55 protein-coding genes, 1 tRNA gene and 1 pseudogene (2 of these 57 only partly in view) are annotated in these 54,085 nt (G+C 72.4%); 31 read left to right on the top strand and 26 right to left on the bottom strand.

Annotated features, from left to right (window positions below; all coding sequences use genetic code 11):
- Positions 1–200, top strand: partial view of a beta-keto acid cleavage family enzyme gene (locus EU555_RS14330; protein ID WP_135415312.1) — the end only. It extends 679 nt beyond the left edge of the window; only the last 200 of its 879 coding nucleotides appear in the window; its start codon lies beyond the left edge, outside the window; the stop codon is at positions 198–200.
- 262 nt (positions 201–462) lie between these two features.
- Entirely contained in the window at positions 463–1,251 is a 789-nt protein-coding gene (locus EU555_RS14325) for a lytic murein transglycosylase (RefSeq protein ID WP_135415311.1), read from the top strand.
- A 65-nt stretch (positions 1,252–1,316) separates the two neighbouring features.
- Here EU555_RS14325 and EU555_RS14320 read toward each other — a convergent pair whose 3' ends face one another.
- The 5 genes from EU555_RS14320 to EU555_RS14300 form a co-directional block, all read right to left on the bottom strand.
- Positions 1,317–2,450, bottom strand: a complete 1,134-nt coding sequence (locus EU555_RS14320) for a DUF2778 domain-containing protein (RefSeq protein WP_135415310.1) — start codon at positions 2,448–2,450, stop codon at positions 1,317–1,319.
- Between the two features lie 198 nt (positions 2,451–2,648).
- Complete coding sequence (locus tag EU555_RS14315) at positions 2,649–3,002, bottom strand: hypothetical protein (RefSeq protein WP_135415309.1); 354 nt, start codon at positions 3,000–3,002, stop codon at positions 2,649–2,651.
- Entirely contained in the window at positions 3,002–3,616 is a 615-nt protein-coding gene (locus EU555_RS14310) for a S8 family peptidase (protein ID WP_167858546.1), read from the bottom strand. Before EU555_RS14310 ends, EU555_RS14315 begins: the two co-directional genes overlap by 1 nt.
- A gap of 494 nt (positions 3,617–4,110) precedes the next feature.
- On the bottom strand, positions 4,111–5,937 hold the full coding sequence (glmS, locus tag EU555_RS14305) for a glutamine--fructose-6-phosphate transaminase (isomerizing) (RefSeq protein ID WP_135415307.1): 1,827 nt from the start codon (positions 5,935–5,937) through the stop codon (positions 4,111–4,113).
- Between the two features lie 238 nt (positions 5,938–6,175).
- Positions 6,176–6,730: a fasciclin domain-containing protein gene (locus EU555_RS14300; RefSeq protein ID WP_135415306.1), complete on the bottom strand. Its 555-nt coding sequence runs from the start codon at positions 6,728–6,730 to the stop codon at positions 6,176–6,178.
- Between the two features lie 267 nt (positions 6,731–6,997).
- Between EU555_RS14300 and EU555_RS14295 the strand changes: the two genes are divergently transcribed.
- Together EU555_RS14295 and deoC are read left to right on the top strand one after the other, a co-directional pair.
- Positions 6,998–7,261 carry a hypothetical protein gene (locus tag EU555_RS14295; protein ID WP_135415305.1) on the top strand — a complete coding sequence of 88 codons (264 nt, stop codon included), beginning with the start codon at positions 6,998–7,000 and terminating at the stop codon, positions 7,259–7,261.
- Between the two features lie 93 nt (positions 7,262–7,354).
- Positions 7,355–8,035 carry a deoxyribose-phosphate aldolase gene (gene deoC / locus EU555_RS14290; RefSeq protein WP_245524299.1) on the top strand — a complete coding sequence of 227 codons (681 nt, stop codon included), beginning with the start codon at positions 7,355–7,357 and terminating at the stop codon, positions 8,033–8,035.
- Positions 8,036–8,157: 122 nt separating this feature from the next.
- Here deoC and gph read toward each other — a convergent pair whose 3' ends face one another.
- Positions 8,158–8,904, bottom strand: coding sequence for a phosphoglycolate phosphatase (gph, locus tag EU555_RS14285; RefSeq protein ID WP_135415303.1), 747 nt, complete (start codon positions 8,902–8,904; stop codon positions 8,158–8,160).
- 238 nt (positions 8,905–9,142) lie between these two features.
- On the opposite strand from gph, the gene EU555_RS14280 reads away from it, so the two are divergent.
- The 5 genes from EU555_RS14280 (at position 9,143) to gor (ending at position 13,873) form a co-directional block, all read left to right on the top strand.
- Positions 9,143–9,568 (top strand): hypothetical protein, encoded by a 426-nt coding sequence (locus EU555_RS14280; RefSeq protein ID WP_135415302.1) that lies wholly within the window; start codon positions 9,143–9,145, stop codon positions 9,566–9,568.
- 271 nt (positions 9,569–9,839) lie between these two features.
- Positions 9,840–10,550 (top strand): ribose-5-phosphate isomerase RpiA, encoded by a 711-nt coding sequence (gene rpiA, locus EU555_RS14275; protein WP_135415301.1) that lies wholly within the window; start codon positions 9,840–9,842, stop codon positions 10,548–10,550.
- A 67-nt stretch (positions 10,551–10,617) separates the two neighbouring features.
- Positions 10,618–11,178, top strand: a complete 561-nt coding sequence (locus tag EU555_RS14270) for a DUF2059 domain-containing protein (RefSeq protein ID WP_135415300.1) — start codon at positions 10,618–10,620, stop codon at positions 11,176–11,178.
- A 113-nt stretch (positions 11,179–11,291) separates the two neighbouring features.
- Positions 11,292–12,455 carry an O-antigen ligase family protein gene (locus EU555_RS14265; protein WP_342636476.1) on the top strand — a complete coding sequence of 388 codons (1,164 nt, stop codon included), beginning with the start codon at positions 11,292–11,294 and terminating at the stop codon, positions 12,453–12,455.
- Positions 12,456–12,460: 5 nt separating this feature from the next.
- On the top strand, positions 12,461–13,873 hold the full coding sequence (gor, locus tag EU555_RS14260; RefSeq protein ID WP_135415299.1) for a glutathione-disulfide reductase: 1,413 nt from the start codon (positions 12,461–12,463) through the stop codon (positions 13,871–13,873).
- 9 nt (positions 13,874–13,882) lie between these two features.
- Here gor and otnC read toward each other — a convergent pair whose 3' ends face one another.
- Both otnC and EU555_RS14250 read right to left on the bottom strand, forming a co-directional pair.
- Positions 13,883–14,545 carry a 3-oxo-tetronate 4-phosphate decarboxylase gene (gene otnC, locus EU555_RS14255; RefSeq protein ID WP_135415365.1) on the bottom strand — a complete coding sequence of 221 codons (663 nt, stop codon included), beginning with the start codon at positions 14,543–14,545 and terminating at the stop codon, positions 13,883–13,885.
- Between the two features lie 14 nt (positions 14,546–14,559).
- Positions 14,560–15,606, bottom strand: coding sequence for a LacI family DNA-binding transcriptional regulator (locus EU555_RS14250; protein ID WP_135415298.1), 1,047 nt, complete (start codon positions 15,604–15,606; stop codon positions 14,560–14,562).
- 232 nt (positions 15,607–15,838) lie between these two features.
- Between EU555_RS14250 and ltnD the strand changes: the two genes are divergently transcribed.
- The 3 genes from ltnD to otnK all read left to right on the top strand — a co-directional run bounded on the left by ltnD (position 15,839) and on the right by otnK (position 19,076).
- Positions 15,839–16,750, top strand: a complete 912-nt coding sequence (gene ltnD, locus EU555_RS14245; protein ID WP_135415297.1) for an L-threonate dehydrogenase — start codon at positions 15,839–15,841, stop codon at positions 16,748–16,750.
- Between the two features lie 278 nt (positions 16,751–17,028).
- Complete coding sequence (otnI, locus tag EU555_RS14240; protein WP_135415296.1) at positions 17,029–17,811, top strand: 2-oxo-tetronate isomerase; 783 nt, start codon at positions 17,029–17,031, stop codon at positions 17,809–17,811.
- Positions 17,808–19,076 carry a 3-oxo-tetronate kinase gene (otnK, locus tag EU555_RS14235; protein ID WP_135415295.1) on the top strand — a complete coding sequence of 423 codons (1,269 nt, stop codon included), beginning with the start codon at positions 17,808–17,810 and terminating at the stop codon, positions 19,074–19,076. The genes otnI and otnK overlap by 4 nt, the downstream gene beginning before the upstream one ends.
- A gap of 53 nt (positions 19,077–19,129) precedes the next feature.
- On the opposite strand, the gene EU555_RS14230 is transcribed toward otnK, so the two are convergent.
- Entirely contained in the window at positions 19,130–20,206 is a 1,077-nt protein-coding gene (locus tag EU555_RS14230; protein ID WP_135415294.1) for an inositol-3-phosphate synthase, read from the bottom strand.
- 158 nt (positions 20,207–20,364) lie between these two features.
- Here EU555_RS14230 and EU555_RS14225 point away from each other — a divergent pair, with 158 nt between their 5' ends.
- On the top strand, positions 20,365–20,823 hold the full coding sequence (locus EU555_RS14225; RefSeq protein ID WP_135415293.1) for a MaoC family dehydratase: 459 nt from the start codon (positions 20,365–20,367) through the stop codon (positions 20,821–20,823).
- A 65-nt stretch (positions 20,824–20,888) separates the two neighbouring features.
- On the top strand, positions 20,889–21,296 hold the full coding sequence (locus tag EU555_RS14220; RefSeq protein ID WP_135415292.1) for a DUF4345 domain-containing protein: 408 nt from the start codon (positions 20,889–20,891) through the stop codon (positions 21,294–21,296).
- A 136-nt stretch (positions 21,297–21,432) separates the two neighbouring features.
- Here the strand turns inward: EU555_RS14220 and EU555_RS14215 are convergent, their stop codons facing one another.
- Positions 21,433–21,846, bottom strand: coding sequence for a DUF2147 domain-containing protein (locus tag EU555_RS14215; protein ID WP_245524298.1), 414 nt, complete (start codon positions 21,844–21,846; stop codon positions 21,433–21,435).
- Between the two features lie 77 nt (positions 21,847–21,923).
- Positions 21,924–23,081: a zinc-binding dehydrogenase gene (locus EU555_RS14210; protein ID WP_135415291.1), complete on the bottom strand. Its 1,158-nt coding sequence runs from the start codon at positions 23,079–23,081 to the stop codon at positions 21,924–21,926.
- 101 nt (positions 23,082–23,182) lie between these two features.
- Here EU555_RS14210 and EU555_RS14205 point away from each other — a divergent pair, with 101 nt between their 5' ends.
- From EU555_RS14205 to EU555_RS14190, 4 genes and pseudogenes are all read left to right on the top strand, one after another.
- Complete coding sequence (locus EU555_RS14205) at positions 23,183–25,201, top strand: FUSC family protein (protein ID WP_135415290.1); 2,019 nt, start codon at positions 23,183–23,185, stop codon at positions 25,199–25,201.
- The gene (locus tag EU555_RS14200; RefSeq protein WP_135415289.1) at positions 25,191–25,385 is read left to right on the top strand and encodes a DUF1656 domain-containing protein; all 195 of its coding nucleotides are present in this window, start codon (positions 25,191–25,193) and stop codon (positions 25,383–25,385) included. Before EU555_RS14205 ends, EU555_RS14200 begins: the two co-directional genes overlap by 11 nt.
- Positions 25,386–25,395: 10 nt before the next feature.
- Positions 25,396–26,268: pseudogene (locus EU555_RS14195) on the top strand (efflux RND transporter periplasmic adaptor subunit); the annotation flags it as partial.
- Between the two features lie 356 nt (positions 26,269–26,624).
- A tRNA-Leu gene (locus EU555_RS14190) sits at positions 26,625–26,711 on the top strand.
- A 27-nt stretch (positions 26,712–26,738) separates the two neighbouring features.
- On the opposite strand, the gene EU555_RS14185 is transcribed toward EU555_RS14190, so the two are convergent.
- Both EU555_RS14185 and EU555_RS14180 read right to left on the bottom strand, forming a co-directional pair.
- Positions 26,739–27,362 carry a TetR/AcrR family transcriptional regulator gene (locus EU555_RS14185; protein ID WP_135415287.1) on the bottom strand — a complete coding sequence of 208 codons (624 nt, stop codon included), beginning with the start codon at positions 27,360–27,362 and terminating at the stop codon, positions 26,739–26,741.
- Positions 27,325–28,179 carry an SDR family NAD(P)-dependent oxidoreductase gene (locus EU555_RS14180; RefSeq protein WP_135415286.1) on the bottom strand — a complete coding sequence of 285 codons (855 nt, stop codon included), beginning with the start codon at positions 28,177–28,179 and terminating at the stop codon, positions 27,325–27,327. Before EU555_RS14180 ends, EU555_RS14185 begins: the two co-directional genes overlap by 38 nt.
- Before the next feature lie 557 nt (positions 28,180–28,736).
- Here EU555_RS14180 and EU555_RS14175 point away from each other — a divergent pair.
- A complete protein-coding gene (locus EU555_RS14175) occupies positions 28,737–29,516 on the top strand; it encodes a hypothetical protein (protein ID WP_135415285.1) in 780 nt (259 codons plus the stop codon).
- Positions 29,517–29,544: 28 nt separating this feature from the next.
- Here the strand turns inward: EU555_RS14175 and EU555_RS14170 are convergent, their stop codons facing one another.
- Positions 29,545–30,936 carry an aminotransferase-like domain-containing protein gene (locus EU555_RS14170; RefSeq protein WP_135415284.1) on the bottom strand — a complete coding sequence of 464 codons (1,392 nt, stop codon included), beginning with the start codon at positions 30,934–30,936 and terminating at the stop codon, positions 29,545–29,547.
- A 347-nt stretch (positions 30,937–31,283) separates the two neighbouring features.
- Between EU555_RS14170 and EU555_RS14165 the strand changes: the two genes are divergently transcribed.
- On the top strand, positions 31,284–32,144 hold the full coding sequence (locus EU555_RS14165) for a DMT family transporter (RefSeq protein ID WP_135415283.1): 861 nt from the start codon (positions 31,284–31,286) through the stop codon (positions 32,142–32,144).
- Positions 32,145–32,253: 109 nt separating this feature from the next.
- Positions 32,254–33,252, top strand: a complete 999-nt coding sequence (locus EU555_RS14160; RefSeq protein WP_135415282.1) for an extensin-like domain-containing protein — start codon at positions 32,254–32,256, stop codon at positions 33,250–33,252.
- Positions 33,253–33,259: 7 nt separating this feature from the next.
- Here EU555_RS14160 and EU555_RS14155 read toward each other — a convergent pair whose 3' ends face one another.
- The 3 genes from EU555_RS14155 to EU555_RS14145 all read right to left on the bottom strand — a co-directional run bounded on the left by EU555_RS14155 (position 33,260) and on the right by EU555_RS14145 (position 35,065).
- Entirely contained in the window at positions 33,260–33,613 is a 354-nt protein-coding gene (locus EU555_RS14155) for a hypothetical protein (protein ID WP_135415281.1), read from the bottom strand.
- Between the two features lie 229 nt (positions 33,614–33,842).
- Complete coding sequence (locus EU555_RS14150; RefSeq protein ID WP_135415280.1) at positions 33,843–34,172, bottom strand: GCG_CRPN prefix-to-repeats domain-containing protein; 330 nt, start codon at positions 34,170–34,172, stop codon at positions 33,843–33,845.
- Between the two features lie 128 nt (positions 34,173–34,300).
- Positions 34,301–35,065, bottom strand: a complete 765-nt coding sequence (locus EU555_RS14145; RefSeq protein ID WP_135415279.1) for a lysophospholipid acyltransferase family protein — start codon at positions 35,063–35,065, stop codon at positions 34,301–34,303.
- Positions 35,066–35,376: 311 nt separating this feature from the next.
- On the opposite strand from EU555_RS14145, the gene EU555_RS14140 reads away from it, so the two are divergent.
- The gene (locus tag EU555_RS14140) at positions 35,377–36,396 is read left to right on the top strand and encodes a TRAP transporter substrate-binding protein (protein ID WP_135415278.1); all 1,020 of its coding nucleotides are present in this window, start codon (positions 35,377–35,379) and stop codon (positions 36,394–36,396) included.
- A 27-nt stretch (positions 36,397–36,423) separates the two neighbouring features.
- On the opposite strand, the gene EU555_RS14135 is transcribed toward EU555_RS14140, so the two are convergent.
- Both EU555_RS14135 and guaA read right to left on the bottom strand, forming a co-directional pair.
- A complete protein-coding gene (locus EU555_RS14135) occupies positions 36,424–38,523 on the bottom strand; it encodes a putative bifunctional diguanylate cyclase/phosphodiesterase (RefSeq protein ID WP_135415277.1) in 2,100 nt (699 codons plus the stop codon).
- A gap of 150 nt (positions 38,524–38,673) precedes the next feature.
- The gene (guaA, locus tag EU555_RS14130) at positions 38,674–40,230 is read right to left on the bottom strand and encodes a glutamine-hydrolyzing GMP synthase (protein ID WP_135415276.1); all 1,557 of its coding nucleotides are present in this window, start codon (positions 40,228–40,230) and stop codon (positions 38,674–38,676) included.
- 141 nt (positions 40,231–40,371) lie between these two features.
- Between guaA and EU555_RS14125 the strand changes: the two genes are divergently transcribed.
- Complete coding sequence (locus EU555_RS14125) at positions 40,372–40,608, top strand: hypothetical protein (RefSeq protein WP_135415275.1); 237 nt, start codon at positions 40,372–40,374, stop codon at positions 40,606–40,608.
- A 100-nt stretch (positions 40,609–40,708) separates the two neighbouring features.
- Here EU555_RS14125 and EU555_RS14120 read toward each other — a convergent pair whose 3' ends face one another.
- The 3 genes from EU555_RS14120 to EU555_RS14110 all read right to left on the bottom strand — a co-directional run bounded on the left by EU555_RS14120 (position 40,709) and on the right by EU555_RS14110 (position 44,430).
- A complete protein-coding gene (locus EU555_RS14120; RefSeq protein WP_205820925.1) occupies positions 40,709–41,644 on the bottom strand; it encodes an alpha/beta fold hydrolase in 936 nt (311 codons plus the stop codon).
- Positions 41,645–41,969: 325 nt separating this feature from the next.
- A complete protein-coding gene (locus EU555_RS14115; protein ID WP_135415274.1) occupies positions 41,970–42,980 on the bottom strand; it encodes an alpha/beta hydrolase in 1,011 nt (336 codons plus the stop codon).
- A 157-nt stretch (positions 42,981–43,137) separates the two neighbouring features.
- Positions 43,138–44,430, bottom strand: coding sequence for an RsmB/NOP family class I SAM-dependent RNA methyltransferase (locus EU555_RS14110; protein ID WP_135415273.1), 1,293 nt, complete (start codon positions 44,428–44,430; stop codon positions 43,138–43,140).
- A gap of 111 nt (positions 44,431–44,541) precedes the next feature.
- Here EU555_RS14110 and EU555_RS14105 point away from each other — a divergent pair, with 111 nt between their 5' ends.
- The gene (locus EU555_RS14105) at positions 44,542–44,721 is read left to right on the top strand and encodes a hypothetical protein (protein WP_135415272.1); all 180 of its coding nucleotides are present in this window, start codon (positions 44,542–44,544) and stop codon (positions 44,719–44,721) included.
- A 97-nt stretch (positions 44,722–44,818) separates the two neighbouring features.
- On the opposite strand, the gene EU555_RS14100 is transcribed toward EU555_RS14105, so the two are convergent.
- Positions 44,819–45,247, bottom strand: a complete 429-nt coding sequence (locus EU555_RS14100; protein WP_135415271.1) for an MAPEG family protein — start codon at positions 45,245–45,247, stop codon at positions 44,819–44,821.
- A 282-nt stretch (positions 45,248–45,529) separates the two neighbouring features.
- On the bottom strand, positions 45,530–45,934 hold the full coding sequence (msrB, locus tag EU555_RS14095; protein ID WP_135415270.1) for a peptide-methionine (R)-S-oxide reductase MsrB: 405 nt from the start codon (positions 45,932–45,934) through the stop codon (positions 45,530–45,532).
- A 173-nt stretch (positions 45,935–46,107) separates the two neighbouring features.
- On the opposite strand from msrB, the gene EU555_RS14090 reads away from it, so the two are divergent.
- The 3 genes from EU555_RS14090 to EU555_RS14080 are packed head-to-tail and all read left to right on the top strand — an operon-like array spanning position 46,108 to position 48,283.
- Entirely contained in the window at positions 46,108–46,539 is a 432-nt protein-coding gene (locus EU555_RS14090) for a thiol-disulfide oxidoreductase DCC family protein (protein ID WP_167858545.1), read from the top strand.
- Positions 46,536–46,964 (top strand): hypothetical protein, encoded by a 429-nt coding sequence (locus EU555_RS14085; protein ID WP_135415268.1) that lies wholly within the window; start codon positions 46,536–46,538, stop codon positions 46,962–46,964. Before EU555_RS14090 ends, EU555_RS14085 begins: the two co-directional genes overlap by 4 nt.
- On the top strand, positions 46,961–48,283 hold the full coding sequence (locus tag EU555_RS14080) for a hypothetical protein (protein ID WP_135415267.1): 1,323 nt from the start codon (positions 46,961–46,963) through the stop codon (positions 48,281–48,283). The genes EU555_RS14085 and EU555_RS14080 overlap by 4 nt, the downstream gene beginning before the upstream one ends.
- A gap of 57 nt (positions 48,284–48,340) precedes the next feature.
- On the opposite strand, the gene EU555_RS14075 is transcribed toward EU555_RS14080, so the two are convergent.
- Together EU555_RS14075 and EU555_RS14070 are read right to left on the bottom strand one after the other, a co-directional pair.
- Positions 48,341–49,501, bottom strand: a complete 1,161-nt coding sequence (locus EU555_RS14075) for a YihY/virulence factor BrkB family protein (protein WP_135415266.1) — start codon at positions 49,499–49,501, stop codon at positions 48,341–48,343.
- A 131-nt stretch (positions 49,502–49,632) separates the two neighbouring features.
- Complete coding sequence (locus tag EU555_RS14070) at positions 49,633–50,289, bottom strand: GntR family transcriptional regulator (RefSeq protein WP_135415265.1); 657 nt, start codon at positions 50,287–50,289, stop codon at positions 49,633–49,635.
- Between the two features lie 152 nt (positions 50,290–50,441).
- Between EU555_RS14070 and dctP the strand changes: the two genes are divergently transcribed.
- The 4 genes from dctP to EU555_RS14050 all read left to right on the top strand — a co-directional run.
- A complete protein-coding gene (dctP, locus tag EU555_RS14065; RefSeq protein ID WP_135415264.1) occupies positions 50,442–51,461 on the top strand; it encodes a TRAP transporter substrate-binding protein DctP in 1,020 nt (339 codons plus the stop codon).
- Positions 51,458–52,108 carry a TRAP transporter small permease gene (locus EU555_RS14060; protein WP_135415263.1) on the top strand — a complete coding sequence of 217 codons (651 nt, stop codon included), beginning with the start codon at positions 51,458–51,460 and terminating at the stop codon, positions 52,106–52,108. Before dctP ends, EU555_RS14060 begins: the two co-directional genes overlap by 4 nt.
- Positions 52,105–53,457, top strand: coding sequence for a TRAP transporter large permease (locus tag EU555_RS14055; RefSeq protein ID WP_135415262.1), 1,353 nt, complete (start codon positions 52,105–52,107; stop codon positions 53,455–53,457). Before EU555_RS14060 ends, EU555_RS14055 begins: the two co-directional genes overlap by 4 nt.
- A gap of 154 nt (positions 53,458–53,611) precedes the next feature.
- A protein-coding gene (locus tag EU555_RS14050) for a malonyl-CoA decarboxylase (protein WP_135415261.1) crosses the window boundary here: on the top strand, positions 53,612–54,085 show its 5' end (the start). Its footprint extends 933 nt past the window's final position; 474 of the gene's 1,407 nt are visible here — the first part of the coding sequence; it begins with the start codon at positions 53,612–53,614; the stop codon falls past the right edge of the window.

Below are 54,085 nucleotides of genomic sequence, written 5' to 3'. Positions count from 1 at the left end.
AGTTCCCGATGGTGGCGCTCGCCGCCACCGCCGGCGGCCACGTCCGGGTCGGGCTCGAGGACAATCTCTACCTGTCCCGCGGCCAGCTCGCCCCGAGCAACGCGGCGCTCGTCGAGAAGGCCGTGAGCCTGCTCGCCCATCTCGACTGCGCCCCTGCCAGCCCGGCCGAGGCGCGGGCGATCTTCGGGCTGTCCGCCTGACGCCGCGTGCGTGGCCGGACGGACACAGGCGCGGACTTTTCTCCTTCCGGTGCGGTCCGCGCGCTACTTGCCCGCCTGATGATCCCGGCCACGCTTCCCCCAGGAGAACAGCCGGGATCGGGCGCGTTGCAGTTCCGCCGTAAAGATTCCGCAGACGGCCGCATTGTAGCGTCGCCCACCGGGCAGGCATCGATTGCCGGAATGGGAGCCGCGGCGGCCCGACGTCCCGAGGCCTGCGGCGCGCTCCGAAGGAGTGTTTGGGATGATCAGAAGCGGTTACCGGAAGGCCCTGATCGCCGCGGGCCTCGCGGTGCTGGCCGGCGGCGCCGAGGCCGCGCAGTGCGGCAACTCGGCCGCCGGGTTCGAGGCCTGGAAGCGGGAATTCGCCGATGAGGCCCGCGGGCGCGCCAGCCCCGCCGCGATCTCGGCGCTGATGAGCACCTCCTATTCCTCCGCCACCATCGCGGCGGACCGGGGCCAGAAGAGCTTCCGTCTCTCCCTCGAGCAGTTCATGGCCAAGCGCGGCGGGCCGGCGATCATCGCCCGCGGCCGGGCGATGAAGCGGTCGCAGGCCGCGCTGTTCGACTCGATCGAGCAGCGCTACGGCGTGCCGCCGGGCCCGCTCCTGGCGATCTGGGGCATGGAGACCGGCTTCGGCGCGGTGAAGGGCAACGTCAACACCCTCTCGGCGGTGGCGACGCTGGCCTATGATTGCCGCCGCTCGGCCTTCTTCACCGACCAGCTCTACGCCGCCCTGACCCTGGTCGATCGCGGCATCCTGACCGCGAGCACCCGCGGCGCCGCCCACGGCGAGGTCGGCCACACCCAGTTCCTGCCGAAGAACGTGCTGAACTACGGCACCGGCGGCAGCCTCGACAACGCCGCGGTGGCGCTCAACTCGACGGCGAACTTCCTCAAGGCCCATGGCTGGCGGGCCGGCGCCGGCTACCAGCCCGGCGAGCCGAACTTCGCGGCGATCCAGGGCTGGAACGCCGCCTCCGTGTATCAGCGTGCCATCGCGATCATCGGCGCCAAGATCGACGGGGAATGAGCGTTTCCGCCTAACAGCGCTCCGGGAGGGCTCGCCCTCCCGGAGACGACCGTCCTTGTCCCGCGTCAGCCGCGGGTGGCGCGGTCCGCAGGGCCGCCCCGGCCGATCAGCGGGAGGTCGCTGCCGCCGCGGCCCGGCACCACCACGAGGCGGCGCACCTCGCCGCGCAGGAAGGCCTGCAGGAAGCGGTCGTAGTTCCGGAACGAGACGCAGCCGTTCGAGGCGCCGCTCGGCCCGAGCATGTAGGTATGGGCCAGCAGGCCGACCCGGTTGTGGACCGCGCCGCTGCCGCCGACCGGGTTGAGCCGGATGGCGCGCACGCCGTGGAACAGCGCCTCGCGCTCGGTGAGGTCGTAGGTGCCCGGCGGCGTCGCGCCGCGCATCTTCAGGTGGACGTTGCGGGGATCGTCCATATGCGGCCCGAGGCCCGAATGGGCCTCCAGCGTCTCGCCGCCCGGCAGCGTCACGGTGCGGGCGCTGATGTCGTAGATCGCGACGCCGGGGCCGGCGCTGAGGCGCGGGCGGGCATCGAGGTTGCCGGGTGCCGCGTAGGCAAGGGTCTGGGTCGGCGCGCTCCCGCCCCCTCCCCCGAAGATCCGCTCGAGCAGCGACGGCTCCTCCGGCAGCGCGGCCTTGAACACGCTCTGGGTCGAGGCCAGGGCCTGCTGGCCCGAGCGCCGCGGCAGGCGTGTCGCCAGCAGGGTCTGGGACGGGGCCGGCGGACCGCGCAGCTCGGGCGGGCGCGGCACCGGCAGAGGCACGGCCGCGAGAGGCGCAGCGGCGACTGGGCCGGGTGCGGGCGGCGGCGCTGCGGGCGGCTCGACGGTCACCGGCGGGGCCTCGGCGAGGCGGGGCGCCTCGGGCGGCGGGGGGGCGATCAAGGCGGCGAGAAGCTGCCCTGCCGCGGCCGGGGCGTCCCGGGTGAAGCCCGGGGCGTCGCGCCCGAGAGTCGGGAGCGGCGCCAGCATCCAGCTGAGCTCGGCCGGGTTCACCCCGGCGAAAGGCGCGTCGGCCTGGCGGGCCGGCGCTGCGGGCGCCAGCGCCGCAATCATTTGAGGGTTCGTTTCCCCCGGCATCAGCCCGGCCGCAATCCCGATTCCGGCCAGCACGACGGTGAGGCCGAGGATCCGCCGGTTGCGGCGGCGGCGACGGACGGAGCCCGGGGCGAAGCGACCCGACGAATACGCGACGAGATCCATGCGGCCTGTACTCGATGGCTTGTCCCGCACGGACTTGCCCAGCCGGCCGCGGGCGCACGAACGCACCCGACGGACCGGTGAAGTCGGCCGTTTAGGAAAGGATCAACCTTAAGCCATCGTATTGAGGCGGATTTTGGTTAATCCCGACTAAATGAGAACGGCCGGATCCCAGGAATTCGCACGCACCGCTGCCGCGCCTCACTCCGCGATAACGGCCTTGACCCTGGCGGCCCGCTCGATGCGCGCGGCAAGACGGGGCGTGGCGACAAGCTCGACCATGCCGAACGCGGTCGGCTCGCCGAAGCCGCCCAGCTCGCCTTGCAGGTGTTCGCGGGTCACGAGGGCCCGAAGAGATTCCAGGTCGTTCGCGGTCTTGCGCACGCGTTCGTTGACGAAAGCCGCGCGTCCCGCGGCCTCCTTGCCGGTGTTCTCCTTGGCGGCACTGCCTTTGAAGACGACCGTGTAGTGATGCATGTCTGCGCGGCCCGGCTTGGAACCGGGAAGGCCGACGGGTTGCAGCGGCGGATTGGATCTGCGGCGAGCCGTCGTCATCACACGTACCGCGCGATCTGAACGGAGCGCCGGCCGCTCCTGACCGTCTGCGCGTTGGCCAGAAGCATCGCCCGCAGAGCCGCAGCGGACAATGTGGGAGAACGACACAGGTAGAGCGCGGCGATGCCCGCCACGAAGGGCGCCGCCATGCTGGTGCCGTCGAGGGGGCCGTAGAATGATCGGTTCGCCATGTCGCGTTCGAGGCTCGAATAGATGCCCACGCCGTAACCGTAGATGTCAGGCTTTCGCGTTCTTGGCGAGGTGCGGCTGCCGGAAAACGGTGCGACGAGGCCATTGTGGTCCACGGCACCGACGCCGAGAGCATCCGAGAAGCCGCCGGGATAGCCGAAGCGTCCCGGTCCGTCGTTTCCGATCGCCACGATCGGAAGGACGTTGGCCTGAACGAGCGTCTGCAGCACCGCTTCCATGGCGCGCAGGCGTCGCCTGTACTCGCTCGGCGGGATATCCGGCACGCCGGTCGATGGGAACCCGAGAGAGAGGTTGATGACCGCCGGCTTGTCCGCGTTGGCCTGCGAGGTGAACTCCTGGAGCAGCCAGTTCAGGCCGTAGACGACCCGGATCAGACTCGTGCGCGCCGTCTCGCTCTCGATCACGGAGGCCACCATCAGCTCGGGAACGCGAACTTCGGAACCAGCAGGACACCGGCACCGTCCTTGCCCGCTGCCAGAACATCAGCCTGGGAGAGAAGTGTCGTCATGGATCGCCGATCAGTGTCACCACAAGTGTGACAACCCGACGTTAACGCCCTCTTTCCTTAAGGGAAGCAGCAGATCGATGTGAATGAGCAACAGCCATCATGTTTCCTTATTGAATACGCAAAACTGTTTTCCTTCGATGAAAAGGTGACATCGACTGTCGAGACAGCGAATGTCAGCACGATAGCCGAGATGATTATAGTTATTGAATTTCGTAATATCGCGAAATTATTTGAATATTATAGATCGCATTGATGATGGAGCGGCGCGATCGATGTCGATGCTTCTTCTTATCGATCGCGAGAATGAAAGAACCGGCGACGCGTCGATCGCATCGCCGGTTGCAAGGACATCGTCATAGCGACGCGACGGCGCGACGCCGGCGATCTCCCTCACTCCACGGTGACGGACTTCGCCAGGTTGCGCGGTTGGTCGACGTCTTTCCCGAGCACCACGGCGGTGTGGTAGGCGAGCAGTTGCACCGGCACCGCGTAGACGATCGGGGCGACGACCGGATCGAGGTCCGGCATCATCAGGGTGGCCATCGTGTCGAGGCCGGCGGCGTCGGCGCCGCTTGCATCCCCGATCAGCACGATCTTGCCGCCGCGGGCCGCCACCTCCTGCATGTTCGAGACGGTCTTCTCGAAGGTGGCGTCGTGGGGCGCGATCACGATCACCGGCACGGCGTCGTCGATGAGCGCGATCGGCCCGTGCTTCAGCTCGCCGGCGGCGTAGCCCTCGGCGTGGATGTAGGAGATCTCCTTCAGCTTCAGCGCGCCCTCGAGGGCCATCGGGTAGGCGGTGCCGCGGCCGAGATAGAGGACGTCGCGGGCCTTGGCGATCTCGCGGGCCAGGACCTCGATCTCGTCCTCGCGCTTGAGCGCCTCGGCCATCAGGCCCGGCACCTTGATCACCGCATCGACGAGGCGCTTCTCCTCGGCCTCGACGAGGGTGCCGCGCGCCCGGCCCGCCGCCAGCGCCAGGCAGAGCAGCACCGTGAGCTGGCACGAGAACGCCTTGGTGGAGGCGACGCCGATCTCGGGGCCGGCGAGGGTCGGCACCACCGCGCTCGCCTCCCGGGCAATGGTCGAGGTCGGCACGTTGACCACCGCGAGCGTGTGCTGCCCTTGCGATTTCGCGTAGCGCAGCGAGGCCAGGGTGTCGGCGGTCTCGCCCGATTGCGAGATCACCAGCGTCAGCCCGCCCTTCTCCAGCGGCGGCTCGCGGTAGCGGGTCTCGGAGGCGACGTCGATCTCGACCGGGAGCCGGGCCAGCGTCTCGAACCAGTACTTGGCGACGAGGCCGGCATAGTAGGCGGTGCCGCAGGCGGTGATCGAGATCCGGTTGAGCGTGGCGAAGTCGAAGGGCAAGGCCTCCGGCAGGGCGACCCGGCCGGCGGCGAGATCGACGTAGTGGGCGAAGGTGCGGCCCACCACCTCGGGTTGCTCGTAGATCTCCTTCGCCATGAAGTGGCGGTAATTGCCCTTGTCGACCAGGAAGGCCTGCGTGGCGATCTTCTGGCGCGGGCGGGCGACGACGTTGCCGGCGACGTCGCGGATCTCGGCGCCGTCGCGGGTCAGGATGGTCCAGTCGCCCTCGTCGAGATAGGTGATCTCGTCGGTGAAGGGGGCAAGCGCCAGGGCGTCCGAGCCGAGATAGGTCTCGCCGTCGCCGAAGCCGACCGCGAGCGGGGCGCCGTGGCGGGCGCCGATCAGAAAATCCTCCTCGCCGGCGAACAGGAAGGCGAGGGCGAAGGCGCCGCGCAGGCGCGGCAGCGCCGCCTCGACGGCCGAGACCGGCCCGAGGCCCTTGCGCATCAGGTGGCTGACGAGCTGGGCCACCACCTCGGTGTCGGTCTCGGTCTCGAAGACGCAGCCCTCGGCGGACAGCTCCGCCTTCAGCTCGCGGAAGTTCTCGATGATCCCGTTATGAACCACTGCCAGGCGCTCGGTGGCGTGCGGGTGGGCGTTGGTCTCGTTCGGACGGCCATGCGTCGCCCAGCGGGTGTGGCCGATGCCGATCGCGCCGGCGAGCGGGTTCTGCAGCAGCTTGAGCTGGAGGTTCGACAGCTTGCCCTCGGCGCGCCGCCGCTCCAGCCGCCCGGATTCCAGGGTGGCGATGCCGGCCGAGTCGTAGCCCCGGTACTCCAGCCGGCGCAGGGCGTCGACCACCTGTCCCGCCACGGCATTCCGGCCGACGATTCCAACGATCCCGCACATGCTCACCGCCTCGCCATTCGCTCGCGGAGCGTCCCGATGCGGGACGCCCCGGCCATTCCGCGGGGAGCAGCGGCAGGAATCCTGCCGCGCCGCACCCGCCACGCTGTGATGCCGTTCTACCGGACCGGCCGGCGCGCCGGCCAGTCAACTTCCGTAACGGTTTGTGACGGCCAAGGTTCACGCGACGGCGGCGCGAGGCGCGGCGGCCGGGCGGGCCTCCCGCCCGGCTGACGGGGGCTCAGGGCATCAGCACGGTGTCGATGACGTGGATCACGCCGTTCGACTGCATGACGTTGCCGATCGTCACCCGGGCGGTGTTGCCCTTGTCGTCGGCCACGAACAGCCGCTTGCCCTTCTGCATCACCGTCAGGGTCTCGCCCGCGGCGGTCTTCAGGTCAGCCTGGCCGCCGCCCTTCTTGACCAGCCCCATCAGGTCCCGGGCGGTGTAGGTGCCGGGCACGACGTGGTAGGTCAGGATCTTCGTGAGCGTCGGCTTGTTCTGCGGCTGGACCAGCGACTCCACCGTGCCGGCCGGCAGCTTGGCGAAGGCGGCGTTGGTGGGCGCGAACACCGTGAAGGGCCCCGGGCCCGCCAGGGTGTCGACGAGGCCGGCGGCCTTCACGGCGGCGACCAGGGTGGTGTGGTCCTTCGAGTTGACCGCGTTCTCGACGATCGACTTCGAGGCGTACATCGGCGCGCCGCCGACCATCGGGTTCTTGGCCTGGGCGCTGCCTCCGGCCGCCGCCAGGGCGAGGGCGAGGACCAGGGTGCGGGCATGGGTCCGGATCGTCATGGGGTGTCGTCCCGTCTCTCGTGTCGGCCCCGCTCTCGTCGGGGTCGGGGGCCGGTACGGAAGGCCGGACGGGAAAGTTTCAGGCCGCCTGCGATTTTCTCGCGTCCCGGGCAGGATCGCCGGGCGCACGCCGCAGCCGGGGTGCTTCGGCGAGCCCGCGGCGCCATGCTCCACCCGGGTGTGCGGCACCTTCCGGGACCCGGGGCGTTGGGGCCCGGCATGCGCCCGCACCCGGCGGGCCGCCCCTCCCGCCCGAGGCCCGACCCGATGGCAGCCGAGACCCCCGACCTCTCCGACCGCGCCCTGTCGATCTTCGCCTTCGCGGCCTATCACCACCTGATCAGCGGCCAGCCGATCGCGTCCGTGGTGCGCCGGGACGGCAGCGGCCACCGCGCCGACCCGGACGGCGTCGCCGAGGTGGAGCGGCGCGGCCTCGCGACCTTGAGCGACGACGAGATCACCTTCACGCCCCCGGGCGTGGCTGTCGTCGAGCGGGTCGTGGCGGCGATCCGGGGGGCCGGCGGGCGCTGACCCGGGCGGCTTGACGGCCTGCGCGCCGCGATGGGATCTCCCCCGGCGGCCGCCCGGCATCAGGCCGGGCCGCCCCCGAAGGGAGATGTCGCCTTGGACGCGTCCTCGGCCGCCGGCCTCGCCGGCCTGATCGATCACACGCTCCTGCGGGCCGACGCGACCGCGGCCGAGGTGCGGCGCCTCTGCGAGGAGGCGCTGGAGCACCGCTTCAAGGCGGTCTGCGTCAACCCGGTCCATGTCGGGCCGGCGGCGGAGATCCTGGCCGGCAGCGGCGTCGCCGCCTGCTCGGTCGTCGGCTTTCCGCTGGGCGCGGTCACGCCCCAGGACAAGGCCGCGGAGGCCGCCGGCGCGGTGAGCCGGGGCGCGGCGGAGATCGACATGGTGATCGCGCTCGGCGCCCTGAAGGAGGGCCGGCACGACGCCGTGCGGGACGACATCGCGGCGGTGCGGGCCGCCTGCCGCGACCGGGTGCTGAAGGTCATCATCGAGACCTGCCTGCTCGACGACGCGCAGAAGCGCCTCGCCTGCACCCTCGCGGCGGAGGCCGGGGCCGACTTCGTCAAGACCTCGACCGGCTTCTCGACCGGCGGGGCCACCCTCGGGGACGTGGCCCTGATGCGCGCGAGCGTCGGCGACACCCTCGGGGTCAAGGCCTCGGGCGGCGTGCGCACCCTCGAGGCCGCCCGCGCGATGATCGCCGCGGGGGCGACGCGGCTCGGCACCAGCTCGGGCGTGGCGCTGGTGACGGCCGGGACGGCGCCGGGCGAGTACTGAGCGGAACGGCATGGAGGGAGCTTGCCGGGGCTCTCGTTCTCGGCATCACGCGCCGGTGTGGTCGCGGGTTCGGCACCGGCCTGTGACGGTGACGGCCGGCGGCAGGATGCCGAGGGAGCCGCTCAGCTCAGGCTCTGCACCGGCCGTTTCGATTCGCCCGTGACGGACGACGCGTGAGCGGGAGAGAGCCGCTGCACCGCATCGAAGAGCGCGTCGAAATGCTGGATCACCAGGTCGGGCTCCAGCGCCTCCACCGGCACGTCGGTGTAGCCGAAGGGCACCGCCACCACCGGGATGCCGGCCGCCTTGGCGGTGGCGACGTCGGTGCGGGAATCGCCCACCATCACGGCCCGGGCGGGGTCGCCGCCGGCGCGGTCGATCGTCTCGGTGAGGTGGCGCGGATCGGGCTTGAAGTACGGGAAGGTGTCCCGGCCGCAGATCGCCGCGAAGCGCGAGCCGACGCCGAGCAGGTCGAGGAGCCGGACCGAGTGATCCTCCGGCTTGTTGGTGCAGACCGCGAGCCGGTAGCCCGCGGCCTCCAGCCGGTCGAGGGCGGCCTCGACGCCGGGAAAGAGGTGCGAGACGTCGCAGAGGTGCTGGCCGTAATGGGCGAGGAAGACCCGGAAGAGCTCGTCGAGCCGGCCGGGCGTCAGCTCGCGCCCGCCCGCCGCGAAGCCGCGCTGGATCAGCGCCCGCGCGCCGGCGCCGATCAGCTCGCGCGCCTGCGCCACAGCGACCGGCGGCAGGCCCTCCCGCTCCAGGATCACGTTCAGGGTGCCGATGAGGTCGCCCGCAGTCTCCGCCAGGGTGCCGTCGAGATCGAACACGACGATCGGCGGCCGGGCATCGGGGGGCGTGGCTGCGGGCATGGGGTCTCGCTGGCTGGCGGAAAGGTGACGAGGCTCCCATACAGCCCCTCCATGCGGGGCGGAACCCGGGGCGTCGCACACCCGCTTCCACCGCGCGAGTGCCGATCCCGGCCGAAGAAGCCCGACCGAACAAGCCCGGCGCAAGGCGGCCTGCGCTATACCGTGGGATCGAAGGCGATCCAGGCCCGGCGCCGCGCGCGCGGCCCGTCGTCGAGGTGGTTTCGAGGAGCGTCGCGCCATGGGCGGGAGAGCGGGATATCGGGTCCGGGCGGTCGGGGTCGGGGCGGGCCTTCTGATCGCGGCGGGCATGGCTGATGCGGCGCAGGCGGCGTCCTACGAGTTCGTGCCGGCGCCGCAGGCCGACCTCAACCGGGTCTACCGGGTCGACAAGGCGACCGGCGAGGTCATCTCGTGCCAGTACGGCCTGCAGGAGAACACGATCGGCACCACCCTGTGCTTCGGCCCCGGCGAGGGCGCGGGGCCGCAGGCCCCGTCCGAGTACAGCCTGGTCGCCTCGCGCCATGTGCGCGAGGCCGGCGTGTTCCGGGTCAACCAGCGCACCGGCGCGATGAGCATCTGCTACGTGCTCGACGACGCCGTCGTCTGCACGCCGCAGGGCAATGCCGGCAGCGAGGTGGGCCGGGCGGGGGCGGGCAAGCCCTGAGATCCGCGGGATCGCCCATCCCCGGGTTGCCCGACCACGACCTCGTGACGCCGCGCCGTCGCGGGCGGTTCCAAGGCCGCTTCCGCCTCCTCGAACCGCGTGCTACGGGGCCTCTCGATCAACGGGGCCGCCGGTCCGGACGCCCCTCCCGCCCGAAGCTCGCCCGCGCGGCCGGCCCCGGGACGGATCCGAGAGACGAACCGCGCCGAGATCCCATGCTGATTCCCCGTCAGCCCACCCGCCGCCTTCGCCGCAGCCGCGGAGGCCGAGGTTGAGCCCCGCCGAACTCAAGCGCGCCGCCGCCGCCCGGGCGGTCGGCCTCGTCGAGGACGGCATGCGCCTCGGCCTCGGCACCGGCTCGACCGCGACCCTGTTCGTGGAACTCCTCGGCGAGCGGGTGCGGGCCGGGCTCTCGGTCGTCGGCGTGCCGACCTCCGAGGCGACGCGGCGGGCCGCCGAGGCCGCCGGCATCCCGCTCACCACCCTCGACGACACCCCGGAGCTCGACCTCACGGTCGACGGCGCCGACGAGATCGACCCGGAGCTGCGCCTGATCAAGGGCGGCGGCGGCGCGCTCCTGCGGGAGAAGATCGTGGCGGCGGCGAGCCGGCGCATGGTGGTGATCGTCGACGGCGCCAAGCGCGTCGAGACGCTGGGGCGCTTCCCCCTGCCGATCGAGGTCGTGCCCTTCGGCCTCGGCGCCACCACCCGGGCGGTCGCGGCGGCGATCCGGTCGGCGGGCGCCGCCGGGCCCCTCGCTCTGCGCCGCGGGCCCGACGGCGCGCCCTTCCTCACCGATGGCGGCCACCTGATCCTCGATGCGGGGCTCGGCCGCATCCCCGACCCGGAGGCGCTGGCCCGCGCCCTCGTCGCCGTGCCGGGCGTGGTCGAGCACGGCCTATTCATCGGGCTGGCCACCGGCGCGGTCGTGGCGGAGGCGGCCGACGGCCAGCCCCGCATCGTCACCCTCGGGGCGGCCTGACCCCCGCCCGCCTTCCCCATCACGACGGCCCTCCCCTTGCGGGCGCCGCCTTCCCGGAGAGAAACCGATGTCCCCGCGCCGTTCCCGTGTGCTTCTGGCGGGCCTCCTCGCCGCGACCCTGTGCAGCCCGGCGCTCGCCCAGCAGAAGGCGGCGCCCGCGGCCCCGGCCGCCCCCGCCCCCGCCCCCGCCGCGCCGCAGCCCGGAACGATCACGCCGAGCCACCTCGCGCTGGCCAAGGAAGTGATGCTCTCCTCGGGCATCGCGCGCTCCTTCGACTCGATCCTCCCGGCCTTCGGCGAGCAGATCAAGCAGGCGGCGGTCACCCGGCCCGAGCTGACCAAGGACCTCAACGAGGTCATCGACAAGATGCAGCCCGAGCTGGAACTGCAGAAGCAGCGGATCATCGACATCGCCTCGCGCATCTACGCCACCAAGCTCACGGAGGCGGAGCTGCGCGAAATCGCCACCTTCTTCCGCTCGCCCTCCGGCAAGCGCTACGTCGAGACCCAGCCCCAGGTGCTCGACGAGATGGTGCAGGCGATGCAGACCTGGACCCAGGAAGTCTCGGAATACATGATGGTCCGGGTGCGGGCCGAGATGGGCAAGCGCGGCCACCAGCTGCAGTGACCGCACGGACGGAGCAAGGGGCCGCGCAAGAGGCCGGACATGGGGCCGGAGATGGGACCGGACATGGGGCCGCGCGCGGGACGGCCGCGACGCTCGATCGTCTCGGCGCCGTCGTGATCGCGGCGCTGCCGGCCTGCATGGCGGCGGCGAACCGCTCGAGCCCGGTCGTGGTCGGCCTCGCCGGGCTCCTGCTCCTCGCCGGCGCCGCGGCGGCGGGCCGGCCCCTGCGGGCGCTGCTGCTCTCGCCGCTGGCGACCCCGGCGGGCCTCGCCGCCCTCGCGTTCCTGGCCTGGTGCGCCGTGAGCCTCACCTGGAGCCCGCTGCCGGGCCTGTCGCTGCGCACCCTCTCGGAATTCCTGCCGGCCCTCGCCGGCGCCTACCTGGTGGCGCGCCTCGCGCCGCCGCACCTCGCCCGCGTCGCCGGGCCGGCGGCCTGGATCCTCGCCGGAACCTGCCTCTACGTGGTGGCGGACCTCGCCTCCGGCCTGGTGATTCGCGAGGCGCTCGGCCAGCGCGTCGCCGCCTTCGCGTTCAACCGGCCGCTCCTGACCATGATGCTCGTGGTGTTCCCGCTGGCGGCCTGCCTTGCGGCGAGCGGCCGGCGCGGCCTCGCGGCGCTCGCGGCGGCGGCCTGCGCGGTCGCCGCCTGGCGCTCGGTCAGCGGCGCGACGGTGCTGGGGCTCGCCACCGGCGCCCTCACCTACGGCGCCGTGCGCTGGCTGCCGCCCCGGGCCGGGCTCGGCCTCGCCGGGGCGGCGCTGCTCGGCGCCCTCGTCCTCGCCCCGGTCGAAGGCGACCTTCTGGCCCGCACCATGCCGGAGGCCCTGCACCAGCGGCTTGCCGGCAGCAGCACCCGGGCCCGGGTCGCCATCGCCCGCAGCTTCGGGGCGGCGGTGGCCGCCGATCCCTGGCGCGGCGCCGGGTACGGCACCAGCGGGCGCTTCCAGGACGCGCCGGTGGCCCAGCGGCTCGAGCCCGAGATGCGCTTCATGCTGGCGGTCGGGCACCCGCATAACAGCTTCCTGCAGGTCTGGGCCGAGCTCGGAATCGTCGGCGCGGCCCTCGCCGCCCTGGTGATGGCCCTGACCTTGCGGGCGCTCGGGACCTGGCCGGCAGCGGCGCGGCAGGCGGGCCTGGCACTCCTGGCGTCGGCCGGGATCGTTGCCTTCGTCGAGCACGGCGCCTGGCAGGCCTGGTGGACCGCCGGCGTCGGCGCGGCCATCGCCTGGCTGCGCGCCCTGCCCTATCACGTCGAAGATCCAACGGACGAGCGGTGAGCGCCATGACCGACACGCGGCACGAGGTTTTCGGCGAGCAAGGGTTCGATGTGGATCTGTTCGTGATCGGCGGCGGCTCCGGCGGGGTGCGGGCGGCCCGCATCGCCGCCGGCTACGGCGCCAAGGTGCAGCTCGCCGAGGAATACCGGGTCGGCGGCACCTGCGTGATCCGCGGCTGCGTGCCCAAGAAGCTGATGGTCTATGCCGGGCGGTTCAGCGACGAGTTCGAGGATGCCGCCGGCTTCGGCTGGGAGGTCGGCACCCCGCGCTTCGACTGGGCGACGCTGAAGCACCGGCGCGACGCCGAGGTGACCCGGCTCGAGGGCATCTACGCCACCAACCTGATGCGGGCCGGCGTCGAGGTCGTGGCCGAGCGGGCGGTGATCGAGGGGCCGCATGCGGTGCGGCTCCAGCGGTCCGGCGCCCTGGTGCGGGCCCGCCACATCCTGGTCGCGGTCGGCGCCCATCCGGTTAAGGAGCCGCTGATCCCGGGCGCCGAGCTCGCCATCACGTCCAACGAGGTGTTCGAGCTCGAGACCCAGCCGGAGCGGATCCTGGTGGTCGGCGGCGGCTACATCGCGGTCGAGTTCGCGGGCGTGTTCGCGGGCCTCGGCACCCGCACCACCCTGCTGCACCGGGGCGACCGGCTGCTGCGCGGGTTCGACGGCGAGATCCGCCAGGCCCTGGGCGAGGCCTATGCGAAGCGCATGGACCTGCGCCTCAATGCCACCGTCCACCGCCTCGACCGGCGCGACGGCGGGATCTGCGCCACGCTGAACGACGGCAGCGAGATCCTGGTCGACCAGGTGCTGGTGGCGACCGGCCGGCGCCCCAACGTCGCGGGGCTCGGGCTGGAGACGGCCGGCATCGCCCTCGATCCCGCCGGCGCGATTCCCGTCGACCGCTTCTCCCAGACCGCCGCGCCCTCGATCTACGCCGTCGGCGACGTGACCAACCGTGCCGCCCTCACGCCGATCGCGATCCGCGAGGGCCACGCCTTCGCCGACACGGTGTTCGGGGGAAAGCCCTGGGCGGTGGATCACGGCCTGATCCCGACCGCGGTGTTCTCGACCCCGGAGATCGGCGTGGTCGGCCACGGCGAGGAGGTGGCCCGCCGCCTCTGCGGCGAGATCGACGTCTACGAGGCGCGATTCCGGCCGATGAAGGCGACCCTGTCGGGCCGCGACGAGCGGATCCTGATGAAGATCATCGTCGAGCGCGCGAGCGACCGGGTGGTCGGCGTCCACGTGCTGGGCCACGACGCCGGCGAGATCATCCAGGCGGTCGGCATCGCGGTGACGATGGGCGCCAAGAAGGCCGATTTCGACCGCACCATCGCGGTCCACCCCACCGCCGGCGAGGAGCTGGTGACGATGCGCACCCCGTCGGTGGTGAAGCAGCCGGTGGCGGTGGGGTGAGCCTGCCCCTCAATGGTCGTGCCCGTGCTCCGGCAGGGTCAGGCCGAAATGCGCCACCAGGTCCCGCACCTGGGCGGGTGTCAGGTAGCGCGGGTTGAGGTTGCGCAGGAGCAGGTAGAGCCTGGCGGTCTCCTCCAGCTCCTCGGTGGCGAACACCGCCGCCTCGAGGGTGTCGCCGGCCACCACGGGCCCGTGATTGGCGAGCAGCACCGAGGAGTATTTCCCGGCCAACCCCCGGATCGCGTCCGCCACCGCCGGGTCGCCGGGGCGGAAGTAGGGCACCAGCGCCACCGCGCCGGCCCGCATCAGGCTGTAGGGGGTGAGCGGCGGCAGCACCGCGCGGGGGTCGATCTCCGGCAGCATCGAGACAGCGACGGCGTGGGTCGAGTGCAGGTGCACGATCGCCCGCGCCTCGGCTCGGCTGTCGTAGAGGGCGCCGTGGAGCGGGATCTCCTTCGTGGGCTTGTCGCCGGAGAGGAGCCGCCCGTCGCGGTCGAGGCGGGAGATGCGGGCCGGATCGAGGAAGCCCAGCGAGGCGTTGGTCGGCGTCACCAGCCAGCCGCCGTCGTCGAGCCGCAGCGAGATGTTGCCCGAGGAGCCGGGCGTCAGGCCGCGCTCGAACAGCGAGCGCCCGAAGCGGCAGATCGCCTCGCGCAGGGCCGATTCGCTCATCCCGGAGATGTCCGTCACGCGGTCGCTCCCTCGATCAGCTCGAAGCCGAGATCCACCACCGTCGCCGGTGCGCCGGCGCAGAGGAGCCGCGCCGCCGTCGCCCCCGCCTCGACCCGCGGGGTGCGGATCGTGGCGAGGGGCTGCGGCATCAGCCGGCCGACATCGAGGCCGTTATAGCCGAACAGTGCCAGACGCCCCGGCACCGCGATGCCATGGGCGAGGCAGTGGAAGTAGCCGCCCAGCGCCATGTCGTCGTTCGAGAAATAGGCGGCGTCGAGATCCGGCGCCCGGGCCAGCAGGTCGAAGAGGCCCTGCCGGCCGACCTCGACCGAGGACGGGCTCGCGACCCGCTCCTCGCCGGCGAGCGTCAGCCCGGCCGCGCGCAGGCCGTCCCGGAACCCGGCATAGCGCTTGGCGGCGCGCCGGTCCTTCGTCAGGTCGTGGCCGATATAGCCGATGCGCCGGTAGCCGCGGCCCGCGAGGTGGCGAGCGCTCGCCTCGCCGGCGGCGCGGTTGGAGTAGCCCACCACGATGTCGAGACCCGGCCCGTCGGTGTCGAGGAGCTCGGCCACCCGCACGCCGCTGGCGAGGAGCCGGCGCCGGGTGCCCGAATTGTGCTCGAGCCCGGTGACGATCAGCCCGGCTGGGCGCCAGCTCAGCAGTGAGCCGACCACCGCCTCCTCGCGGTCCTGGTCGTAATCGGTGACGGCGATGACCGACTGGAACCCCTCCTGCTCGAGGGCCATCGTGGCGCCGCGCAGGAGGTCCGGGAAGACGATGTTGGTGAGCGACGGGATCACGATGCCGATCAGCCGCGAGCCCGTCGAGGCCAGCGTCCCGGCGATGCGGTTCGGCACGTAGCCGAGGCGGGCCACCGCCTCCTCGACCCGGGCCCGGGTCTTCTCGGAGAACGACCCGTGGCTGCGCAGGACCCGCGACACCGTGCTCTCGCCGACCCGCGCCTCGCGGGCGACGTCCGCCAGGGTGATCGGGCGCCGGGCGAAACCGTCCCGCGGCACCTCGCGGTCGGCCTCGAAGACCTCGTTGCCGCCTTCGTCCATTCGCCCTCCCGTTACCTGCCGGCACCTTGCCACCGACGCGCGGGACGGCCACGATGTCATGGTTCCCCGGCCGGCTCAACGGATCCATGGTCCGGATTGGCAGCGCTGCCAAATCGGTGCTAGAGAGGTTCGAGCGAGAGCTTCGGGACGACGGCGCGGCGTCAGATCGCGCAGCAGAACCGGGTCGCGTGCGGCCCGCACGGGTCCCACGCGACCCGCAAGGAGGAACGGCATGAGCGACACCCCCGCCCGCGTCGCGGTGATCGGCCTCGGTTCCATGGGTTACGGCATGGCGCAGGCCCTGCGCCGGGCCGGCCTCGACGTCGCGGGCAGCGACGTCGACCCGGCTTCCGTGGCGCGCCTCGTCGCCGAGGGCGGACGCGGCGCCGCGAGCCCGGCGGACGCCGCGACGGAGGCCGGGATCGTTGTCTGCGTCGTCGTCAACGCGGCCCAGACCGAGACGGTCCTGTTCGGGCCCGGCGGCGTCGCCGAGGCGATGCCGGCGGGCGCGGTGTTCGTCTCCTGCGCGACCATGGATCCGGAGATCGCCCGCCGCCTCGCCGCCCGGCTCGAGGCGACCGGCCGGCACTACCTCGACGCGCCGATCAGCGGTGGCGCCCAGCGCGCCGCGCAGGGGGAGCTGACGATCCTGGCCTCGGGCAGCCGCGAGGCCTTCGCGCGGGCGAAGCCGGCGCTCGACGCCATGGCGGCCAAGCTCTACGAACTCGGCGACGCCGCCGGCCAGGGCGCCGCCTTCAAGATGATCAACCAGCTCTTGGCCGGCGTGCACATCGCGGCAGCGAGCGAGGCGATGGCCTTCGCGGCCCGCCAGGGCCTCGATCTCCGGCGCGTCTACGAGGTGATCACGGCCTCGGCCGGCAATTCCTGGATGTTCGAGAACCGGATGCCGCACGTGCTCGACGGCGACTACGCGCCGCGCAGCGCCGTCGACATCTTCGTCAAGGATCTCGGCATCGTGCAGGACATGGCCCGCGCCCAGAAATTCCCGGTGCCGGTGGCGGCGGCCGCGCTCCAGATGTTCCTGATGGCCGCCGGCGCCGGCATGGGCCGCGACGACGACGCCTCGGTGGCCCGGATCTACGCGCAGGTGACCGGCACCGCCCTGCCGGGTGGGGCGGGGTGAGACCGGCCAAACGGGATTGACCCGCTCCCTCCCAGCCGCGCCCTGATCGTGAGGTGCCGGGCGATCGGAGATCGATGCGATCTTCGATCGCCGGGCCTCGAAGGAGGGCTCCAGGGATCGCAGAGACGTCTGGAGCCCTCCTTCGCGGTCAGTCCATCTGCGATGGCCTGACACCTCAGGATGAGGCGGAGGGTGCGAGTAGCGGCCGGAATCCAGTCAACCAGACTCTGGATGCGTCGTGTCCGGCAGGGCGCCGGTGCTGACGAGGGAGGACCTTCATGCCGCGCTTCGCCGCGAACCTGACCCTGATGTTCACCGAAGTCCCGTTCCTCGACCGGTTCGCGCAGGCCGCGGAGGCCGGGTTCGACGCGGTGGAGTTCCTGTTCCCGTACGAGCACCCGCCCGAAGCGATCGGCGAGCGGCTCAAACGCCACGGCCTGACCCAGGCCCTGTTCAACCTGCCCCCGGGCGACTGGGCCGCCGGCGAGCGCGGCATGGCGGCCCTCCCCGACCGGTTCGAGGAGCTGAAGGGCGGCGTCGAGACGGCCCTCGGCTACGCGCGCGCCACCGGCGTGAAGCGCCTGCACCTGATGGCCGGCATGGCCGACCGGAACGACCCCAAGGCGCAGGAATCCTACCGCCGCGCCGTCGCCTGGACGGCGGAGCGCCTGGAGCGGGAAGGGCTCGACCTCGTCCTCGAGCCGATCAACGCGCGCAACATGCCGGGCTACTTCCTCAACGACTTCGGGTACGCCGCAGACCTGATCCGCGAGCTGGCGCGGCCGAACCTGAAGCTGCAATTCGACCTCTACCACTGCCAGATCCTGCACGGCGACGTGACGATGCGCCTGCGCGCCCTGATGCCGATCGTCGGCCACGTCCAGACCGCGAGCGTGCCGGAGCGCCACGAGCCCGGCAGCGGCGAGATGAACGACGCCTTCCTGTTCGCTGAGCTCGACCGCCTCGGCTATGACGGCTTCGTCGGCTGCGAGTACAACCCGCGGGCCGGCACGCGCGAGGGCTTAAGCTGGTTTACCGCCTACAAGGGAGCACGAGCATGACCCTGGCGCTGGGCTGCATCGCCGACGACTACACGGGCGCCTCCGACCTCGCCAACACCCTGACCAAGGCCGGCCTGCGCACGGTCCAGACCATCGGGGTGCCGGCCGCCGACCTGCGGCTGCCGGAGGTCGACGCGGTGGTGGTCTCGCTGAAGAGCCGGTCGATTCCCGCCGAGGAGGCGGTGGCGCGCTCGCGCGAGGCGGCCGCGTGGCTGAACGCCCGCGGCGCCGGCCACCTGCTGTTCAAGGTCTGCTCGACCTTCGATTCGACCGATGCGGGCAATATCGGCCCGGTCACCGACGCGCTGCGTACGGATGCCGGCGAGGCGATCGCGCTCGTCACCCCGGCCTTCCCGGAGACGGCGCGAACGGTCTATCTCGGCCACCTCTTCGTCGGCGCGGTGCCGCTCGCCGAGAGCCCGCTGAAGGACCATCCGCTCAACCCGATGCGGGATTCCAATCTGGTGCGGGTGCTCGCCCGCCAGAGCCGGGCGGAGGTCGGCCTCATCGACCTCGCGACGGTGGCGCGGGGCGGGCAGGCCGTGAGCGAGCGGCTCGACGCGCTCGCCCGGGAGGGCAAGGGCGCGGCCATCGCCGATGCCGTGCTTGACCCCGACCTGACCGTCCTGGGTGAGGCGGCCCTGACCCGCAAGGTCTCGACCGGCGCCTCGGGCCTGGGCTTAGGTCTCGCCCGGGCCCTGGTGTCGACCGGCCGGGTGACGCCTGCCGCGGCGGAGTCCGATCTCGGCGGGCCGATCGGCGGCCCGGCCGCCTGCCTCGCCGGCAGCTGCTCGCAGGCGACCCTCGGGCAGATCGCCCGGGCCGAGGCCGCGATGCCGGTGCGCCGCCTCGATCCGGCACGGCTGCTGGCCGGCGAGGACGAGGCCGGGGCGGCTTTGGCCTGGGCGATGGAGCGGATCGGCGACGGCCCGGTGCTGATCGCCAGCAGCGCCGGCCCGGACGACGTGGCGGCGGTCCAGGCCCGCTTCGGTCGCGACCAGGCGGGCCACACGATCGAGGCGGCGATGGCGCGGATCGCCGAAGGGCTCGTCGCCAACGGCGTGCGCCGCTTGGTGGTGGCCGGCGGCGAGACCTCCGGCGCCGTGGTCGACCGCCTCGGCCTGCCGGCCTTCCGGGTCGGTCCCGAGATCGCCGCCGGCGTGCCGGTCCTGCGCACCACCGACCGTGACATGTGGCTGGCGCTGAAATCCGGCAATTTCGGCGGGCCGGACTTCTTCGCCGACGCGCTGCGGCTGATGCCGTAGGCCTCCTCCGCGAGCTGGCCGAAGCGGTCCGCGGCCGGCTCAGGCGGCGGGTCTCACGCCCCCGCCACGAAGGCCAGGGTGCGCCGGTGCGCCTCCTCGTCGGTGAACTGCTCCGGCGGCGACTTCATCAGCCAGCTCGACGGGCCGATCAGCGCGCCGCCGATCCGCCGCTCCCGTGCCAGCGCGGCGCAGCGCACCGCGTCGATGACGATGCCGGCGGAGTTCGGCGAATCCCACACTTCGAGCTTCAGCTCGAGATTGAGCGGCACCCCGCCGAAGGCCGTGCCCTCGAGCCGGATATGCGCCCATTTGCGGTCGCTCAGCCACGGCACGTAATCGCTCGGCCCGACATGGATGTCGTCGGCCGGCAGGGCGGTCTCGAGCTGGCTCTGCACCGACTGCGTCTTCGAGATCTTCTTCGATTCGAGCCGCTCGCGCTCCAGCATGTTGCGGAAATCGGCATTGCCGCCGAAATTGAGCTGGTAGGTCCGCTCCAGCTTGACCCCGCGCTCGCGGAAGAGGTGGGCGAGCGCCCGGTGCACGATGGTGGCGCCGACCTGGCTCTTGATGTCGTCGCCGATGAGCGGCAGGCCGGCCGCCTCGAAGCGCTGGCGCCATTCGGGATGCGAGGCGATGAAGACCGGGATGCAGTTGACGAAGGCGCAGCCCGCCGCCAGCGCCGCTTCCGCATAGTATTCGGTGGCTCCTTGCGACCCGACCGGCAGGTAGGAGACCAGCACCTCGGCGCCCGTGCGGCGCAAGGACGCCGCGACGTCGACCGGACGGGCGGGGGATTCCGGCACGATCGCCTCGAGGTAGCGGCCGAGCCCGTCGAGGGTCGGGCCGCGCTCCACCATCACGCCGGTCGGCGCCACGTCGGCGAAGCGGGCGGTGTTGTTGGGCGGGGCTCCGATCGCCTCGGCGAGGTCGCGGCCGACCTTGGCCTTCGCGACGTCGAAGGCCGCCACCACCGTCACGTCCGCCACCCGGTAGCCGCCGAGATCGGGGCTCATCAGGCCCGGCACCGCGTCGCCGGGGCCGGCCTCCCGGTAATAGGTGAGTCCCTGCACGAACGAGCAGGCGCAGTTGCCGACGCCCGCGATCGCGACCCGCACGCTCTTCTGGCCCACCGCACGCACTCCTGACGACCGATACTCTCCCCCTCTAAGTAGAACACTCTGGCGGAGTATCGATGGCAGAATCTCGATGGCCTGGGCGTCGATCCTCCAACGAGCGTGGCCGGGCGTGCCCTCGCGGCCTAAAATGCGCCGAGACGGGAGGAGACCGCATGGAGATCTTCGACGGGCCGGAGGCCCTGAAGGCGGCGATCGGGCAGGAGATCGGGGTGGGTGAATGGATCACCGTCGACCAGGCGATGATCGACCGCTTCGCCGAGGCGACGGACGACCACCAGTGGATCCACGTCGACCCCGAGCGGGCGGCGCGCGAATCGCCCTACGGCGCCACGGTGGCGCACGGCTATCTCACCCTGTCGCTGGTGCCGCGCTTCATCGCCGGGGTGCGCCGCCTCGAAGGCCTGCGCCTCAGCCTGAATTACGGCCTCGATCGGGTGCGCTTCCCGGCACCGGTGGTGGTCAATGCCCGCCTGCGCGGGCGCGTCCAGGTGGCGAGCGCCCTCGACGTGCCGCCGCGGGGCCTGCGCACCACCTATCGCGTGACGGTGGAGATCGAGGGGGCCGAGAAGCCGGCCTGCCTGGCCGACGCGGTAGTGCTGCATCACTGGTGAAACGCGGGAGCCCATGAACCCTGTGCTCCTTGGCGGATTGTCGGGGGAGCAGCGAGGCCGTGAGCATGACAGTCGACACGGAGCGGCGGGCGCTTCAGCGCGTGGTGGCGGTGGCGGGAATCGTGCCGGTGGCGGGCGGGCTCTACGGCGTGCTGTTCGGCCAGGCCGGCCTCGGCGGGGGAGTGTCCGACATCTCGACCGACAGCCATTTCCGCTACCTGTCGGGCCTGCTCCTCGGCATCGGCCTCCTGTTCTGGTCGACGCTTCCCGCGATCGAGACCAAGACGTCGCTGTTTCGCTTCCTGACGATGGTGGTCGTGCTCGGCGGCCTCGCCCGGCTCCTCGGCCTGTGGCTGACCGGGGTGCCCTCGCTCACCATGCTGGCGGCGCTCGGCATGGAGCTGGTGGTTACGCCGCTGCTCTGCCTGTGGCAGATCCGGGTGGCGGGGCGGGCGGGGCCGCCGGTCCTGTGAGGAGCCTGTCTCAGAGGCGAGCCATACACCCCTGGAACTGATAAGGAAGGACGCGCCGGACGCCGAGCATAAGCACCCCCCTCTGCGGGGGAGGGCTTATGCGCGCGCCCTTCGAAGCAGATCGGAAGATCCCGCCTCAATCCACCCGCGTCCACATCTGCTTCTTGCAGATCAGCCCGCCCAGCACGCAGCCCGACAGTTCCAGCACGTTCGGCCCCTTCATGGCGAGCTTGCCCGAATAGGTCCGGCCGTCGCGAAAATTGTACAGCGAGCCTTCCCAGCCCTCGCCGGCCGGGTGCATGTCGCGGGTGAGCGCGACGCCGACGAGGCTGCGGCCGCGCAAGGCGGCGTCGGGGTTGTGGACGTCCTTGGTCTCGCCGGCGAGCACCTTGGCGACCGTGCCGCAATAGGCCGCGCCGCAGCGGCTGATGCGGATCTGCGAATCACCGGAGGGGGTGAGCCAGGTACCGGTGGGCTGGGGGCCCGCCTGCGCATGGGCGAGGACCGGGGCGCAGGCGAGGATCAGGGCGGCGAGACGAACGGGACGCAACGGCGCGGGCTCCAGGGACAGGAATCGAGGTCCCTGACCTAGCGCCTCGGCGTCCGTCCCGCCACCGCCTCGGCCGGTCAGGCGACGAGGTCGGGGAACGGCACGATGGTCGACTTCACGGTCTTCATCGCCATCGCGTCCTTCACCGCCTGCGACACGCCTTCCTGCGTGAACGGGTAGACCGTCTGCATCTCGAGCCAGGGATACTTGTCGCGGGCGCGGTAGAGCATGTCGACGCCGAGCGGCAGGTCGTTGCCGGTGAAGGCCCAGGAGCCGAGCACGTTCAGGTCCTTGGAGCAGATCCGGTGCCACGAGGTCTCGATCTTGCCGGCATCCGTGAACTGGCCCATCTCGACATAGGTGCCGCCGTCGCGCAGGAACTCGATGCCCTCGGGACCAGCGGTCGGGTGTCCGGAGCAGTCCATCACCAGGTCGGCGCCGAAGCCGCCGACGATCTCGCGCACCGCGGCGATGCGGGCCTCCGGCGTCGTGACCTTGGTGATGTCGACGGTGGCCTCGGCGCCGAACCTGCGGGCGAGCGCGAGCCGCGGCTCCTCGGGCGCGCCGACGCAGATCACCCGCCCGGCCCCCATCTCCTGGGCGGCGGCCACGGCGAGGATGCCGATCGGGCCGGAGCCCTGGATCACGACGGTGTCGCCCCACTTGAAGCCCCCGGCCCGGGTCGCCCGGTTGAAGGCGCGGATGCAGGAGGTCAGGGGCTCGGAGAGCGCGCCGAGGCGCAGCGACATGTCGTCGGGCAATTTGTAGACCTTGGTGCCCGGCAGCATCTCGAGATCGACATAGACGTACTCGGCCCAGCCGCCCCACAGGTGCGGCGCCTTGTCGAAGCCGAGATAGCGCCCGTAATAGACCGGGGTCAGGCACTTGTTGGCCTGCTCGGGATAGTGGACGCAGTAATAGCAGTGGCCGCAGGGCATCAGCGGCGGGATCATCACCTTGGAGCCGACCTGGAGCGGCTTCTCCATGAAGTCGGCGGTGAACTCGTCGCCCTTCTCGACGATGACGCCGCCGATCTCGTGGCCGAGCGTGAAGGGCCACGGCAGGGGCTTGGGCCAATGGCCCTTGAGGATGTGCTGGTCGGTGCCGCAGACACCGCAGGCGCCGACCTTGATCAGCGCGGCCTTGCGCGGAACCTTCGGCCAGGGCACCGATTGGATCACGGGCTCCGCCCCCGGGCCCGCGAACGTTGCCACGCGGATCTCAGGCTTGCTCATCGGCGCTTCCTCGGCTGTGTGTTCTGGCGCGGCGCGGGGCCGCGGACCGGGTCGCTGTCGCCCGGTTCGCGCCACCCTAGCAGCTCGACTGGGCGCAATCGATGCCTGACGAGGCCGAACGCCGGAGCTGGATCGATGCGGCGCTCGACCGGATCGAGCCGCCGCCGCTCTCGTCCTTCGCCTACGCCCTGCGGATCTGGCTCGCCATGATGCTGGCGCTCTATGCCGGATTCTGGCTCGAGCTCGAGAGCGCGTCCTCGGCCGCCGTCACGGTGGCGATCCTGGCTCAGCCCCGGCGCGGCCAGGCCCTGTCGAAGGCGGCCTACCGGTTCCTCGGCACGCTCGTCGGCTTCGCCGTCGCGATCCTGTTCACCGCCCTGTTCGGGCAGGACCGGGTCGAGATGCTGGTCGCCTTCGCGCTCTGGATGGGCCTCTGCGTCTTCACCGCCAACTACCTCCAGGGCACCAGGGCCTACGGCGCCATGCTGTCGGGCTACACGGTGGCGATCATCGCGATCAACAACATCGACGCGCCGCAATCGGTGTTCGAGTCCGGTCTCGCCCGCGTCGCCGCGATCACGCTCGGCATCGTCTCGATCACCTTCATCAACGACGCGCTCGGCGCGCCTTACGTCTTCCCCGAGCTGAGCGCCGGGATGGGGAAGGCCCGCGACGCGGTGCGCGACGTCGTGCGCCGGGCCGTTGCCACCAGCGACCCGGGTCCGGAAGCCGCCGCCGACGCGATGCGGCTCGTCGCGGCGCCCCGCGACGCGATCGGGGTCGTCGCGACCGAGTTCCACGACGGCGCGAACCGGGCGGCGGGCGCCCGCAGCGCAGTGGCGGCGTTGTTCGCGTCGGTCGCCGCCGCCCGCTCCTTCGCGCTCGCCGTCGCGCGCTCCGGCGATCCGGACGATCTTCGGGCGCGCGTGCTGGCCGGCCTCGACGGCGACCGTGACACCCTGCCCGACCTCGTAGCGCGCCTCGACGCGCTGGCGGCGAGCGGCGACGCCGACCCCGATGCCGTGCTGCTGCACCGGCGCGCCATCGACCTCCTGCGCCAGGACCGCCTCGCCGCGGACGGGATCGAGGCCCTGGAGACGGGCCGCGCGCCGCTGCGCGACATGCTCCTGCCGGTGCACCGCGACTTTCCCGACGCCCTGCGCAACGCCGCCCGGGTCGTCATCACGATCGCGGTGAGCGCCACGCTCTTCGTGCTGAGCGGCTGGCCCGCCACCTCGTCGGCGCTGCTCCAGGTCTCGGCCTTCGCGGCGCTCGCCTCGATCAACCCGAACCCGGTGGGCTTCGCCACCGGCGCGCTCTGGGGCATGCCGCTCGCCGTGGCCTGCGCCGGCCTCGTCGAGTTCGTCGTGCTGGATGGCGGCCAGGGCTTCCCGCTGCTGGCGATCGCGATGGCGCCGGTGATCGTCACCGCCTGCCTGCTCAGCCTGCGGCCGGCGACGGCGAGCCTCGGCTTCATCCTGCTGGTGTTCTTCCCCGTGGTGCTGGCGCCCGCGAATCCGCAGCCCTACAATGCGGAATCCTACGTCAATGCCTCGGTCCTGTTCTGCGTCGCCGGGCTGATCCTGTTCCTGGTGATCCGGATCGTGCTGCCGACCAGCAACGCCCAGCGCCGGCACTGGTCGCTCCAGGCCGCCCGGGCCGACGTGATCGAGGCCCTGTCGGGCGAGCCGCAGGAGGCCGAGGAGCGGGTCAACCTCGACGCCGACCGCCTGGTGCAGTTCGCCGGTTGGGCCGGCACCGCCGGCGCCGTGCGCCGCGCGACCCTGCGGCACGCCTTCGCGCTCGCGGCCCTCGACACCGCGGCTGCCGGGGCGCAGGCCGGCCTGAACCGGCTCGCCGCGGTGCCGGCCTATGACCGCGCGGTGGGGCAGGCCCGCGCCGCCCTGCGGCGGGCGGAGCCAGGGTCCTTGCGCGAGGCCGCTGCCGCCCTGCTGGCCGCCGCCCGCACCGGGCCGGCCGAATCGCGCCGCACCGCAACACGGGTTGTGGCCGACCTCGCCACGGCGTCCTATGTCATTGCGGACCAGGGCCGGGTGCTGCGACGGCTCGCCCTGTGGGGGTCCGGGCAGGCCAAGGTCCAGGCGGGCGATGTTTCATGAGCTGACGATCGGCGGGGTGCTGGTCTCCCCCTTCGTCGCCTACGCGGCCGGCGCCCTGGCGATCCTGCTCGCCTTGCGGCCGCTCCTGCGCCTCATCCGGTTCGAGCGCGTGTTCGCCAACCCGCCGCTCGCCGAGGCGGGGATCTACGTCTGTATCCTGGCGCTGCTGATCGTGCTGGTCTGAGGAGGAAGCCGTGGCGGTCAAGCGGACGACCCGGGGACGGCGCCTGCTGCGGATCCTGGCGACGCTCGTGGTGCTGGTGCTCGCCGGCGCCGCGTCCCTGATCGTCTGGGAGTACTACGTCACCGCGCCCTGGACCCGGGACGGGCGGGTGCGGGTGCAGGTCGCGAGCATTGCCCCCCAGATCTCGGGCCAGATCACCGAGTTGCGCGTCGTCGACAACCAGTACGTCCGCAAGGGCGACGTGCTCTACGTGATCGACCCGTTCGACTTCAAGGTCGCGCTCGACTCGGCCAGGGCCGACGTCGAGAACCGGGCCGCCGACCTCCAGGTCAAGCGCGCCCAGGCCGCGCGGCGCGAGGCGCTGACCACGGTCTCGACCTCGATCGAGGAGAAGCAGCAATTCGCCGGTACCGCCAAGCAGGCGGAGGCCGCCTTCGCCCAGGCCCAGGCGCAGGCGGCGCAGGCCGAGATCAACCTGAAGCGCACGGAGGTGAGGAGCCCCGTCAACGGCTACGTCACCAACCTGCTCCTGCGGGTCGGCGATTACGCCAGCGCCGGCACCCGCAACATCTCGGTCATCGACGCCGACTCGTACTGGATCGACGGCTACTTCGAGGAGACCAAGATGGGCCATATCCGGGTCGGCGACCCGGCGTCCGCGGTGCTGATGGGCTATGCCGCGCCGATCCGCGGCCGGGTCGACAGCATCACCCGCGGCATCAGCACCCCGAACGCGGCGGCGAGCACGCAGGGGCTGCCGAGCGTCGATCCGGTCTATACCTGGGTCCGCCTCGCCCAGCGGGTGCCGGTGCGCATCCGCATCGAGGAGGTGCCCAAGGACCTCGCCCTCGTCGCCGGCATGACCGCGACGGTCTCGGTCGGCGCCTACGCCCAGCCCGGCGACCGCCTGCGCGACGTGTTCAGCGCCTTCGTCGACCGCCTCGGGCCGCAACGCCCGGAAGATGCCGCCGTCGCGCCGGCCGGCGTCACCACCACCGTCAAGGGCCCGCACGACGTCTCGACCCTGCCGGAGCCCGACCCGAAGGCGGGCCCGACCCCCGACCAGGTCGCCCCCGGCATCGCGCCCGGCATCAACGAGGCGCCGGAACAGGCGCCGGCCGCGAAGGAGCCGCCGGCGCGAGACCCGCACGGCTCGCGCCGCGACCACGGCGGCGGCCGCTCCGCCCGGGATTGACACGCTCCCGCTTCGCACGGCACAGGAGTGGGGCTTCACCGCGCGCGGGCGTGGCGGAATTGGTAGACGCAGCGGACTCAAAATCCGCCGTCCTCACGGATATGTCGGTTCGAGTCCGACCGCCCGCACCATCCTCACGCGAGCAGGCGAATCGGGCCTCACCAGCCCTCCTTGCTCCCCTCCAGCGCGGCTCCGATCAGCGACAGGGCGTGCTCGGGGGCGGTGGCGAGCACCTCGTCCGGGAGGCCGACCTGGCTCAAGGCGGCGCCGCTCAGGATGCCGGCGAGGCCGTGCATGGTCGACCAGACGAACAGCGCGTCGCGGTCGAGACGGCCGTCGTCGAACCTTCGGCCGTCGGCGGCGTGCACCGCCCGCAGGCGCTCCTTCAGCAGCGCGAAGGCGTGGCGGGCCTGGCGCATCATCTCGGGGTGGTCGGCGGGATCGGGCAGCGGGGTCCCGAACATCAGCCGGTAGTCGAGGGGGTGGTCGAGCGCATAGGCGAGATAGGCGCGCCCCATCGCGCCCATGTCCCGGCGCGCGTCGCCCGTCCGCGGGGAGGCGTCGAGATGCGCCGCGAAGGCCGCGAAGGCGCGGGCGACGATCTCGGCCAGGATGTGGTCGCGGCTCGGGAAGTGCTTGTAGGGCGCCCCGTGCGACACGCCGAGCCGGCGGGCGACCTCGCGCAGCGACAGCTTTTCCAGGCCCTCTTCCCCGACGATGGCGAGCGCGGTCGCCAGGCAGGCCTCACGCAGGTCGCGCCTCGCCGGTCCGGTGTCGCTCATGAGGGTCGACCATTCCTTTCATGATCCCGGCCATGATCCGCACCCGGATCCCCCGCGGCAACGGCCGGAGCGACCTGGTGAGGAGCCGGCCGAGCCCGCCCGGGACCACCGTGCCGCGCCGCCCGAACGCGGCGACGATGTCCCGCGCTGCCATCTCCGAGGATGTCGCGCGGCCCATCCGCAGGGCGGCCCGGGCGGCAAAGCCGCTCGAGACCGGGCCCGGCGCCACCGACAGCACGTCGACGCCGTGAGGCGCAAGCTCGAACCGCAACCCTTCGGCGAGGGACTGGATGTAGGCCTTGCTCGCCGCGTAATGGGCGGCGAACGGCACGCCCTGCCGGCCGACGAGGGAGCCGAACAGCACCAGCCCGCCCCGGCCGCGGGCGGCGAAGTACCGGCCGAAGGCGTGGGACAGCCTGAGCACCGCTCCGCAATTGACCGCCAGGAGTTCGGCCTCGCGGCCGATGTCGGCGTCGATGAGGCGCCCCGACGTGCCGAAGCCGGCGGCCGCGACCAGCAGGCCGACGTCGAGCTCCGCGCTGTGCGCGATCAATCGCGCGACGTCCTCCGGCCGGCCGAGGTCGATGGAGAGCGTGCGCACATCGACGCCGCAGGCCGCGCGCAGGTGCTCCGCCTGCTCGGCGAGGAGCGCCGCCCGCCGGGCGACGAGGAGGAGGTTCAGGCCGGCCGCGGCGAGGAGCGCGGCGACGTCCCGCCCCATGCCGTCGGACGCGCCGGTGACGACCGCCCAGGAACCGTAACGCTCGCGCAGGCGACGATGGTGGGGATTGTCGGCGATTCGGGAAGAAGCGGTCATGGCGTCGATATCCCGTGATGTGAAGGGGTCGATAGCAGGTCTTTCAAAGATCAGGCGCGGGATCCCCTCTCCTGTTTGGGAGAGGGGTAGGGGTGAGGGTGATACGGTTCTGAGTTTAGCTCCAAGCGTTGAGCTGCCAGCACGACGGCCTGAGTTTTTCTGCGGAAGCGTGTCACCCTCACCCCCGGCCCCTCTCCCACACGGGCTTGCAGATTCACACATCGCTTTTGAAGTCCAACCCTTTGTAAAAGCGCGCACTTCCCCTCCCCCTTGTGGGGAGGGGATAGGGGTGGGGGTGGTGCGGAAGGCACCGCACAGCTCTACGCGGCACCACCCCCACCCCCTTACCCCTCCCGACAAGGGGGAGGGGAGGCGCGCTCCCTTCAATGGGGAGAGCAATCAGACCGGGTTGTGTGAATGCGATAGCCCACACGGGAGAGGGGGGATCCCGCGCCCCTTCATTTTCCCGAACAGGCCCGCGGGTCGCGACTGACGGCGGTAGACAGTGTCTACACGATCGAGTAGACACTGTCTACCGACGAGACAAGGGGTGGGCGATGGAACGGGCCGAGATTCTGTGGTGGTGGACGGTGGGCGTCCTGCTGGCGCTCTGCGCCGCGACCTCGGTCGCCTGGCTCCTCGACGGGCGCCAGATCGGCGGCGAGAGCGTCTGGGTGAAGCCGATCAAGTTCCAGCTCTCCCTCGCCCTGCATTGCGCGACCCTGGCCCTCGTCGCATCGGGCCTCGCCGGCACGTGGCGCGACGGGGCGCTCCTGCGCTGGGTCGCGTTCGCCTCCATCGCCGCCACCGGCTTCGAGGTCGCCTACATCATGGTCCAGGCGGGGCGGCAGCAGGCGTCGCACTTCAACCGCGACACGCCGTTCCTCGCGGCGATGTACGCTGCGATGGCGGTCGGCGCCGTCGTCATCACGGTCGCGGCAGCGATCGTGGGCGCCGTCGCCTGGGCCGATGCCGGGGCGCGGTTCGGCCCGGCCCTGCGCCTCGCGGTCGCCCTCGGCCTGATCGGCGGGACCGTGCTGACGCTGATCGTGGCGTTCCGGATGGGCGGCGCGCTCACGCGCCATGTCGGGCTCGAGGCGCCGGGCGCTGCCCGGATGCCGCTTACCGGCTGGTCGCTGACCGTCGGCGACCGGCGGGTGCCGCACTTCTTCGCCACCCACATGATGCAGGCCGTGCCCCTGGCCGGGCTGATCGCCGAGCGGACGCTGCCGCGGGCGCCGGCGGTGGGCGCCGTCCTGCTGGTCGCGGCGGGCTGGGTCGCGCTGACGCTGTGGTTCTTCGCTCAGGCCAACCGGGGCGAGCCGGTCCTCGGTTGAGCCCGCGCCGGTCCGGCGCCGCCCGGCGTCACGCCTCCGGGGCGGCCAGCGCCCGCCGCAGCACCGGCAGCACCCGCGGGTCACCCATCTGCGCCACGTTGAAGCGCATGAAGTGCGAGGCCGTGCGCGACACGCTGAACACGTCGCCCGGCGCCAGCACCACGCCCTCGCGCAGGGCCGCCCGGGCGACGCCCGCCGCATCGCGCCCGTCAGGCAGGGTGCACCAGAGATAGAACCCGCCCCGCGGCATCAGCCAGGGCCGGATGCCGAGGCCGGCGAGTTGCCCGGCCGTCTCCTGTCGCGCCCGGGCGAGACGCCGGCGCAGGGCCTCGAGGTGCTTGCGGTGCTGCCCGTCACCGAGCGCGCCCGCGACCCACTCCGCCGCGACCGGGCTCACCCCGCCGAAGCTCGTCGCCACCTGCAGGTCTATCAGCGCCTCGATCCACTCCGCCTTCGCGACGACGTAGCCGCAGCGAATCGAGGCCGACAGCGTCTTGGAGAAGCTGCCGATCCGGATCACCCGGTCGAGCCCGTCGAGGGCGGCGAGGCGCGGCGACGGCTCCGGCTCGAAGGCGGCGAAGATGTCGTCCTCGACGATCGTGACGTCGTGCGACGCCGCCGCGTTGAGGATCCGGTGGGCGATTGCGGGCGCGAGGGTGGCGCCGGTCGGGTTGTGGAGCGCGGAATTGGTGAGGTAGAGCCGCGGCCGGTGCGCCGCCGCGGCCTCCGCGAACCGGTCGGGATCGGGCCCCGCCGCGGTGTAGGGCACGCCGACGACGCTGGCCCGGTGGGCGAGCAGCAGCGCCTGGAAGTTGAAGTAGCACGGATCGTCGACCAGGACCGTGTCGCCGGGGCGCAGCAGCAGGCGGCAGATCAGGTCGACCGCCTGCGTGCCCGACCCGGTGAGCAGGATCTGCTCGACGCCGACGCTCACGCCATCCTCCGCGCAGTGCCGCGCCAGCAGCCGGCGCAGGGGCAGCGGCCCCCGCGTGGCGCCGTAATCGGTGAGCACCGCATCCTCGGCCCTGGCGAGGCTGCGGGCAGCGCGGCGCAGGGACGCCACCGGCATCCAGTCGGGAGGCAGCCAGCCGCAGCCGGGCTTCGGGATCTCCGGTTCGCCGTCGAGGGATTGGCGCGACACCCAGAGCGGGTCGACCGCCCGGTCGAGGCGCGGGCCGATCTCGGCGAGAGTCAGCGGCGGGGCGGCGGCGGCCGCGTAGAAGCCGGAGCCGGGGCGCGAGCGCACCGCCCCCTCCGCCGCCAGGCGCTCATAGGCCTCGACCACTGTCGAGGGCGAGACACCCATGGTGGTGGCCAGGCCCCGGATCGACGGCAATCGCTCGCCCGGCGCGAGCCCCCGCGCGGCAATCCGCTGACGGATCGCCGCCATCACGGTCGCGGTACGGCCGCCCTCCCCCATCGCGCCCTCCGATCGTGCGGCTCTCGATACCCATACAGTTCGGCGCAACCGTACGGGACCGTGCCTTCGCGTGCCAGAGTGGCGGGTTTAGTTATCCCGTAGGACGCAGAGCTGTTCGTGAGGAGGACGTGGCGCGGGATCCCCCCTCTCCCGTGTGGGAGAGGGGCCGGGGGTGAGGGTGATACGCTTCAGTGTGAGTCGCTTAGCGTCGAGCTGCCAGCACGTCGGTCAGAGCTTTACACGGAAGCGTGTCACCCTCACCCCTACCCCTCTCCCAAACGGGAGAGGGGATCCCGCGATAGGTTCTGCTTCGGATGGCCCTGGGGTGAACGCGAAAGACTTGAGCGATGCAGCGGTCGGCGGACGGGTGGGGCAGCGGGCTGCTCGGGGTGGTGATCTTCAGCGGCTCGCTGCCGGCGACCCGGGTGGCGGTCGGGGGCTTCTCGCCGCTCTTCCTCACCTCGGCCCGGGCGGTGATCGCAGCCATCCTCGGGGCGGCCCTGCTGTGGGGCCTGCGCCAGAAGCGGCCGGAGCGCACCGATCTCGCGTCGCTCGCCATCGTGGCATTCGGCGTGGTGGTGGGATTCCCGCTGCTGACGGCCCTTGCGCTCCAGCACGTCACCTCGGCCCACTCGATCGTGTTCATCGGGCTCCTGCCGCTGGCCACCGCCCTGTTCGGGGTGCTGCGCGGGGGTGAGCGGCCGCGGGCGGCGTTCTGGCTCTTCTCCCTCGTCGGCAGCGCCGCGGTGGCCGGCTTCGCGCTCTTCCAGGGCGGGCCGGGCTCGCTCGCCGGCGACCTCCTGATGCTCGCCGCGATCCTGCTCTGCGGGCTGGGCTACGCGGAGGGCGCGGCCCTGTCGCGCCGGCTCGGGGGCTGGCAGGTGATCTCCTGGGCGCTGGTCCTCGCCCTGCCGGCGATGGCGGGCCTCGCCCTCGCGACCCGGCCGGCGGGCGTCGCGGGCGTGAGTGCCCCGGCCTGGCTCGGCCTCGCCTACGTGTCGGTGTTCAGCATGCTGGTCGGCTTCGTGTTCTGGTACCGGGGGCTGGCGCGCGGCGGCATCGCGGGGGTGGGCCAGCTGCAGCTGCTCCAGCCCTTCCTCGGCCTGGCGCTGGCTGGCCTCCTCCTCGGGGAGCCGGTCGCCCCGTCGATGGTCGCGGTGACGGGCCTGGTGGTGCTCTGCGTCGCGGGGGCCAAACGGTTCGCGTGAGCGAACCGGTCAAGCCACGACGCGGTTCGCGTGAGCCGCCCCAACATGGGCCAAGCTCTGACGGCGACGGTTGACGGGGTGTTTACGCGATCCTGCGCATCCTCTGCAGATGCGTCGTGGCATTGTAGCGTTCTCAGCCCTCACGCTGTTCGGCCTGGGGCTCACCGGATGCGCGCTCAACCGGTTTGAGCAGCGCGAACCCTGGCGGAATCAGGCCGAAGAGGTCTGCCTCGCCCAGAAACTCGTTCGACCGAGCGAGGACATCCAGCCGGTCAAGGAGATCGACGGGCCGGGCGTCTGCGGCATGGTCCACCCGTTCCGGGTCACCCGGCTCGCCGGCGGCACCGTCGCGCTCAAGCAGCGGATGACGCTGGCCTGCCCGATCATCCCGGAGGTCGAGGCCTGGCTCGCCGGCACGGTGCAGCCGGCGGCGGAGGTCTATTTCGGCCAGCCGGTGGTCGAGATCAATTCCGGCTCCTATGCCTGCCGCGGCCGCAACAACCAGGTCGGCGCCAAGCTCTCCGAGCACGCGTTCGGCAACGCCGTCGACGTGATGTCCTTCCGCTTCGCCGACGGCTACGTGGTGACGGTGAAGGGCGGCTGGCGCGGCACCGAGGCCGAGCAGGGCTTCCTGCGCGAGGTCTTTCTCGGGGCCTGCAACCACTTCACCACGGTGCTGGCGCCGGGGTCGAACGTCTACCACTACGACCACCTGCACCTCGACCTGGCGCGGCACGATCCGAGGGGCCTGCGCCGGATCTGCAAGCCGCTGATCAAGTACGAGTCGCGCCTGCCGCCCCCCGGCACGCCGCTCTCGCCCATCCGCAAGAAGCCTCCGGCCTGGCAGCCCGCCCCGGATCCGGCGCCGATCGACGTCGAGGAGGACGACCCCTACGGCCTGACCCCGACGAGCGCCCGCGAGACCGGCACCCGCGTCGCCCGCGCTGCCGCGCCGCGCCCGGCGCCCGCTCAACCGGCCCAGGCCTACTCCCCTCCCCCCTACGCCCCTTCCCCGGCGCCGCGGCCGGCGCTCGCCGCCGAGCCCCGGGCCCTGCCGGAGCCGATGCCCCTCGCCAGCCCGACCTGGTCGTCCGGGCCGATCTACTGAGGAACGCTCAGGCCGGCGCGCCGCCGAGATCCGCCACCACCGCCCGGCGGGCGGCGGCGTCCTCGGCGAGACGGTGGACATGCATCTCCGTGGCACCGCGGGCCCGGGCCCGGGTGAGCCAGCCGCGGGCCAGGCGCTCGCGCGGGCTCTCCCCCGCGGCGGCGACCGCCACCAGCTCGGCGGTGCCGTCGCCGTCGCGGCGCACCGCGATCACCACGGCCTCGCCGACCTCCGCCGGATCGTCGTCGAGGGTGTGGATCCCCACCACGTAGCGGCGGCCGGAGCGGCCGCGCCAGGCGCTCAGCGGCAGGGCCGGGGTGCCGCGCAGGCTCGTGGCCGTTCTCAGGCGCTCCTCACGCACGTCCAACCTCCTCGCGCGGTCATTCTGGATGTCCCGCATCGCCACCGACCAGGACAGGGCTCGTTTGTTCGCCATTTGTTCCAGCCTAGTTCCGATTCCGGAGGTCCGTCAAGCACGGAGATCTGCCATCACGAGGGATCTGGAGAGCCGGGTCGCGCGGCGCAAGGGCGGAAGGGGCCAGGGAGACGGACAAGGGTGCGGCGGCCGGTCGCCCGGCCGCCGCCCTCGCTCACCAGCGGTGATGCCAGCCGTGATGGCCCCAGCCGCCCGGCCGGTAGCCGACGCGGTGCCAGCCGCCATAGCCCCAAGGACGGTGCCAGCCAGCGTGGTGCCAGCCCACCCGGCGCCAGCCGCCGTAGCCCCAGCGCGGCCCCCAGACGACGGGCCGGTAGCGGACCGGCGCGTAATAGACCCGCGGCCCGAAATTCGGGCGGCACCAGCCGTGCCAGTTCCGGTGGAATCCGGGGCCGCAGCCGTCCCGCGCCTCCGCGGTCGTGCCTGTACCGACGAGGGCGCCGAGGGACAGGATCGCGGCGCCCGCAGCCATTGTCCAACGCATGATGGCCTCCTGTTGTGAGGACCATGAAATGCACGAGGCGGCGCGATCGTTTCGCAGGTTACGAAGAGTTCATGTTCGGTCGCGGAGATCTCGCCGCGACCGTGCCTGCACCGCTCCGGAAGCGACGCTCAGGTTTCCTGCGCCCGCAGGGCGGTGCGGGCCGAACCGGGCAGGCCGGCCTCGCGCAGCAGGGCGTCGGAGGCGGTCTCGATCCGCTCCTGCAGGTCGGCAAAGAAGGTGTCGCGGGGCACACCCGGCGGGATTGCCGGCAGGAACTCGATCACGGCGGTGCCGGGCCGGTAGGTCAGGCGGCGCCGGCCCCAGAACGCCCCGGTGTTGAGCGCCACCGGCAGGCAGGGCACGCCGAGCCGGTCGTACATGTGCGCGACGCCGTACTTGTAGGCGGGTGCCGCGCCGGGCGCGCGCCGCGTGCCCTCGGGGAAGATGATCAGGCGGCGGCCGTCCGCCATGGCGGCGGCGGCCTCCTCGTTCATCAGCGCCAGGGCGCGGGACCCCTTGGAGCGGTCGATCGCCACCATCTCGCCGCGGGCCAGGTACCACCCGAACAGCGGCAGCCACATCAGCTCGCGCTTGAGGATGTAGGTGAAGTCGTCGAGCACGGTGACGAGGGCCAGGGTCTCGAGGGCCGACTGGTGCTTGGCGGCGACCAGCACGGCCCCGGCCGGGCGGTGCTCCAGCCCGCGGAACTCGACCTTCAGGCCGACGATGCCGTGGAGCAGCCGCAGGACGACCCGCGCCCAGGTCTGGGCGAGCCACAGCACCCCGCGCCGGGTGGCGAGAGCCGGCAGGCCGCCGATCATCATCACGGCGGTGACGAGGTAGAACGCGACGGTGAACAGGAGCGAGCGAGCGAAGGAGAGAACGGACGACATGGCGGGGAACGCGGCGAACCTTCGGATCCGGCCCGAGCGCCTCGGGCCCGCCCGCGGGGCGGACGAGAGGTGCGGCACCCGGTCGAAGCGCCGCCCGCATGCTGCGGAGGCCCCTCCTTAGAGCATTTCGCCGCGCACGTAACGCGCTTGCCGGGACTGCGCCGCCGGGCCGCCGGCGAGCGCCCGGAGCGGACGCGGCGGCGGATGCCGGATCGGGAAAAACGTGCTTTAAGCGGCGGCGGATCCGCGCACGAGACGCGGGGAACGCCATCGGGCCGGACCCGACAGGACACACCGAGAGGGAGGACGTCATGACCACGCTCACGCGCCGCCGCGCGCTGCATCTCGCCGTCGCCGGCGCCGTCGCGGGCCCGGCGGTGCTGCGCATCACCCGGGCGCACGCGGCCGAGTTCAGCCTGAAGGCCGCCAACAACGCGCCGATCAGCCACCCGCTCACGATCTACATGACCAAGGCCGCGGACGCGATCCGCGACGAGACCGGCGGCAAGGTCGAGGTCAAGCTGTTTCCCAACAACCAGCTCGGCGGCGACACCGACATGCTGAGCCAGCTGCGCTCCGGCGCGCTCGAATTGTTCACCCTCTCGCCCCTGATCCTCGCGACCCTGGTGCCGGGGGCCTCGATCAGCGGCGTCGGCTTCGCCTGGAACGGCTACGACAAGCTGTGGCCGGCGATGGACGGCGAGCTCGGCACCCATGTGCGCGGGCAGATCGAGAAGTCCGGCCTGTTCGCCTTCGAGCGGATCTGGGAGAACGGCTTCCGCCAGACCACCTCCTCGAGCCGGCCGATCCTGAAGCCCGAGGACTTCAAGGGCTTCAAGATCCGGGTCCCGCCGAGCCCGATGTGGACCTCGATGTTCAAGGCCTTCGACGCCGCCCCGATGACGATCAACTTCGCGGAGGTGTACTCGGCGCTGCAGACGAAGATCGCCGAGGGCCAGGAGAACCCGCTGACGCTGATCGACACGGCCAAGCTCTACGAGGTCCAGAAGCACCTCTCGAAGACCAACCACATGTGGGACGGCTTCTGGCTGCTCGCCAACGGCAAGATCTGGCGCGGGCTGCCGCAGGACGTGAAGACCGTGGTCGCCAAGCACTTCAACGCCCAGGCGGTGGAGCAGCGGGCCGAGACGCTCAAGCGCAACATCTCGACCGAGCAGGACCTGCGGGCCCGCGGCCTGACCTTCCACGACGTCGACACCAAGGCGTTCCAGGCCAAGCTGCAGGCGGCCGGCTTCTACAAGGAGTGGAAGGGCAAGTTCGGCGACGACGCCTGGGCGCTGCTCGAGAAGCATACCGGCTCGATCGCCTGACCGCATCGGCCGCCCACGCGGCGGCGCTCAGCTCCCGGCGGCGCGGGCCGCCGGGACGGCGCGGCCGAACAGGTAGCCCTGCGCCTCCGTGAAGCCCTCTTCGCGCACCACCGCGAGCTGGGCCGGGGTCTCGACGCCTTCCGCCACCGTCTCGATGCCGAGGCGCCGCCCGAGCTCGGCCACCACCCCGACGATCGCCCGGCAATCCGGCCGCTCGACGGCGTCGCGGACGAACGAGCCGTCGAGCTTGATGCGGTCGAACGGGAAGGCGCGAACCCGGGCCAGCGACGAGAAGCCGACGCCGAAATCGTCGAGGGAGATGCGCACGCCCATGGCGTGCAGGAGCTGCAGGTCGTCGGCAATGCCGCCGCTGGCGGTGCTGAGAACGGTCTCGGTGATCTCGAGCTCGAGGCGCCGCGCGGCGAGGCCGGTGCTGGCGAGCGCCGCCTCCACCGCCCGCGGCAGGCTGCCGTCGCCGAGCTGGCGCACCGAGACGTTGACGCAGACCCGGGCCGAGTCGGGCCAGGCGGCGGCGTCCCGGCAGGCCCGATCCAGCACCCAGAAGCCGAGGGTCCGGATCAGCTCCGATTTCTCGGCGAGCGGGATGAAGCGCCGGGGCGAGACCGGGCCGCGCTCCGGGTGGGTCCAGCGCAGGAGCGCCTCGCGGGCGGCGACCGCCCCGCGCGCCAGGTCGACGATCGGCTGGTAGGCGAGGCTGAGCTGGCCGGCCGGCAGGGCGTGCCGCAGATCCTGCTCGATGCGCAGCTCCTCGCTGCGCTCGCTCTCCATCGCGGGGGTGAACAGGCGCCAGGCCGCCTTGCCGGCGCCCTTGGCGGCATAGAGCGCGCAATCGGCCTGGCGCAGCATCGCGTCGGGCGTGGTGCCGCCCTCCGCGAAGGCGATGCCGATGCTGGCCGAGACGTGGCACGGCCGCTCATGCGCGCGCTGTTGCGCGCGCTCTTGCGCGATCGCGTAGGGCCGGGCGAGGTCGATCAGCAGGCCTTCGGCGAGCGGCACGGCCAAGTCGCCCGTGCTGCCGGGGAGCAGCACCGCGAACTCGTCGCCGCCGAACCGGGCGACGAGCCCGGGCTCGGGCACCGCCCGGCGCAGCCGCTCGGCCACCTGCTGCAGGAGTGCGTCGCCGGCCTGGTGGCCAAGGTCGTCGTTGATCGCCTTGAAGCCGTCGAGGTCGAGGAAGAGCAGCGCGGTGCCGCCCGGGATCACGCCCTCGGGGGCGCCCTCGCTCAAGCGCCGCCAGAGCATCGCCCGGTTGGCGAGGCCCGTCAGGGCGTCGTGGTGGGCGAGCCGGGTGATCTCCAGCTCGGCCTGGCGCTGGCGCGTCACGTCCTCGAAGGTGACCACGAAGGCGCCGCCCGGGACCCCCCGGCGCACCAGCGCGATCGCGCGCCCGTCCGGCGCCGTGGCCACCACGGTCTCGCCGCGGGCGAGCGACGCCTCGTGCCCGGCGAGGAGGCCGGCGGGGTGCCCGACGCCTCGCCGCACGCCCGGCTCCCCGAAGGCGAGGGCCCAGATCGCCTCGATCGGCGTGCCGATGAGGTCCCGCTCGCCCGCTGCGGCGAACATCTCGAAGAAGCGCTGGTTGAGGAGCCGCGCCGTCCGGCCGGCGTCGAACAGGCACAGCCCCTGGGACATCGTCGAGAGGGCGAGGTCGAGGATCAGCGCCACCGCCTGGATCTGGTCGCTCTCGGTCTTCGGCGGGATTCCGTCGCTGCCGCCGCGGTCGCGGATCACCTGCGCGAAGCCCGCGACCGCGTCGCCGTCGCGGATCGCCGCGATGATCGTGTGAGCCCAGAAGCGGCTCCCGTCCCGCCGCGGCCACCACCCCTCGGTCTCGTAGCGGCCCGCCTCCCGCGCCGCCGCGAGGGCGGCCTCCCCCTCTCCGGGGGCTTCGCCATACGCGAAGGTGCGGCCGATCACCTCGGCCGCCCGGTAGCCCGTGAGCTGCTCGGCGCCCGGGTTCCACGCCGCAACCCGACCATCCGGATCAAGGAGGCAGAGGGCGTGATCCGTCACGTCCCAGACCAGGCGCGAATAGGCGTCGTGAAGGGCGGGACTCGGCTCGTCGGGGCGCCCCGCCATCGTCGCGCGCGCGTCACTCCCGATCATGCTACAGCCTCGCCACGCCCAGTCTCATCGGGACAGGCTATGCGATTTGATGCCGGAGGTTGAGTCGCGTTGTGGACGAGGACCGTTCCGGCGCACAGCCTTACGTCAGGACGGTTTCCAAATGGTCCCGCGGGACGCGTTCCCGCCGGCTCACTCCCACTCGATCGTGCCGGGGGGCTTCGACGTGATGTCGTAGGTGACGCGGTTGATCCCCTTAACCTCGTTGATGATCCGGGTCGCGACCCGCCCCAGGAACGCCATGTCGAAGGGGTAGAAATCCGCCGTCATGCCGTCGACCGAGGTGACGGCCCGCAGGGCGCAGACGTGGTCGTAGGTGCGCCCGTCGCCCATGACGCCGACGGTCTTGACCGGCAGGATCACCGCGAAGGCCTGCCAGATCGTGTCGTAGAGCCCGGCCTTGCGGATCTCCTCGAGGTAGATCGCGTCGGCCTTGCGGAGCGCATCGAGCTTCTCGGCCGTGATCTCGCCGGGGCAGCGGATGGCGAGGCCCGGCCCCGGGAAGGGATGGCGGCCGACGAAGGCCTCGGGCAGGCCGAGCTCGCGGCCGAGCACCCGGACCTCGTCCTTGAACAGCTCGCGCAGGGGCTCGACGAGCTTCATGTTCATGCGGGCGGGCAGGCCGCCGACATTGTGGTGGCTCTTGATCGTGACGGAGGGGCCGCCGGTGAAGGACACGCTCTCGATCACGTCCGGGTAGAGCGTCCCCTGCGCCAGGAAGTCGGCCCCGCCGATCTTCTTGGCCTCGGCCTCGAACACGTCGATGAACAGGCGCCCGATCGTCTTGCGCTTGACCTCCGGGTCGGTGACCCCGGCGAGCTCGCCGAGGAAGAGGTCGGCGGCCTGCACGTGGACGAGGGGAATGTTGTAGTGGTCGCGGAAGAGCCGCACCACCTCCTCGGCCTCGCCCTGGCGCAGGAGGCCGTGATCGACGAAGACGCAGGTGAGCTGCTCGCCGATCGCCTCGTGGATCAGCACCGCCGCCACCGCCGAATCGACGCCGCCCGAGAGGCCGCACAGCACCTTCGCGCCGCCGACCTGGGCGCGGATCCGCGCGATCGCCTCCTCGCGGAAGGCGGCCATCGACCAGTCGCCGGTGCAGCCGGCGATGTCGCGCACGAAGTTGCGGATGAGCAGCGCGCCGTGGGGGGTGTGGGCCACCTCGGGGTGGAACTGCACCGCGTAGAACTGGCGCGCCTCGTCCGCCACCGCCGCGAAGGGGGCGTTGGGGGAGATCGCCACGGTGGTGAAGCCGTCCGGCAGCTTCGTCACGCGGTCGCCGTGGCTCATCCAGACCGGGTACTTCTCGCCGACGTGCCAGACGCCGCGGAACAGCGCGCTGTCGGCGATGATCTCGACCTCGGCCCGGCCGAACTCGGCGTGGTGGCCGCCCTCGACCTCGCCGCCGAGCTGCGCCGCCATGGTCTGCTCGCCGTAGCAGATGCCGAGCACCGGCACCCCGGCCTCGAACACGCCCTGCGGCGCCCGCGGCGAGGTCTCGACCGTGACCGATTCCGGCCCGCCCGACAGGATCACCGCCTTCGGCTTCATCGCCGCGAAGGCCGCCTCGGCCGCCTGGAACGGCACGATCTCGGAATAGACCCCCTCCTCCCGCACGCGGCGGGCGATGAGCTGGGTCACCTGGCTGCCGAAATCGATGATGAGGATCTTGTCGTGCTCGGTCGTCATGCGACGATGAGTTAGACGAGGCCCGGGCCCGGCGCAACGCGTCGGGCCGCGGATCCCCGGTGCGTTGGCGGCATTAACCGGACGTTCAGGCGGCAGGGGCGAACGAGGCGCCCCCCAACCCACCAGACAGGGAGCCTCGCCATGCGAGCCATCGTCCTCGGGATCGCCGCCACCCTCGCCACGGGCCTCAGCCTCGCGCCGGCCTCGGCCATGCCGGTCGTCGGCGGCGGCACCGTCGCGCCCGCGGCGGCGATCGAGCAGGCGCAGTACGTCACCCGCCGGGTGGTGCGCCGCGGTCCCCGCTGCACGGTCCAGGTGACCCGGACCCGCGGCCCGTTCGGCCGGGTGGTGGTGCGCAAGGTGCGCCGCTGCTTCTGAGAACCCTCGGGATCTGATGAGGATCGCGGCGATCTTCGGATCGCGGCGATCTTCATGAGATCGCCGAAATCTGACGGGGCGGCCCCACAGGGGGCCGCCCTCATCCGTTCGGCCAGACCGCCAGGAGCGCCCGTAAGCCCGCCACGAAGGCGAGCGGCTGGTCGACCATCACGTGATGATAGGCCTCCGGCAGGTCGATCCTGGCCGAGCCCGGCGGCAGCAGGCCCTGGACATAGGCCGCGTCCGCGGGCCGCATCAGGTCGGAGCGGGCGCCGGTCACCAGCGCCAGGGGGCAGCGGGCGGCCGCCACCATCTCGGCCCGGTCGGGCAGCGCCAGCCGCGCCCACAGCGAGGGGTCGAAGCGCCAGCTCCAGCCGCCATCCACCTCCCGCAGCGATTCCCGGGCGATGAGATCGGCGATGTAGAGCGCCTCGCAGGGCTGCATCGGCGCGAAGCGGAACCGCGCCAGCGCCTCCTCCAGGGTCGGGTAGACCCGGTGCGGCGAGAACCGCCCGTCCTCGCGCCGGCGCCCGGTGCGGCGCTCGGGCGAGAAGATCGGCGGGTCGACGATGACGGCGCCGCGCCAGCGACCCGCTTCCCGCCCGGCCTCGATCAGCATCGGGAAGCAGCCGAAGGAATGGCCCACCATCACGGGCGCCGCGCCCGCGAACAGCCCCGCCTCCTCTGCCACCGCCTCGATCTCGTCGGCGAAGGTGTCGAGGTCGTAAGATTCTCGCCAGTCCGAGCCGCCCATGCCCGACCAGGACAGGGCCGCGACCCGATACGAGTCCGCCAGGTACGGCGCGGTGAAGCGCCACCACCCGGCATGCGCCCCGCTGCCGTGCAGCAGCATCAGGCCCGGCCGGCCGCGCTCGCCCCACGCAAGGGTCTCGATGCCGGCGCCCTTCACGGCGATCCGGCCGGTCTCGGGCGCGACCGCGACCGCGTCCCGGAACCAGCCGGGCGCCGGCGGCGGCTCGCCCCGGAGATGGCGGAGGGGCGCGGAGAGGTTCGGGTCGGGGGGCAGCTCGGTCACGGGAGCGATGATGCGGCCGGGCCGGAGGTCGTGTCAATCAGGATTGGAAGGCACGGTATGGGCAAGCGCAGTCCTTGACGGGGACTGGCGTTCGAAAATCCGGTTTCCTCGATCGGCTCCTGTCGGGTGCGCCTCCACGGTGGAGCCTCGTCTGGGCGTCTCGGCCTCCCTCACGACAATCGTCGCGTCCCTTGCCCAAACATCGACACGTCGATCGCTCCTACCCCTCTCCCACACCTTGGAGCGATACCGGGCAAGCCCGGCATTGCCGGGAGAGGGGATCCCACGACTTCGCCATCCTCCGGAAGACCGTCGAAAAACCGCGCTACGCCCGAAAAAACCCCCTGCGCCGGGCCCAGGTCGCGAACAGGCCCGGCCAGGCCGCCGCGGGCGAGCCCGGCACCCCGAGATTGAAGCCGTGGCCGCCGCGCTCGAACAGGTGCATCTCGACCGGCACCTCGACGGCCCGCAGGGCCGCGTACATCAGGAGGCAATTGTCGACCACGGCGATCGGATCGTCGGCGGCCTGCGCCAGGAAGGTCGGCGGCGCCTCAGGCCGGACATGGGTCTCTACCGAGTAGGCATCGGTGGCGACCCGGGTCGGGCTGTCGCCGACGAGGACGCGCCGGCTCGAGGTGCGGTCGAAGGGCGGCTTGAGGGTGATGACCGGGTAGATGAGCGCCGCGACGTCCGGCCGGGCCGAGACGGCATCGTCCTCGTCCACGGCGGGGTAGAGCGGCGCCGTGAAGCGGGTGCTGGCCGAGCCCATCAGGTGGCCGCCGGCGGAGAAGCCCAACACCCCGATCCGGTTCGGCTCGTAGCCGTAGCGCCGGGCCCGGGCCCGCACCAGGCGCACCGCCCGCAGGGCATCCTGGATCGGCGCGTCGGCGCCCGCCGCCCAGCCCTCGCCGGGCAGCCGGTAGACCAGCGCGAAGGCGGTGACGCCGAGGGTGTTGAGCCAGCGCCCGACCGGCACCGCCTCGTGCCCGATATCGATGCGCCGGTAGCCGCCGCCGGCGGCGATCACCACCGCGCTGCCGGTCGGCCGGGCCGGGCGCATCACCAGGAGGCAGGGCTCGGCCACGCCGGTGATCACCCCCTCCCGGCTCTCGTCGAAGCGCGGCCCGTCCGGGCTCGGGCCGCCGCCGCCCGGCGGCGCGCCGGGCCAGAGCCGCAGGGTCTCGAGGGCGGCGCCCGGCGCCGCGTTCGGCGGCCCGTCATGCCCCGTCGGCACGGCTCCCACGGGCACGGCCTGCTGCACTGTCTGCTGCGCCGCGGCCGGCGCGACGGTGAGGGCGGCCGCTCCCGTGAGCAACGTCCTGCGATGGAGCGCCATGCCGACCGTCCGACACTCTCCGGGCCTCGCGGCTCCCGGGCCTGGCGGCCGCGGGCCCTGGCCTCCCTTGAACCTTGGCCTGCCCTGAATAAGCCAAGCCGCGGCAGATGCACGGCAGAAAAATACCGTCCCGGCAGGACGATGCGCCGCGTACCGGTCAGGGAGAGGTCGGCCGGCGCTCGATCGCCGCGACGTAGAAGCCGTCGGTGCCGGTGCGCTCCGGGCTCATCTGGATGCCGTGGAGGGTCGTCCGCGCGGCGGCGGCGATGTCCGCCGACAGGGTCAGCGGCCGGGGCGCCAGGTCGTCGCGGCGCGCGGCGATCCCCGCCACCGCCGCGTCGTTCTCCTCCGGCAGGAGCGAGCAGGTGACGTAGACGATGCGCCCGCCGGGCCGCACCAGGCGGGCGGCGCGGTCGAGGACCGCCTCCTGCTCGGCCACCCGGGTCGCCAGGCTGCCGGGGCGCAGGCGCCACTTGGCGTCGGGGTTGCGCCGCCAGGTGCCCGAGCCGGTGCAGGGCGCGTCGACGAGGACGAGGTCGGCGCTGCCGTCGAGGTCGCCGAGCACGTCCGGCCGCCCCTTGCCGCCGCGGGGCGTGCGCACCTCCGCCACCGCGCCCGCCCGGCGCAGGCGCTCGTGGATCGGCGCGAGGCGCCTGGGATCGCCGTCGGTGGCGATCAGCCGGCCCGCGTTGCCCATCAGGGCGGCGAGCGCCAGGGTCTTGCCGCCGCCGCCGGCGCAGAGGTCGATCACGGTCATGCCCGGCTGCGCGTGGGCGAGCCGGGCGGCGAGCTGCGAGCCCTCGTCCTGGATCTCGAACCAGCCCTCCAGGAACTCGGGCTCGACGTGGAGCGCCGGGCCCCGCCCGTCCTCGCCGAGCGGCACCCTCAGGCCGTCGGGCGAGAGCGGCGTCGGCTCGGGCGAGAGGTGGGCGAGGGCCTCGCGCACGCCCTCGCGGGTCGCCCTCAGGGTGTTGACCCGGATGTCGAGCGGCGCGCGCCGGGCGAGGGCCCGCAGCTCGGGCAGGAGATCGTCGCCGAGGGCCGTCTCCAGGGAGGGCACCACCCATTCGGGCACGTCGCCGGCGATCGCGACCGGCGCGTGGCTCAGCGTGCCGGTCTCGAGCCGGACGCGCTCCGCCTCGGTCAGCGGTGCCGGTGCGAAGCGCTCGCCGGTGAACAGCGCGGCGATGGTCTGGGCGGCGAGGCCGCGCTGCAGCCGCAGGGAGCCGATCAGCACCGCCCGGGGCGTGTCCTCGCCCATGATCCAGGCGGCGGAGGCGCGGCGGCGCAAGGCGTCATAGACCAGGGTGGCGATGATGGCCCGGTCGCCGGAGCCGGCGAAGCGGTGGGCGAGGCCCCAATCCTTCAGGGCGTCGGCCACCGGGCGGCGGCGCTCGGCGATGTCGGCCAGGACCTCGATGGCGGCGGAGAGGCGGGCGCCGGGGGTCATCGCGAAACCGCCACGCTTGTGCCACGGGACCGGCCCGACACGGCCAAGCTTTCGGCCGCGTCTCTCGTGAAACCTCGACCGTTCACACCGCCTCGCCGGAGTTCCGCCCGCATGATCCGTCGTCCCATTCCGTCCGCCCTCGCCATGGGCCTCGCCGGCCTGATCGCGCTCGCCGCCAGCGCCTGCAGCACCGCCCCGGCCGTCGACCTCACCCCGCCGCCGCCCCGGCCCTATGATGCCAAGACGCAGCTCGAATACGGCAACCCGCCGCCGCGGGCCCCGCGCTACTGACGAGGCCCCCTTACCCTCCTGGCGCCGGCATGGCGAGGACGCGGCTCACGCCGGCTTTGCTAGCAAGCGGCTCACGCCGGCGTGGCAGGCAAGCGGCTCACGCCGCCGGTGCGAGGAGGATCCGCGCGGCGAAGACCAGCCACATCGCCATGAGGACGATCGCTCCGGCGAGGAAGGCCTGGAAGCGCCGGATCACCACGTTGCGGGTGGCGTAGATCCCCGCATGGACGATCCGGGTCAGCACGAACAGCCAGGCGAGGCCGACGAAGAGGGGATCGGCCTGGCGCGTCGCCAGGGCCAGGCCGACGACGACGTAGAACAGCACCGGCAGCTCGAACTGGTTCCCGAAGGCGTTCGAGACCTGCTGCACCGGCGCCGGCCAGCTGCGCTCGCCGAGCGAGATGTCCCGGAGCTTCACCGCACCCGCCCGCGCCGCGGCGAAGCGCACCCGACCGGTCCAGAACAGCAGGCCGAACGTCAGGAGGACCTGGACGAAGACGGGGGCGAGGACGGCTTTGGGGCTCATGGGGTCCTGAAGCGATGGCCGAGCGATCTCGTGATGGGTGCTCCGGCCCATGCAATGCCGTCGGGGGCCGTCCACACCGGAATTCCGGGGCCGCGAAAGCGGGGCCCGGGCTGCCGCCGCCAGTCCCTGAACCGCCGAAGGCCCGGAAAGGGACCGGACGAGAGCCGTTCTGTCCCGGCCGACCTGAGCGTCCGGATTCCGGGGCCCGCTTTCGCGGCCCCGGAATGGCGCGGCGGGGGAGAAAAGCGCCGTGGCGGGTACCGACGCGACCGACGCGCTCGTCTACTCCTGCGGCTCGAACCCCATGGCGGCGCCGTTCATGCAATAGCGCAGGCCGGTCGGGGCCGGGCCGTCGTCGAAGACGTGGCCGAGATGGCCCTTGCACCGGGCGCAATGGACCTCGGTGCGGGTCATGAAGAACGAGCGGTCGGTCTGCGTCTCCACCGCGCCCTCGAGCGGGGCGTAGAAGCTCGGCCAGCCGGAGCCGGACTCGTACTTGGTGCCGGACTCGAACAGCGGCTGGCCGCAGCCGGCGCACACGAAGGTGCCGGCGCGCTTCTCGTGGTTGAGCGGGCTGGTGCCGGGCCGCTCGGTGCCATGCTCGCGCAGCACCCGGTACTGCTCGGGCGTCAGTTCCCGGCGCCATTCCGCTTCGCTGCGGGTCTCGGCGGTGTCGTGTCCGGCCATCGGGGCCTCTCCTGGCGATTCCCTGGTTCTCCACGCCCCAAGATGGTGGCGGCCACCGCATCTGGCGAGATGCTGCGGCGCTGCGGGCCTCCCGCTCGGTAGACGGACACCGGGGCGGTCCCTCGCGAACCGGCCCGGACGCGCCATATCCCGGTGCTCACCGGGACGCGAACGTGTCGAATCTCCCGCCCGATCTCCCGCACAAAGGTCCCATCCTGGTCTATGACGGGCTCTGCGGCCTGTGCTCGCTCCTGGTGCGCTTCGTCCTCTGGGCCGAGCGCGGCCGGACGCGGCATCGTTTCGCCCCGGCGCAGTCCCGCGCCGGATCGGCCTTCTACGCCGCGCTCCCCGGTCACCTCGGCCCGGACGACACGGTCCTGTACGTCGTCGACGGGGCCGTCCTGACGAAGGGCCGGGCCATCCGCGCCCTGCTGGCCGGGCTCGGGCGGCCCTGGAGCGGCCTCGCCCGCCTGCTCGGATGGCTGCCGGACCGCCTCGTCGAGGCGGGCTACGACGGGGTCGCCCGCAACCGCTACCGCATCGGGGGCCGGCGCGACCGCTGCCGGCCCCCGCCGCCGGGCTCGGAGACGAGGTTCCTCGCATGACGTCGCCCCTGCCGCACCCCGCCCCGCCGCACTACCCTTACGGACCGGACCCGCTGCTGCCGGCCTGGGGCAGCGTCAAGGCGCAGGCCCTCGCGGTCCTGGCTCTGCTGGGTGCGGCCTCGGGCGGCTGGCTCGGCCACGCCGCCGGGTGGCCGGTGAACGAGGTCGCGCTCCTCGCGGTCCTGCCGGGGGCCCTGGCGGTCACCCTCGCCTTCGCGCCCGAGCCCGCGACGCGGCTCGGGACCATGGCCAAGGACCTGCTCTGCCTCGCCACCGCCGCGGCGCCCCTGTGCGGCCCCGCGATCCATCTCCTCATCGCAGCCGTCCCGGCCCTGCTCGCCGGCGCGGTCGCCCTCGACCGGGGCCTGCCGCCGGGCCTGCGGGTCCCCGCCCGCTATCGCCGGATGCCGGGGGCCCGCCGATGATCGCGAGCCTGACGGGCCTCGACCTTGCCACCGCGGTCGCATGGGAGCGCGCGCTCCTGCTTCTGCTGCCGGTGCTGCTCGCGGCGGGCCTGACCCTCGGGCTCCGGCCGACGCCGCGGGAGGCCTCGGCGGCGATGCTGGCCTTCCTCTGGCAAGTGCCGGTCCTGCTCGCCCTCAACCTCCTGGCAGGGCAGGCCGGATGGTGGTCCTTCCCCGATGCGGGCGGCGCCCGGGTCCTCGGGCTGCCGGTCGACATCTGGGTCGGCTGGGCGTTCCTGTGGGGGCCGGTGGCCGCGCTGCTGGAGCGGCGCATGGGGCTGCCCGCCCTGCTCGCGGCCGCCGCCCTCCTCGATGCCGTCGCGATGCCGCTCCTCGACAGCGTCGATCTCGCCCCCGGCTGGTTCGCCGGCGAGCCGGTCTTCCTGGCCTTCGGCCTCTTGCCCGGCCTGCTCCTCGCCCGCTGGACGCGACGCGACATCCGTCCCCTCGCCCGGACCCTCGTCCACGCCGCCGGCTGGGGGCTCTACCTGCTGTTCGCCCTGCCGGCCGTGGCGCTGGCGGTCGAGGGCCGGGACTGGACCGCCTCCCTCCACCTGCCGGCGGGGCCGGCGGGATGGCTGGGAGCGGCCGTGACGGTGCTCTGCCTGCTGGCCGGAGCGGCGGCGGCCTTCGAGTTCGCGACGGTCGGGCACGGCACGCCGGTCCCGGTCGACCCGCCGAAGCGGGTCGTGATGTCCGGCCCCTACGCCTACGTCGCTAACCCGATGCAGGTGACCTCGGCGGCCGTGATGGCGCTGCAGACCGTGCATCACGGCTCGCCGGCGCTCGCCTGCGTGACCGCCGCGTTCCTGCTCTTCGATTCGGTCTACGCGGCGCATTACAACCGGGTCCACATCGCCCGGGCGATGCCGCGCGACTGGGCGGCCTACAAGGCGGCGGTCCCGGACTGGCGCATCCGTTGGCGGCCCTACCGGCCCGGCACGCCCCTGGTCGTCGCCCGCACCGGCGACGAGGGACGTCGCACGGTCGCGGGCGGCCTGCGGCTCGATGCCGGGATCGCGCTGCGGCGCAGACGGGCGGCGGGCATGTCGCGCCTCGCCTTCACCTGCGCCGAGACCGGCATCCGCGCGCGCGGGGTCGCCGCCCTCTCGCGCATCCTCGAGCGCCGCAGCCTGCCCTGGGCCGTCCTCGCCTGGACGATGCGGATGCCCCTCGTCCTGCCGCTCCTCCAGGGCGCCACCTGCGTCGCGATCCTGGCCGCCGCGCTCGGCCGCGGCGGCGGGATCGCGCCGCACCGGCCGCCCCTCGCGGCGGGCTGAGCCCGCGGCGGCCCGAGGCCGCGGCGGCCCGAGGCCGCGTCAGGCCTCGGCCGACCTTCAGGCCGGCGCCCCGACCGTGTCGGCCATCCGGGCGCGGCGGGTGCCCATCGGCTGTTCCGGCCCGGTGGTGGTGTCGCGGGCGGTCTGGTGCTCGATCTCGGCGTTGATCTCGCCGCCGAGCAGCACGATCGTCGAGGAGATCCAGATCCAGGTCATGAAGCCGATCGCGGCGCCGAGGGAGCCGTAGGTCTCGTTGTAGCTGCCGAAATGCGCGACGTACCAGGAGAAGCCGATCGAGGCGACGAGCCACACCACCCCGGCGGTGAGGCTGCCCGGCGTCACCCAGCGCCAGCGCGGCAGGTCGCGGCTCGGGCCGTAGCGGTAGAGCAGCGCGAGCGCGAAGAGCAGCACCGCGAGCAGGGCCGGCCAGCGCAGGAGCGCGATGTACCAGGCCTTCGGGCTGATCCGGATGCCGAAGTTGCCGAGGAAGTTCAGCGCCACCGGCAGCACCACGATGCAGCCGAGCGCCACGACGACGAAGACCAGGGCGCCGAGGGTGAAGGCGAGCGAGCGCAGGTTGAGCTGGATGAAGCTGCGCTTCTCCTCCTCCTCGTAGACGATGTTGAGCGCGTCGAACATCGCCTTCATGCCGGCATTGGCGCTCCACAGCGAGATCGCCAGGCTGCTGAAGAAGGTGATGCCGAGCGTGGTGCCGCCCTTGGCGGTGATGCGCTTGACCTGGTCGCCGATGATGTCGAGGGCGCCCGAGGGCAGCACGCCCTGGAGCAGGGAGAGGTGGTCGTTGATGCTGCTCGGATCGGTGAACAATCCGTAGAGCGAGACCAGCGCCGCCACCGCCGGGAAGAGCGCCAGCAGGGTGTAGAAGGTGACGCCCGCGGCCACCGACAGCACCCGGTCCTTCTGGAACTCGAGGTAGACCCGGTAGAGCACGTCCTTCCAGCCCTTGGCCGGGATCTCGGTCGGCGTCTCGGCCTGGCGGCCGCGATCGCCCTCCGTGTCGGCGACCCACTGGGCCGGGCGCCCGGAATACGACTTCGCGCCGCCGCCGAGATGGCGGGTCGGGTCGGGCGGGGCGTCCTGCACGCCGTCCGGCCGTCGCGCCGTGACGAGGCGCACGAGCGCAAGGCCGAGAAAGACGGTCCACAGGGTGGAGGTCACGCCGGAGGGGGCGGAACCGGAGCGGGGTTCGGGCGGCATCGCGGCACCGGGGGAAGGAGGAGCGGTCTCGGCTCACAAGCGTGAGCGATCGGGATCACAACGTCGCGTCGCGGGGGGACGTTCCGGGCCGGCGAAAATGCCGTTGGGTCAATGGGTTGACGTGAGCCGGGTCAGGCCGCCGCGCTGCCGCCGGGCAGGCTGCGGATCAGCTCGGCGAAGCGGTCGCCCTGCACCACCACGTGGGCGCGCAGGCGCTCCGCCGCCAGCGCCTCGTCGCCGGCCAGGATCGCCTCGACCGCGCCCTCGTGCTCGGCGAGCGACTGCCGCAGCCGGTTGCGGGCCCGGAGCTGGATGCGCCGGAACGGCGCCAGGCGCCGGCTCAGGGCCACGGCCTGCTCGCACAGGAAGCCGTTGCGCGAGGCCCGGTAGATCACCGCGTGGAAGACCGCGTTCTCGGCGTAGTAGGCCTCGGTGTCGCCTCCCGACGCGGCGGCCCGGCAGGCGTCGAGGGCGGCGGTCAGCGCGCGCTGATGATCGGCGGTGAGCCGGCGGGCGGCGAGGCGCGCGCAGGCCGCCTCGATCTCCGCCATGGTCTCGAACATCTCGAGCAGCCGGCCGGCCTCGGGCGTGCTCACCACGGCGCCGCGGCGCGGCTTGACCTCGATCAGCCCGGTGACGGCGAGCTGCAGCAGGGCCTCGCGGATCGGCGTGCGCGACACCCCGAACCGGGCCGCGAGCTGGACCTCGTCGAGCCTGTCGCCGGGCGACAGGACGCCGTCCACGATCTCGTCCTCGATCGTCTGCCGCAGCCGCTGGGCGTGGCTCATGGGAGATCCCGGCTTCAACCATCGGAGAATATGCACGAAGATTGACAAAATATACAAGATGGGTGTGTGTTGGGGGCATCAGGCGGCGGGGCGTCACCCTGGCCGTCATCGCGAGACGCGGGAAGAGCCGCGCTCCGTCCAGAGGAAACGCCATGGCTCTCACCCGCCGCACCCTCGTGTCCGCCGCCCTCGCCGCCCCCGCGCTGATCGGGCTCGGACGGGCCGCGCAGGCCGCCACGACCCTCAAGCTCTCGCACCAGTTCCCGGGCGGCACCGTCGACGAGGGCGATTTTCGCGACCGGATGTGCCGCAAGTTCGCGGCCGCGGTGCAGGAGCGCTCGAAGGGGGCGCTCGAGGTGCAGGTCTATCCCGGCTCGTCGCTGATGAAGACCAACGCCCAGTTCAGCGCGATGCGGAAAGGGGCGCTGGACATGAGCCTCTATCCGCTGCCCTATGCCGGCGGCGAGGTGCCGGAGACCAATATCGGGCTGATGCCCGCACTCGTGACCTCCTACCCGCAGGCGATGGCCTGGAAGGCGGCGCCGGTCGGCCGCAAGCTCACCGAGATCCTTCTCTCCAAGAACATCGTGCTGGTGTCCTGGGTCTGGCAGGCCGGCGGCGTGGCGAGCCGCGAGCGCCCGCTGGTGCGGCCGGAGGACGCCAAGGGCCTGAAGGTGCGCGGCGGCTCGCGCGAGATGGACCTGATGATGAAGGCCGCCGGCGCCGCCACCCTGAGCCTGCCGTCGAACGAATCCTACGCCGCGATGCAGACCGGCGCCTGCGACGCGGTCATCACCTCCTCGACCAGCCTGATCTCGTTCCGGCTCGAGGAGCTGGCGAAGTCCCTCACCTCGGCCCGGGACCGCTCGTACTGGTTCATGCTCGAGCCGATCATGATGTCGAAGACGATCTTCGACGGGCTCACCAAGGACCAGCGCGACCTGATCATGACGGTCGGCGCCGAGCTCGAGACCTTCGGCCAGGAGGGCGCCAAGGCCGACGACACCCGGGTCGAGCAGATCTTCGGCAAGGCCGGCGCCAAGGTGGAGAACCTCGACGAGGCGACGCTGAACCGCTGGCGCGACCTCGCCCGCGACTCGGCCTGGAAGGACTACGCGGCGAAGTCGTCGTCCTGCGCCGAGATGCTGAAGCTCGCGGAGGCGGTCGCGTGAGCCACGCCTTCGATGCGGCCTCCGCGGCCGCGGAGCCGGATCGCGCCGCCGCGCGGGTCCGGCTGCCCGGGCCGCTCGCGGCCATCGACGCCGCCATGGGCGACCTCAACCGGGTGATCCTCCTCCTCGGCGGCGTCGCCCTGGTGGCCGCCTGCCTGGTGCTGAGCTACAGCGTCGTCGTCCGCTACTTCCTGAAGATCCCGACGGAGTGGCAGGACGAGACGGCGGTGTTCCTCATCGTCGGCGCCACCTTCCTGTCGGCGGCGGGCGTGCAGGCCCGGCGCGGCCACGTCGCCATCGAGGCGCTGACCGGCCTGCTCTCGCCCCGGGCGAACCGGATCCGCCTGATCGTCGCCGACGTCGTCAGCCTCGCCTTCGTGGCCTTCTTCGCCTGGAAGAGCTGGACGCTGCTGCACGAGGCCTGGGTCGACGGCCAGATCTCGCAATCGACCTGGGGCCCGCCGCTCTGGATCCCCTACTCGCTGATGGCCCTCGGCATGACGCTGCTCGGCCTGCAATTCCTGCTCCAGATCGCCGAGGCCGTCGCCCGCGGCCCGGCCGCCGCCGGCTTCGCCGATCCCAAAGTGGGGCTCGGGGCCGACCTCGAACGCGCCAAGAAGCATGACACGAAGGGACCTGCCCGATGAGCACCGCGATCGTCGGCGCCCTCTACGCGGGAGCCACCTTGAGCGCGATGCTCGCCGGCATCCCGATCGCCTTCGCGCTCGGCGCGGTGGCGCTCGTCTTCATGCTGGCCTTCATGCCGGGCGCCTCCCTCGATACGGTGGCGCAGAACGTCTACGAGGAGATGGCCTCGATCACCCTCCTGTCGATCCCGCTCTTCATCCTGAAGGGCGCGGCGATCGGCCGGTCGAAGGCGGGCCAGGACCTCTACTCGGCGATGCATGCCTGGATGCACAAGATCCCGGGGGGCCTCGGCATCGCCAACGTCTTCGCCTGCGCGCTCTTCGCAGCCATGGCGGGATCGAGCCCCGCGACCTGCTCGGCGATCGGCTCGGCCGGCATCCCGGAGATGCGCCGGCGCGGCTATTCCGGGGGTTTCGCCGCCGGCATCATCGCGGCGGGCGGCACGCTGGGCATCCTCCTGCCGCCCTCGATCACCATGATCCTCTACGCGGTGGCGGCCGAGCAGTCGCTCGGGCGGCTCTTCCTCGCCGGCATCGGCCCGGGGCTGCTGCTGGTCCTGCTGTTTGCCGCCTACTCCGTCTGGCGCTTCCGGCGCGAGTTCGCGACCGCGCGGGCGGCCTACGCGACCGGCGGGCCCGCGCACCCGATCCTGGCGGAGGACCGCTACTCGATGGCCGAGCGCTTCTCGACCCTGCCGCGGGTGCTGCCCTTCGTGGTGCTGCTCACCGGCGTGATGGTGGCGCTCTACGGCGGCTACGCCACCCCCTCGGAGACGGCCGGCCTCGGCGGCATCCTGGCGCTCGTGCTGATCGCGGCGATCTACGGCGTCTGGCGGGCCCGGGACGTCAGCCCGATCCTCACCGCGACCCTGCGCGAATCGACCATGCTGATGCTGATCATCGGCATGTCGCTGCTCTACGCCTACGTGATGAGCTACCTCCACATCTCGCAGGCGGCCGCCGCCGCGATCGTGGCGATGCAGCTCTCGCCCTGGCTGCTGCTCCTGACCATCCTGCTGCTCGTCGTGGGCCTCGGCTTCTTCCTGCCGCCGGTCTCGATCATCCTGATGACCGCGCCGATCATCCTGCCGCCGCTCAAGGCGGCCGGGTTCGACCTCGTCTGGTTCGGCGTGGTGATGACCATCACCATGGAGATGGGGCTGATCCACCCGCCGGTCGGCCTCAACATCTTCGTCATCAAGAACATCGCGCCGGACATCCCGCTCTCCGACATCATCTGGGGCACCCTGCCCTTCGTGATCCTGATGGCCGTGGCGATCCTGGTGCTCTGCGTCGCGCCCGGCATCGCCCTGTGGCTGCCCGACTTGCTCTTGCCCTCGACCAAGTAGAGGCGCCACCATGGCCGGGGCGAGCCCGGGCGCCGCGCGGCGCCCCTCCCTCCCCTCCGCTGACCCGGCGGAGCCCTATTTCCTCAAGCACGGCTCCGGCGGCCCCCGGCGGGACCAGCCCGGACGTGATGCGAGCGATTGTGAGCAAAGCCCCATGGCGGCGATCTCGTTCCTCGGCGACCTCCTCCAGAGCATCTCGGACCGGGGCCGCGGGCTGATCGCCTTCGGGCGCGACGACCCCGCCAAGGCGAGCGTCGCCGAGGTGGTGAAGCTGTGCGAGGACCTGATCTCGCGGCGCGGCGAGGCCTCGGGCGTGGCGCTCGCCCGCATCATCCTCGACCGCTACGGGAGCTTCTCCCGCGCCGACCGCCACGAGTTCCTGCGCCGGATCGCCCTCGAGTTCGGGGCCGACCACGAGGCGGTCGCGGGCGCGATCGCGGCCTACGGCAAGGCTCCGTCGCGGGCGACGCTGGGGCGCCTGCACGAGGCGGCCGAGCCGCGCTCGCAGGAGCTGATCCGCCGCCTCAACCTCGCCCGCGACGGCACGATCGCGCTGGTGCGGATGCGCGAGGACCTGTTCTCCCTGCGCGACGCGGCCCGCAAGGCCGACAAGCCGGATGCGGCTCTC

This window comes from Methylobacterium nonmethylotrophicum (assembly GCF_004745635.1).
GTDB classification, from domain to species: Bacteria; Pseudomonadota; Alphaproteobacteria; order Rhizobiales; family Beijerinckiaceae; genus Methylobacterium; species Methylobacterium nonmethylotrophicum.
This window is presented reverse-complemented; position numbering and strand designations above follow the sequence as displayed.

What these genes read in the sequence shown, in the direction of transcription:
- EU555_RS14325 (WP_135415311.1), top strand. Translation starts at nt 463, where the DNA reads ATGATCAGAAGCGGTTACCGGAAGGCCCTGATCGCCGCGGGCCTCGCG.
- EU555_RS14320 (WP_135415310.1), bottom strand. Translation starts at nt 2,450, where the DNA reads ATGGATCTCGTCGCGTATTCGTCGGGTCGCTTCGCCCCGGGCTCCGTC.
- EU555_RS14315 (WP_135415309.1), bottom strand. Translation starts at nt 3,002, where the DNA reads ATGACGACGGCTCGCCGCAGATCCAATCCGCCGCTGCAACCCGTCGGC.
- glmS (WP_135415307.1), bottom strand. Translation starts at nt 5,937, where the DNA reads ATGTGCGGGATCGTTGGAATCGTCGGCCGGAATGCCGTGGCGGGACAG.
- EU555_RS14300 (WP_135415306.1), bottom strand. Translation starts at nt 6,730, where the DNA reads ATGACGATCCGGACCCATGCCCGCACCCTGGTCCTCGCCCTCGCCCTG.
- EU555_RS14295 (WP_135415305.1), top strand. Translation starts at nt 6,998, where the DNA reads ATGGCAGCCGAGACCCCCGACCTCTCCGACCGCGCCCTGTCGATCTTC.
- gph (WP_135415303.1), bottom strand. Translation starts at nt 8,904, where the DNA reads ATGCCCGCAGCCACGCCCCCCGATGCCCGGCCGCCGATCGTCGTGTTC.
- EU555_RS14280 (WP_135415302.1), top strand. Translation starts at nt 9,143, where the DNA reads ATGGGCGGGAGAGCGGGATATCGGGTCCGGGCGGTCGGGGTCGGGGCG.
- EU555_RS14270 (WP_135415300.1), top strand. Translation starts at nt 10,618, where the DNA reads ATGTCCCCGCGCCGTTCCCGTGTGCTTCTGGCGGGCCTCCTCGCCGCG.
- gor (WP_135415299.1), top strand. Translation starts at nt 12,461, where the DNA reads ATGACCGACACGCGGCACGAGGTTTTCGGCGAGCAAGGGTTCGATGTG.
- otnC (WP_135415365.1), bottom strand. Translation starts at nt 14,545, where the DNA reads ATGAGCGAATCGGCCCTGCGCGAGGCGATCTGCCGCTTCGGGCGCTCG.
- EU555_RS14250 (WP_135415298.1), bottom strand. Translation starts at nt 15,606, where the DNA reads ATGGACGAAGGCGGCAACGAGGTCTTCGAGGCCGACCGCGAGGTGCCG.
- ltnD (WP_135415297.1), top strand. Translation starts at nt 15,839, where the DNA reads ATGAGCGACACCCCCGCCCGCGTCGCGGTGATCGGCCTCGGTTCCATG.
- otnI (WP_135415296.1), top strand. Translation starts at nt 17,029, where the DNA reads ATGCCGCGCTTCGCCGCGAACCTGACCCTGATGTTCACCGAAGTCCCG.
- otnK (WP_135415295.1), top strand. Translation starts at nt 17,808, where the DNA reads ATGACCCTGGCGCTGGGCTGCATCGCCGACGACTACACGGGCGCCTCC.
- EU555_RS14225 (WP_135415293.1), top strand. Translation starts at nt 20,365, where the DNA reads ATGGAGATCTTCGACGGGCCGGAGGCCCTGAAGGCGGCGATCGGGCAG.
- EU555_RS14220 (WP_135415292.1), top strand. Translation starts at nt 20,889, where the DNA reads ATGACAGTCGACACGGAGCGGCGGGCGCTTCAGCGCGTGGTGGCGGTG.
- EU555_RS14210 (WP_135415291.1), bottom strand. Translation starts at nt 23,081, where the DNA reads ATGAGCAAGCCTGAGATCCGCGTGGCAACGTTCGCGGGCCCGGGGGCG.
- EU555_RS14205 (WP_135415290.1), top strand. Translation starts at nt 23,183, where the DNA reads ATGCCTGACGAGGCCGAACGCCGGAGCTGGATCGATGCGGCGCTCGAC.
- EU555_RS14200 (WP_135415289.1), top strand. Translation starts at nt 25,191, where the DNA reads ATGTTTCATGAGCTGACGATCGGCGGGGTGCTGGTCTCCCCCTTCGTC.
- EU555_RS14185 (WP_135415287.1), bottom strand. Translation starts at nt 27,362, where the DNA reads ATGAGCGACACCGGACCGGCGAGGCGCGACCTGCGTGAGGCCTGCCTG.
- EU555_RS14180 (WP_135415286.1), bottom strand. Translation starts at nt 28,179, where the DNA reads ATGACCGCTTCTTCCCGAATCGCCGACAATCCCCACCATCGTCGCCTG.
- EU555_RS14175 (WP_135415285.1), top strand. Translation starts at nt 28,737, where the DNA reads ATGGAACGGGCCGAGATTCTGTGGTGGTGGACGGTGGGCGTCCTGCTG.
- EU555_RS14170 (WP_135415284.1), bottom strand. Translation starts at nt 30,936, where the DNA reads ATGGGGGAGGGCGGCCGTACCGCGACCGTGATGGCGGCGATCCGTCAG.
- EU555_RS14165 (WP_135415283.1), top strand. Translation starts at nt 31,284, where the DNA reads ATGCAGCGGTCGGCGGACGGGTGGGGCAGCGGGCTGCTCGGGGTGGTG.
- EU555_RS14160 (WP_135415282.1), top strand. Translation starts at nt 32,254, where the DNA reads ATGCGTCGTGGCATTGTAGCGTTCTCAGCCCTCACGCTGTTCGGCCTG.
- EU555_RS14150 (WP_135415280.1), bottom strand. Translation starts at nt 34,172, where the DNA reads ATGCGTTGGACAATGGCTGCGGGCGCCGCGATCCTGTCCCTCGGCGCC.
- EU555_RS14145 (WP_135415279.1), bottom strand. Translation starts at nt 35,065, where the DNA reads ATGTCGTCCGTTCTCTCCTTCGCTCGCTCGCTCCTGTTCACCGTCGCG.
- EU555_RS14140 (WP_135415278.1), top strand. Translation starts at nt 35,377, where the DNA reads ATGACCACGCTCACGCGCCGCCGCGCGCTGCATCTCGCCGTCGCCGGC.
- EU555_RS14135 (WP_135415277.1), bottom strand. Translation starts at nt 38,523, where the DNA reads ATGATCGGGAGTGACGCGCGCGCGACGATGGCGGGGCGCCCCGACGAG.
- guaA (WP_135415276.1), bottom strand. Translation starts at nt 40,230, where the DNA reads ATGACGACCGAGCACGACAAGATCCTCATCATCGATTTCGGCAGCCAG.
- EU555_RS14125 (WP_135415275.1), top strand. Translation starts at nt 40,372, where the DNA reads ATGCGAGCCATCGTCCTCGGGATCGCCGCCACCCTCGCCACGGGCCTC.
- EU555_RS14115 (WP_135415274.1), bottom strand. Translation starts at nt 42,980, where the DNA reads ATGGCGCTCCATCGCAGGACGTTGCTCACGGGAGCGGCCGCCCTCACC.
- EU555_RS14110 (WP_135415273.1), bottom strand. Translation starts at nt 44,430, where the DNA reads ATGACCCCCGGCGCCCGCCTCTCCGCCGCCATCGAGGTCCTGGCCGAC.
- EU555_RS14105 (WP_135415272.1), top strand. Translation starts at nt 44,542, where the DNA reads ATGATCCGTCGTCCCATTCCGTCCGCCCTCGCCATGGGCCTCGCCGGC.
- EU555_RS14100 (WP_135415271.1), bottom strand. Translation starts at nt 45,247, where the DNA reads ATGAGCCCCAAAGCCGTCCTCGCCCCCGTCTTCGTCCAGGTCCTCCTG.
- msrB (WP_135415270.1), bottom strand. Translation starts at nt 45,934, where the DNA reads ATGGCCGGACACGACACCGCCGAGACCCGCAGCGAAGCGGAATGGCGC.
- EU555_RS14085 (WP_135415268.1), top strand. Translation starts at nt 46,536, where the DNA reads ATGACGTCGCCCCTGCCGCACCCCGCCCCGCCGCACTACCCTTACGGA.
- EU555_RS14080 (WP_135415267.1), top strand. Translation starts at nt 46,961, where the DNA reads ATGATCGCGAGCCTGACGGGCCTCGACCTTGCCACCGCGGTCGCATGG.
- EU555_RS14075 (WP_135415266.1), bottom strand. Translation starts at nt 49,501, where the DNA reads ATGCCGCCCGAACCCCGCTCCGGTTCCGCCCCCTCCGGCGTGACCTCC.
- EU555_RS14070 (WP_135415265.1), bottom strand. Translation starts at nt 50,289, where the DNA reads ATGAGCCACGCCCAGCGGCTGCGGCAGACGATCGAGGACGAGATCGTG.
- dctP (WP_135415264.1), top strand. Translation starts at nt 50,442, where the DNA reads ATGGCTCTCACCCGCCGCACCCTCGTGTCCGCCGCCCTCGCCGCCCCC.
- EU555_RS14055 (WP_135415262.1), top strand. Translation starts at nt 52,105, where the DNA reads ATGAGCACCGCGATCGTCGGCGCCCTCTACGCGGGAGCCACCTTGAGC.